54 protein-coding genes, 1 tRNA gene and 3 pseudogenes (2 of these 58 only partly in view) are annotated in these 54,424 nt (G+C 66.6%); 19 read left to right on the forward strand and 39 right to left on the reverse strand.

Going from position 1 to position 54,424, the window contains the following annotated elements; all coding sequences use genetic code 11:
• Positions 1 to 764, reverse strand: a pseudogene (locus tag ACFQ4G_RS11210) (outer membrane protein) (it extends 104 nt beyond the left edge of the window).
• Positions 765 to 978: 214 nt separating this feature from the next.
• Here ACFQ4G_RS11210 and ACFQ4G_RS11215 point away from each other — a divergent pair.
• Positions 979 to 1,302, forward strand: a complete 324-nt coding sequence (locus tag ACFQ4G_RS11215) for an MmcQ/YjbR family DNA-binding protein (protein ID WP_238206315.1) — start codon at positions 979 to 981, stop codon at positions 1,300 to 1,302.
• Positions 1,303 to 1,343: 41 nt separating this feature from the next.
• On the opposite strand, the gene glmM is transcribed toward ACFQ4G_RS11215, so the two are convergent.
• The 7 genes from glmM to ACFQ4G_RS11250 all read right to left on the reverse strand — a co-directional run bounded on the left by glmM (position 1,344) and on the right by ACFQ4G_RS11250 (position 10,381).
• Entirely contained in the window at positions 1,344 to 2,684 is a 1,341-nt protein-coding gene (glmM, locus tag ACFQ4G_RS11220; RefSeq protein WP_238206416.1) for a phosphoglucosamine mutase, read from the reverse strand.
• A 96-nt stretch (positions 2,685 to 2,780) separates the two neighbouring features.
• Positions 2,781 to 4,844, reverse strand: coding sequence for a hypothetical protein (locus ACFQ4G_RS11225; protein WP_238206317.1), 2,064 nt, complete (start codon positions 4,842 to 4,844; stop codon positions 2,781 to 2,783).
• 155 nt (positions 4,845 to 4,999) lie between these two features.
• A complete protein-coding gene (gene ftsH / locus ACFQ4G_RS11230) occupies positions 5,000 to 6,919 on the reverse strand; it encodes an ATP-dependent zinc metalloprotease FtsH (protein WP_238206319.1) in 1,920 nt (639 codons plus the stop codon).
• 145 nt (positions 6,920 to 7,064) lie between these two features.
• Positions 7,065 to 8,075 (reverse strand): tRNA lysidine(34) synthetase TilS, encoded by a 1,011-nt coding sequence (gene tilS / locus ACFQ4G_RS11235; protein WP_238206321.1) that lies wholly within the window; start codon positions 8,073 to 8,075, stop codon positions 7,065 to 7,067.
• Entirely contained in the window at positions 8,072 to 9,070 is a 999-nt protein-coding gene (ybgF, locus tag ACFQ4G_RS11240) for a tol-pal system protein YbgF (RefSeq protein ID WP_238206323.1), read from the reverse strand. The genes tilS and ybgF overlap by 4 nt, the downstream gene beginning before the upstream one ends.
• A gap of 125 nt (positions 9,071 to 9,195) precedes the next feature.
• Positions 9,196 to 9,696: a peptidoglycan-associated lipoprotein Pal gene (pal, locus tag ACFQ4G_RS11245; RefSeq protein WP_018043035.1), complete on the reverse strand. Its 501-nt coding sequence runs from the start codon at positions 9,694 to 9,696 to the stop codon at positions 9,196 to 9,198.
• A gap of 322 nt (positions 9,697 to 10,018) precedes the next feature.
• Complete coding sequence (locus ACFQ4G_RS11250) at positions 10,019 to 10,381, reverse strand: Hpt domain-containing protein (protein ID WP_238206325.1); 363 nt, start codon at positions 10,379 to 10,381, stop codon at positions 10,019 to 10,021.
• Positions 10,382 to 10,560: 179 nt separating this feature from the next.
• Here ACFQ4G_RS11250 and ACFQ4G_RS11255 point away from each other — a divergent pair, with 179 nt between their 5' ends.
• Complete coding sequence (locus tag ACFQ4G_RS11255) at positions 10,561 to 10,968, forward strand: response regulator (protein WP_238206327.1); 408 nt, start codon at positions 10,561 to 10,563, stop codon at positions 10,966 to 10,968.
• 11 nt (positions 10,969 to 10,979) lie between these two features.
• Here the strand turns inward: ACFQ4G_RS11255 and ACFQ4G_RS11260 are convergent, their stop codons facing one another.
• Complete coding sequence (locus tag ACFQ4G_RS11260; protein ID WP_238206329.1) at positions 10,980 to 11,978, reverse strand: diguanylate cyclase domain-containing protein; 999 nt, start codon at positions 11,976 to 11,978, stop codon at positions 10,980 to 10,982.
• Between the two features lie 179 nt (positions 11,979 to 12,157).
• Complete coding sequence (gene hemC, locus ACFQ4G_RS11265; protein WP_238206331.1) at positions 12,158 to 13,081, reverse strand: hydroxymethylbilane synthase; 924 nt, start codon at positions 13,079 to 13,081, stop codon at positions 12,158 to 12,160.
• A 195-nt stretch (positions 13,082 to 13,276) separates the two neighbouring features.
• Here hemC and ACFQ4G_RS11270 point away from each other — a divergent pair, with 195 nt between their 5' ends.
• Positions 13,277 to 13,696, forward strand: coding sequence for a hypothetical protein (locus ACFQ4G_RS11270; RefSeq protein ID WP_238206333.1), 420 nt, complete (start codon positions 13,277 to 13,279; stop codon positions 13,694 to 13,696).
• 145 nt (positions 13,697 to 13,841) lie between these two features.
• Positions 13,842 to 14,252 (forward strand): hypothetical protein, encoded by a 411-nt coding sequence (locus tag ACFQ4G_RS11275; protein WP_238206335.1) that lies wholly within the window; start codon positions 13,842 to 13,844, stop codon positions 14,250 to 14,252.
• Positions 14,253 to 14,264: 12 nt separating this feature from the next.
• Here ACFQ4G_RS11275 and ACFQ4G_RS11280 read toward each other — a convergent pair whose 3' ends face one another.
• A complete protein-coding gene (locus tag ACFQ4G_RS11280; RefSeq protein ID WP_238206337.1) occupies positions 14,265 to 14,564 on the reverse strand; it encodes an antibiotic biosynthesis monooxygenase family protein in 300 nt (99 codons plus the stop codon).
• Positions 14,565 to 14,601: 37 nt separating this feature from the next.
• Complete coding sequence (locus ACFQ4G_RS11285) at positions 14,602 to 15,468, reverse strand: Kdo hydroxylase family protein (RefSeq protein ID WP_238206339.1); 867 nt, start codon at positions 15,466 to 15,468, stop codon at positions 14,602 to 14,604.
• A gap of 281 nt (positions 15,469 to 15,749) precedes the next feature.
• Here ACFQ4G_RS11285 and ACFQ4G_RS11290 point away from each other — a divergent pair, with 281 nt between their 5' ends.
• Positions 15,750 to 16,193, forward strand: coding sequence for an RNA polymerase subunit sigma-70 (locus ACFQ4G_RS11290; protein WP_238206342.1), 444 nt, complete (start codon positions 15,750 to 15,752; stop codon positions 16,191 to 16,193).
• 164 nt (positions 16,194 to 16,357) lie between these two features.
• Entirely contained in the window at positions 16,358 to 16,621 is a 264-nt protein-coding gene (locus tag ACFQ4G_RS11295) for a hypothetical protein (RefSeq protein WP_238206418.1), read from the forward strand.
• Positions 16,622 to 16,678: 57 nt separating this feature from the next.
• Here ACFQ4G_RS11295 and ACFQ4G_RS11300 read toward each other — a convergent pair whose 3' ends face one another.
• Positions 16,679 to 17,152 (reverse strand): Hsp20 family protein, encoded by a 474-nt coding sequence (locus tag ACFQ4G_RS11300; RefSeq protein WP_238206343.1) that lies wholly within the window; start codon positions 17,150 to 17,152, stop codon positions 16,679 to 16,681.
• A gap of 178 nt (positions 17,153 to 17,330) precedes the next feature.
• Between ACFQ4G_RS11300 and ACFQ4G_RS11305 the strand changes: the two genes are divergently transcribed.
• A complete protein-coding gene (locus ACFQ4G_RS11305; RefSeq protein ID WP_238206344.1) occupies positions 17,331 to 18,329 on the forward strand; it encodes an alpha/beta fold hydrolase in 999 nt (332 codons plus the stop codon).
• Positions 18,330 to 18,554: 225 nt separating this feature from the next.
• On the opposite strand, the gene hisN is transcribed toward ACFQ4G_RS11305, so the two are convergent.
• The 4 genes from hisN to ACFQ4G_RS11325 all read right to left on the reverse strand — a co-directional run bounded on the left by hisN (position 18,555) and on the right by ACFQ4G_RS11325 (position 22,693).
• Complete coding sequence (gene hisN, locus ACFQ4G_RS11310; RefSeq protein WP_238206345.1) at positions 18,555 to 19,343, reverse strand: histidinol-phosphatase; 789 nt, start codon at positions 19,341 to 19,343, stop codon at positions 18,555 to 18,557.
• Between the two features lie 163 nt (positions 19,344 to 19,506).
• A complete protein-coding gene (locus tag ACFQ4G_RS11315; protein ID WP_238206419.1) occupies positions 19,507 to 21,435 on the reverse strand; it encodes an AI-2E family transporter in 1,929 nt (642 codons plus the stop codon).
• Between the two features lie 227 nt (positions 21,436 to 21,662).
• Positions 21,663 to 22,433 carry a LamB/YcsF family protein gene (locus ACFQ4G_RS11320; protein WP_238206346.1) on the reverse strand — a complete coding sequence of 257 codons (771 nt, stop codon included), beginning with the start codon at positions 22,431 to 22,433 and terminating at the stop codon, positions 21,663 to 21,665.
• Positions 22,430 to 22,693 (reverse strand): helix-turn-helix domain-containing protein, encoded by a 264-nt coding sequence (locus ACFQ4G_RS11325; RefSeq protein ID WP_238206347.1) that lies wholly within the window; start codon positions 22,691 to 22,693, stop codon positions 22,430 to 22,432. Before ACFQ4G_RS11325 ends, ACFQ4G_RS11320 begins: the two co-directional genes overlap by 4 nt.
• 638 nt (positions 22,694 to 23,331) lie before the next feature.
• On the opposite strand from ACFQ4G_RS11325, the gene ACFQ4G_RS11330 reads away from it, so the two are divergent.
• A tRNA-Gln gene (locus ACFQ4G_RS11330) sits at positions 23,332 to 23,406 on the forward strand.
• Positions 23,407 to 23,665: 259 nt separating this feature from the next.
• A complete protein-coding gene (locus ACFQ4G_RS11335; protein ID WP_238206348.1) occupies positions 23,666 to 25,276 on the forward strand; it encodes a TROVE domain-containing protein in 1,611 nt (536 codons plus the stop codon).
• A 78-nt stretch (positions 25,277 to 25,354) separates the two neighbouring features.
• On the opposite strand, the gene ACFQ4G_RS11340 is transcribed toward ACFQ4G_RS11335, so the two are convergent.
• Positions 25,355 to 26,647 (reverse strand): nicotinate phosphoribosyltransferase, encoded by a 1,293-nt coding sequence (locus ACFQ4G_RS11340; protein ID WP_238206350.1) that lies wholly within the window; start codon positions 26,645 to 26,647, stop codon positions 25,355 to 25,357.
• A gap of 125 nt (positions 26,648 to 26,772) precedes the next feature.
• Complete coding sequence (locus tag ACFQ4G_RS11345) at positions 26,773 to 27,276, reverse strand: pyridoxamine 5'-phosphate oxidase family protein (RefSeq protein ID WP_238206352.1); 504 nt, start codon at positions 27,274 to 27,276, stop codon at positions 26,773 to 26,775.
• Between the two features lie 186 nt (positions 27,277 to 27,462).
• Here ACFQ4G_RS11345 and ACFQ4G_RS11350 point away from each other — a divergent pair, with 186 nt between their 5' ends.
• The 3 genes from ACFQ4G_RS11350 (at position 27,463) to mobA (ending at position 29,582) form a co-directional block, all read left to right on the forward strand.
• Positions 27,463 to 27,708, forward strand: a complete 246-nt coding sequence (locus ACFQ4G_RS11350) for a hypothetical protein (protein ID WP_238206421.1) — start codon at positions 27,463 to 27,465, stop codon at positions 27,706 to 27,708.
• Between the two features lie 130 nt (positions 27,709 to 27,838).
• A complete protein-coding gene (locus tag ACFQ4G_RS11355; RefSeq protein ID WP_238206354.1) occupies positions 27,839 to 28,966 on the forward strand; it encodes an Mrp/NBP35 family ATP-binding protein in 1,128 nt (375 codons plus the stop codon).
• A 7-nt stretch (positions 28,967 to 28,973) separates the two neighbouring features.
• On the forward strand, positions 28,974 to 29,582 hold the full coding sequence (gene mobA, locus ACFQ4G_RS11360; protein WP_238206356.1) for a molybdenum cofactor guanylyltransferase MobA: 609 nt from the start codon (positions 28,974 to 28,976) through the stop codon (positions 29,580 to 29,582).
• Between the two features lie 23 nt (positions 29,583 to 29,605).
• Here the strand turns inward: mobA and ACFQ4G_RS11365 are convergent, their stop codons facing one another.
• From ACFQ4G_RS11365 to ACFQ4G_RS11420, 12 genes and pseudogenes are all read right to left on the reverse strand, one after another.
• Positions 29,606 to 29,740: a hypothetical protein gene (locus tag ACFQ4G_RS11365; protein WP_379040230.1), complete on the reverse strand. Its 135-nt coding sequence runs from the start codon at positions 29,738 to 29,740 to the stop codon at positions 29,606 to 29,608.
• Positions 29,741 to 29,787: 47 nt separating this feature from the next.
• Positions 29,788 to 30,684 (reverse strand): annotated as a pseudogene (locus tag ACFQ4G_RS11370) (GSU2403 family nucleotidyltransferase fold protein); the annotation flags it as partial.
• Positions 30,685 to 30,700: 16 nt separating this feature from the next.
• Complete coding sequence (locus ACFQ4G_RS11375; RefSeq protein ID WP_238206358.1) at positions 30,701 to 31,159, reverse strand: peptidylprolyl isomerase; 459 nt, start codon at positions 31,157 to 31,159, stop codon at positions 30,701 to 30,703.
• Positions 31,160 to 31,162: 3 nt separating this feature from the next.
• The gene (locus tag ACFQ4G_RS11380; RefSeq protein ID WP_379040228.1) at positions 31,163 to 31,597 is read right to left on the reverse strand and encodes a hypothetical protein; all 435 of its coding nucleotides are present in this window, start codon (positions 31,595 to 31,597) and stop codon (positions 31,163 to 31,165) included.
• Between the two features lie 67 nt (positions 31,598 to 31,664).
• Positions 31,665 to 32,216, reverse strand: coding sequence for a peptidylprolyl isomerase (locus ACFQ4G_RS11385; RefSeq protein WP_238206425.1), 552 nt, complete (start codon positions 32,214 to 32,216; stop codon positions 31,665 to 31,667).
• Positions 32,217 to 32,277: 61 nt separating this feature from the next.
• A complete protein-coding gene (gene coaD / locus ACFQ4G_RS11390) occupies positions 32,278 to 32,778 on the reverse strand; it encodes a pantetheine-phosphate adenylyltransferase (protein WP_238206360.1) in 501 nt (166 codons plus the stop codon).
• A gap of 248 nt (positions 32,779 to 33,026) precedes the next feature.
• Positions 33,027 to 33,875 carry an outer membrane protein gene (locus tag ACFQ4G_RS11395; RefSeq protein WP_238206361.1) on the reverse strand — a complete coding sequence of 283 codons (849 nt, stop codon included), beginning with the start codon at positions 33,873 to 33,875 and terminating at the stop codon, positions 33,027 to 33,029.
• Between the two features lie 198 nt (positions 33,876 to 34,073).
• Positions 34,074 to 36,866: a DNA gyrase subunit A gene (gene gyrA, locus ACFQ4G_RS11400; protein WP_238206362.1), complete on the reverse strand. Its 2,793-nt coding sequence runs from the start codon at positions 36,864 to 36,866 to the stop codon at positions 34,074 to 34,076.
• Between the two features lie 431 nt (positions 36,867 to 37,297).
• Complete coding sequence (locus ACFQ4G_RS11405; RefSeq protein ID WP_238206363.1) at positions 37,298 to 37,672, reverse strand: YciI family protein; 375 nt, start codon at positions 37,670 to 37,672, stop codon at positions 37,298 to 37,300.
• A gap of 78 nt (positions 37,673 to 37,750) precedes the next feature.
• The gene (locus ACFQ4G_RS11410; protein WP_238206364.1) at positions 37,751 to 39,253 is read right to left on the reverse strand and encodes an NAD(P)/FAD-dependent oxidoreductase; all 1,503 of its coding nucleotides are present in this window, start codon (positions 39,251 to 39,253) and stop codon (positions 37,751 to 37,753) included.
• Between the two features lie 158 nt (positions 39,254 to 39,411).
• Complete coding sequence (gene ssb / locus ACFQ4G_RS11415) at positions 39,412 to 39,981, reverse strand: single-stranded DNA-binding protein (RefSeq protein ID WP_238206365.1); 570 nt, start codon at positions 39,979 to 39,981, stop codon at positions 39,412 to 39,414.
• A gap of 180 nt (positions 39,982 to 40,161) precedes the next feature.
• Entirely contained in the window at positions 40,162 to 41,178 is a 1,017-nt protein-coding gene (locus ACFQ4G_RS11420; protein ID WP_238206366.1) for an NADP-dependent oxidoreductase, read from the reverse strand.
• Between the two features lie 105 nt (positions 41,179 to 41,283).
• Here ACFQ4G_RS11420 and ACFQ4G_RS11425 point away from each other — a divergent pair, with 105 nt between their 5' ends.
• On the forward strand, positions 41,284 to 41,781 hold the full coding sequence (locus tag ACFQ4G_RS11425; RefSeq protein WP_238206367.1) for a DUF4174 domain-containing protein: 498 nt from the start codon (positions 41,284 to 41,286) through the stop codon (positions 41,779 to 41,781).
• An 86-nt stretch (positions 41,782 to 41,867) separates the two neighbouring features.
• On the opposite strand, the gene ACFQ4G_RS11430 is transcribed toward ACFQ4G_RS11425, so the two are convergent.
• Positions 41,868 to 42,350 (reverse strand): hypothetical protein, encoded by a 483-nt coding sequence (locus ACFQ4G_RS11430; protein ID WP_238206368.1) that lies wholly within the window; start codon positions 42,348 to 42,350, stop codon positions 41,868 to 41,870.
• Between the two features lie 224 nt (positions 42,351 to 42,574).
• Here ACFQ4G_RS11430 and ACFQ4G_RS11435 point away from each other — a divergent pair, with 224 nt between their 5' ends.
• Positions 42,575 to 43,348 (forward strand): phosphodiester glycosidase family protein, encoded by a 774-nt coding sequence (locus ACFQ4G_RS11435; RefSeq protein ID WP_379040216.1) that lies wholly within the window; start codon positions 42,575 to 42,577, stop codon positions 43,346 to 43,348.
• 11 nt (positions 43,349 to 43,359) lie between these two features.
• Here the strand turns inward: ACFQ4G_RS11435 and ACFQ4G_RS11440 are convergent, their stop codons facing one another.
• From ACFQ4G_RS11440 to ACFQ4G_RS11455, 4 genes are all read right to left on the reverse strand, one after another.
• Positions 43,360 to 43,719, reverse strand: coding sequence for a hypothetical protein (locus ACFQ4G_RS11440; RefSeq protein ID WP_238206370.1), 360 nt, complete (start codon positions 43,717 to 43,719; stop codon positions 43,360 to 43,362).
• Between the two features lie 16 nt (positions 43,720 to 43,735).
• Positions 43,736 to 44,854 carry an NADH:flavin oxidoreductase/NADH oxidase gene (locus ACFQ4G_RS11445; RefSeq protein WP_238206372.1) on the reverse strand — a complete coding sequence of 373 codons (1,119 nt, stop codon included), beginning with the start codon at positions 44,852 to 44,854 and terminating at the stop codon, positions 43,736 to 43,738.
• Between the two features lie 275 nt (positions 44,855 to 45,129).
• A complete protein-coding gene (locus tag ACFQ4G_RS11450; protein WP_238206374.1) occupies positions 45,130 to 47,073 on the reverse strand; it encodes a propionyl-CoA synthetase in 1,944 nt (647 codons plus the stop codon).
• A 154-nt stretch (positions 47,074 to 47,227) separates the two neighbouring features.
• Positions 47,228 to 47,410 (reverse strand): YdcH family protein, encoded by a 183-nt coding sequence (locus ACFQ4G_RS11455; protein WP_018042998.1) that lies wholly within the window; start codon positions 47,408 to 47,410, stop codon positions 47,228 to 47,230.
• A 257-nt stretch (positions 47,411 to 47,667) separates the two neighbouring features.
• Here ACFQ4G_RS11455 and ACFQ4G_RS11460 point away from each other — a divergent pair, with 257 nt between their 5' ends.
• The 3 genes from ACFQ4G_RS11460 (at position 47,668) to ACFQ4G_RS11470 (ending at position 49,605) form a co-directional block, all read left to right on the forward strand.
• Positions 47,668 to 47,886: a YdcH family protein gene (locus ACFQ4G_RS11460; RefSeq protein ID WP_019903302.1), complete on the forward strand. Its 219-nt coding sequence runs from the start codon at positions 47,668 to 47,670 to the stop codon at positions 47,884 to 47,886.
• Between the two features lie 121 nt (positions 47,887 to 48,007).
• On the forward strand, positions 48,008 to 48,505 hold the full coding sequence (gene purE / locus ACFQ4G_RS11465; RefSeq protein WP_238206375.1) for a 5-(carboxyamino)imidazole ribonucleotide mutase: 498 nt from the start codon (positions 48,008 to 48,010) through the stop codon (positions 48,503 to 48,505).
• Positions 48,502 to 49,605, forward strand: a complete 1,104-nt coding sequence (locus ACFQ4G_RS11470; protein WP_238206377.1) for a 5-(carboxyamino)imidazole ribonucleotide synthase — start codon at positions 48,502 to 48,504, stop codon at positions 49,603 to 49,605. Before purE ends, ACFQ4G_RS11470 begins: the two co-directional genes overlap by 4 nt.
• 7 nt (positions 49,606 to 49,612) lie before the next feature.
• Here ACFQ4G_RS11470 and ACFQ4G_RS11475 read toward each other — a convergent pair.
• Positions 49,613 to 49,795, reverse strand: a pseudogene (locus ACFQ4G_RS11475) (helix-turn-helix domain-containing protein); the annotation flags it as partial.
• Positions 49,796 to 51,028: 1,233 nt separating this feature from the next.
• On the opposite strand from ACFQ4G_RS11475, the gene ACFQ4G_RS11480 reads away from it, so the two are divergent.
• Positions 51,029 to 51,358 (forward strand): hypothetical protein, encoded by a 330-nt coding sequence (locus tag ACFQ4G_RS11480; protein ID WP_238206379.1) that lies wholly within the window; start codon positions 51,029 to 51,031, stop codon positions 51,356 to 51,358.
• A 654-nt stretch (positions 51,359 to 52,012) separates the two neighbouring features.
• The gene (locus tag ACFQ4G_RS11485; RefSeq protein ID WP_238206381.1) at positions 52,013 to 52,882 is read left to right on the forward strand and encodes a tetratricopeptide repeat protein; all 870 of its coding nucleotides are present in this window, start codon (positions 52,013 to 52,015) and stop codon (positions 52,880 to 52,882) included.
• Between the two features lie 564 nt (positions 52,883 to 53,446).
• Here ACFQ4G_RS11485 and ACFQ4G_RS11490 read toward each other — a convergent pair.
• Both ACFQ4G_RS11490 and glpX read right to left on the reverse strand, forming a co-directional pair.
• Positions 53,447 to 53,902, reverse strand: coding sequence for a GNAT family N-acetyltransferase (locus ACFQ4G_RS11490; protein ID WP_238206383.1), 456 nt, complete (start codon positions 53,900 to 53,902; stop codon positions 53,447 to 53,449).
• A 4-nt stretch (positions 53,903 to 53,906) separates the two neighbouring features.
• Positions 53,907 to 54,424: the 3' portion of a class II fructose-bisphosphatase gene (gene glpX / locus ACFQ4G_RS11495; RefSeq protein ID WP_238206385.1), read on the reverse strand. The gene runs 478 nt beyond the window's last position; only the last 518 of its 996 coding nucleotides appear in the window; its start codon lies off the right edge, out of view; the stop codon is at positions 53,907 to 53,909.

Below are 54,424 nucleotides of genomic sequence, written 5' to 3' on the forward strand. Positions count from 1 at the left end.
TCAGGTCCTTGACGTGGTAGACCGTCTGAAGTTCACAGGTCGGCAGGCAGGCAGGCGACGGCACCGGTCTGTGCCGAACCCATGTTGAGGTAGCGGTAGGCGACTTCGAGCTTCAGGTTCGGCGTGACGGAGTAGCCGAGACCGGCATGGGCCGCCCAGGCGAAGCTGGTCTTGTCCTTGTCGGGGGCCTTGCCGAAGCCGCCCTGATAATCGCCGTAGCCCTGATCGGTGACGTTGCCGAACATGTGGTGGGCGACGCCGACGCCGCCACCGACGAACGGAGTCACGCCATACCAGGTGCCGAGATCGACATAGCCGTTGGCGAGGCCGACGATGGAGGCGAACTTGCCGGTGGTGCGGTTGTAGCCGGTGCCGTCCGGCTTGAAGGTGGTATCCCGGGCCGTGAAGGTCCAATCCGTCTGGGTCCGGTATTCGCCGGTGACGTCGAAGCGGAGCCAGGGGTTGAACTGGTAACCGACACCGGCGCCGACGAAGGCCTGATCGCCGACATAATCCTGCAGCGTGGCGTATTTGTAGGCGGCAGGCGGATGGGAAACGTCCTGTGCCACCGTCCTGCGAAGGTCGAGGGCACCGACACCCACATCGCCGCGCAGGTACCAGCCGCCGCCGATCTCGACGGGCGGGGGCAGCGGCTCGGGCGGCAGGGTCGGCAGCAGGTCGGCGGCCTGCGCAAGGCACGGCGCTCCCACGCTCGCAAGGAGCGTGATCGAGCGCGCCAAGGCGGAAAGCTTGGAGCGGCGCATAATGGGTCCTTCACTCGATCGTTCGCCGGGCGCGAGAGAATACCGGCCGGGGTGACTGAGCGATCATGTCCCGAAGGAGTTAAATCGGGCTTAACGTTAAATGTTAGCCTTGCCGAATGTTTATCGAGCCGGGACTGTGCCGCATCTGGCGGACACTCCGTCGGCCCGGTGGTGCGGCGATCTCGCGCGGATCAACCAGGGGATAGATTGTTTGATGCGCCCTGAAGACGTGCGCGCCTTGGCGCTGATGCTTCCGGAGGTCGAGGAAGGCGCCCATATGGGCCATCCGGACTTCCGGATCGGCGGCCGGATCTTCGCGACTCTCTGGGTCGACGAGGAGCGCGTCGTCCTGAAGTTCACGGCCGAGCATCAGGCGGTCGTCGTCGAGGCCGAGCCGGATCTGTTCGAACCCGTCTCCGGTGCGTGGGGACGGCGCGGATGGACCAGCCTGTCGCTCGAGGAAGCGGACGAGGAGACGCTCAGGAGCGCCCTCCTCGCGGCATGGCGATGCCTCGCCCCGAAGGCGTTGCAGGACTAGGACTGCCGCCGGGCGGCGGGCACCGCGTCCGGGAGTTAGATTCAGGCCGCCGCCTTGGTGACGGCTTCCACGATGTCGTCGACGACTTCCGTGACGAGGCTGCGGTCGTCGCCCTCGGCCATCACGCGGATCACCGGCTCGGTGCCGGAGGGACGGATGACGACGCGGCCGGTATTGCCGAGCCGCTCGCGGCCATGGGCGATGGCGGTGACCACCGCATCCTGCTGCAGCGGCGTGCCGGAACGGTAGCGGACGTTCTTCAGGATCTGCGGCAGCGGGTCGAAGCAGTGGCAGACCTCGCTCACCGGGCGTTCCTGCCGCTTGACCACGCTGAGCAGCTGGAGCGCCGCCACGAGGCCGTCCCCGGTGGTGGCGTAATCCGACATGATGATGTGGCCCGATTGCTCGCCGCCGAGATTGTAGCCGTGCTCGCGCATGTGCTCGAGGACGTAACGGTCGCCGACGGCGGTACGGGCGAGGCCGAGGCCGATCCCGCCGAGGAATCGCTCGAGACCGAGATTGGACATGATCGTCGCGACCAGGCCCGGCTGGGTCAGGCGGTCGTCGTCCTTCCAGGACCGCGCCACCACGGCCATCAGCTGATCGCCGTCCACCGACTGGCCCTTCTCGTCGACGATGAGGACGCGGTCGGCGTCGCCGTCGAGGGCGATGCCGATATCCGCCCGCAATTCCCGCACCTTGGCGGAGAGGGCGGCGGGCGCCGTGGAGCCGACATCGTGGTTGATGTTGAACCCGTCGGGCTCGACGCCGATGGCGATCACCTCGGCGCCGAGCTCCCACAGGGTTTCGGGCGCCACGCGATAGGCCGCGCCGTTGGCGCAATCGACCACCACGCGCAGGCCGTCGAGGGTGACGTTGCGCGGCAGGGTGCGCTTGGCGAACTCGATGTAGCGGGCATGCACGCTCTCGATCCGCTTGGCGCGGCCGAGATCGCGCGGGCCGGCGAGCTTCTTGTGCAGCTCGCCGTCGATCAGCGCCTCGATCTCGCGCTCGACCTCGTCGTTGAGCTTGAACCCGTCGGGCCCGAACAGCTTGATGCCGTTATCCTCGAACGGGTTGTGCGAGGCCGAGATCATCACCCCGAGATCGGCGCGCATGGAGGGGGTGAGCATGGCGACCGCCGGCGTCGGCATCGGGCCGAGCAGCATCACGTCCATGCCGACCGAGGTGAAGCCGGCGACGAGCGCCGTTTCGATCATGTAGCCGGACAGGCGGGTATCCTTGCCGATCACCACCCGGTGACGGTGTTCGCCGCGCTGGAACACCAATCCTGCCGCCTGCCCCACCTTGAGGGCGAGTTCCGGGGTGATCACCCCGTTCGCGCGGCCGCGGATGCCGTCCGTCCCGAAATACTTGCGCACGTGCTTCATTCCCGATCGTGACGGCCCATCATAGCCGGTCCCGGTCGCTGAATGGTATCGAAGCATGGCAAACGAATGGTGGCGGGCGCGGCGCGTTCAGGCTTCGTCGCGGGTGAGCAATCCGGTGAAGCCGGTGATGATCAGCGAGACGAGGACGGCCCCCTCGATCTGCTCGGCGATGCTGAAATAGTACAGCGCCACGCCCTGCCAGCTCGCCGTGTTCACCCGCCAGAAGCGGTCCGTCCCCGCGTCGAAGAGCGGCATGAACGTATCGAACGAATAGGCCAGCGGATCGAAGGCCGGGTAGAGGTTGACGAGCTTCTCCTTGGCTTCGTCGCTGCTCGTTACCCCTGGCACGAAATCGGCGGCGGCGGTCCGGACGAAGATCTCGCCTTCCTGGCAGAGGCGCGGTCCCATCTTGCAGGATTCGAAGGCCGCGCCGGTATAGACCGCGGCCCAGACCACGATGACGGTGACCGACCAGCCCACCGCCTTCCACGGGTTGAACCCGTAATCGGCCAGGACGTGCAGCAGCCAGCTGACGCAGCGCAGGAACCAGCCGGTCTCGCGGGCGTGCCGCTCGGCCACGCGGCGGGCGATGGCGATGCGATGGGCATCCTCCTCGTAGCCCTGGCTCGCCAGCACCTTGGCGAGATGTCGCCACGGCTGCGGGCGCAGCCGGGTGAAGAGGTCGTCGCAGGATTGCCCGCGCAGCCAGCGCTGACGCGCCGTATGCGTCGGGACGGCCGGAACGGCGTCGCCATCCGGATTGTCGAGATGCTGGTACTCGAATCCGTCGAGGACGAGGTGATCGGCATCGCGGCCCTTCGCGTCGATGAACCGGCTCGGACAGGCGCGCCGGCGAAGGGATGCGGGAACGGGCCAGGCGGACGCGAAATCGACGTAGGTCCCCACCTTCAGTCGCGACAGATCGAGGATGCCGTGCGGTCGCCCGCAGCCCGGATACCGGAGGTCGGCGGCATCCGGCATGATCAGTTGCGAGATCGCGGATTCGCTAAGGTCGAGCGCCAGGAAGCGGAGCGGATCCTCCTCGATGCTCATCCCGCCATGCGCCCTCTCGGCGAAGGCGCTCGACAGGAGCTGGCTCCCGGACAAGTCGAGGGAGCCGCGGATCTCGACGCCCGAGAGCAGGATCGCGCCGGTGATGTGGGCGCCGCGCCCGATGATGAACCGTCCCTTCGTCTCGATGCCGCGCGCGTCGAGCGCGCCGAACGGGCCGCCCACGAGCGTGGCGCCGCTGATCTCGAAATGATGCTCCACCGTGGCCCGGCTGAAGTTCATGCTGCCCATGATCGTGCCGCGGACGGGAGCGTCGCCGGGGCCCGTGCCGCTGCGCAGGATGACGCTGCCGATGCGGCTGCCCTGCGCGTTGATGGCGGTTCCGTTCGGATTGTGGAACGCCGCTCCCTCGGCGGCGAATTGCGCACCAATATGGGCGCTGACGAGATGGCAGACGCCGTTGATCCTGGCGCCGTCGAGGAACATCCCGGCGACGGCAATGTCCTGAACGTCGATGGCGTCGCCTTCCGGATTGTCGAAGAGCGCGCCCACGGCGACGAACTGCCCCCGGATGGTCGCACCGAGGAAGCGGCAGCCGCCCCTGATCGTCGCGTGGTTCAGGAACATGCCCGCCATGGCGCTGCGCTGGGCATTGATGGCGTCGCCGGTCGGATGATCGAACACCGTCCCTTCGGCCGTGACCGTGCTGGCGATGGCTGCGCCGCTGAGATCGCAGGTGCCGACGATGGTCGCGTGCGGGATGAACAGCGGCCCGGCGATGGTGATGCCCTGCGCGCGCAACCCGTTGCCGATGCGGCTCTTCTCGAAGGACAGGGTCCGGGTATGGCTGTTGGTGAAGTCGAGTCCGTCCGGGATCTCGGCCTCGTCGATCCAGAGCGGCCGGACGAGCTCGCGGTCGGCGCAGGCGAGCAGGCCCTCGACCCGGCCGCCGACCAGCCGCACACCCTCGGGGGCGACCGGCCATTCCGCCCGCTCCACGCAGACGAGTGCCCGGACGACGCCCGCGCGAACCGATTCGTCGGGGCCGAGCCGCAGGATCTCACCGTCTCGGCAGGCCTCGACGAGGCGCCGCTCGGGGTTGGTCAGCTCACCGATCGCACCCTGGGACGCCTCATGCATGCGATGTCGCCACCCGGTTTCGATTGCCGTGCCAGATGGTGGATGCCATCAGCAGGTCGATCGGGGATGCCGCGGATGGTATCGATTTACAATCAAAAGAAAAAGCGGCGAGGTCGCCCTCGCCGCTTTGTCATCTCGACACTGTCGATGGCGCCTCACGCCTGCGGCTGAGGCTCCAACCCGCCGTCGTTCTCCCGCGGCCGGCCCCGGCCCGCTGATGGGACGGAAGAGCCACGGATCGGCGTCGGCCCGTCGCCGGCATCGCGGATCGGCGGCTTGCCGGCGATGAGGTTGCGGATCTCGTCGCCCGACAGGGTCTCGTATTCGAGCAGGCCCTGAGCCAGCGCCTCGAGGTCGTCCTTGTGCTCGCCGAGGATGCGGCGGGCTTCCTCAAGCCCGGTCTCGACGAGGCGGCGGACCTCCGCGTCGATCTTCTGGGCGGTCGCCTCCGAGACCGTCTGCTGACGGCCCATGGACATGCCGAGGAAGACCTCGTCGTTGTTCTCTCCGTAGGCGACGGTGCCGAGCTCGGGCGAGAATCCCCAGCGGGTGACCATCATGCGGGCCAGGCGCGTGGCCTGCTCGATGTCCGACTGGGCGCCCGAGGTCACCTTGTCGGCGCCGAAGGTCATCTCCTCGGCGATGCGGCCGCCCATCATGATGGCGAGACGCGAGGTCATCTGCTCGAAACTCATCGAGAGCTTGTCGCGCTCGGGCAACTGCATGACCATGCCGAGGGCCCGGCCGCGAGGGATGATCGTCGCCTTGTGGACGGGGTCGGTGGCCGGCACGTTGAAGGCGACGATGGCGTGGCCGCCCTCGTGATAGGCGGTGAGCCGCTTCTCGTCCTCGGTCATGACCAGCGTCCGACGCTCGGCGCCCATCATCACCTTGTCCTTGGCGTCCTCGAACTCGTGCATCGTGACGATGCGCTTGCCGCGGCGCGCGGCCAGCAGGGCAGATTCGTTGACGAGGTTCATCAGGTCGGCGCCCGAGAAACCGGGAGTGCCGCGGGCGATGACCTTGAGGTCGACGTCGGGCGCCAGCGGCACCTTGCGAACGTGGACGCGCAGGATGCGCTCACGGCCGACGACGTCGGGATTCGGCACCATGATCTGGCGGTCGAAGCGGCCCGGACGCAGCAGGGCGGGGTCGAGCACGTCGGGGCGGTTGGTGGCCGCGATGATGATCACGCCCTCGTTGGCCTCGAACCCGTCCATCTCCACGAGGAGCTGGTTGAGGGTCTGCTCGCGCTCGTCATTGCCGCCGCCAAGGCCGGCGCCGCGATGACGGCCGACCGCGTCGATCTCGTCGATGAAGATGATGCAGGGCGCGTTCTTCTTGGCCTGCTCGAACATGTCGCGGACACGCGACGCGCCGACGCCGACGAACATCTCGACGAAGTCCGAGCCCGAGATGGTGAAGAACGGCACGTTGGCCTCGCCCGCGACCGCCCGGGCGATCAGGGTCTTACCCGTACCCGGGGGGCCGACGAGGAGCACGCCGCGCGGGATACGGCCGCCGAGACGCTGGAACTTCTGCGGGTCGCGAAGGAACTCGACGATCTCCTGCAGGTCCTCCTTGGCCTCCTCGACGCCGGCCACGTCGTCGAAGCTCACGCGGCCAGAGGCCTCGGTGAGGAGCTTGGCCTTCGACTTGCCGAAGCCCATGGCACGGCCCGCACCCGACTGCATCTGGCGGCTGAGGAAGATCCAGGCGCCGATGAAGACGAGGATCGGCAGCCAGCTCACGAGCAGCTGGATGAACCAGGGGGTGTTGTCGGAAGGCGGACGCGCGGTGATCTGCACACCCTTGCTCTGCAGCTTCGACACCAGGTTCGGGTCGTTGGGCGCATAGGAGGTGAAGTTGCCACCGCCCACATAGGTGCCGCTCACATCCTGCCCGGAGATCACAACCGTCTGGATCTTGCCGGAATCGGCGTCGTTCAGAAGCTGGCTGTAGGCGATCTCGCTGCCGCCGCCCCGATGTCCAGGATTCTGGAACAGGGTGACGAGGGCCAGCACGAGCAGGAAGATGACGACCCACAAGGCAAAGTTGCGGAAGTTCGGGTTCATCGATCAATCCCTGGGGGCGTCCGGTCCCGCGCTAAAGGGGCGGATCACTCGGATGCATGTCGGCAATGTAGGCAGTGCCGACCCCCTTGCCAAGTAAATCGGGCCAGCCTGCGGCAAGCCTGTCAGGGGAAAGGTGAGCGCGGCCCTAAGACGGCGACCGCCGCGCCGGGGCCCGACCGAAGGAAAGCACGCCGTCTTCCCCCAGATCGACCAGGATGCCGCGCAGCGTCCGCCTTATCGGAACCCCCGCCGCGAGAGCCGGGCGCAGGTCTTCGAAGACCAGCCGCTCCAGGCGCTCGAGGCGTTGCGAGCCCCCTCCCCCGGCCTCGCTCAGAGCGAGATCGACCGCGCGCAGCAGGATCGCGTCCGGCAGGGCGGCGAGCGCCTGGCCATCGAGCACGACGTCAGTACGCGCGGGAACCCGATGCGCGGCGAGGGCCGTGCGCGCGGCCTGGAGCAGCGCCTCCTCGTCGCGGGCCATGCGGTCGGCGAGGCGGCAGAGGCGTTCCGGGTCGAGGCCCTCGGTGGCGAGATCCGGGATCAGACGCCGCAGGCGGGCGCGGGCGAAGCGTTCGTCGGCATTCGACGGATCGCGCAGGGGTTCGAGCCCATGGCGGTCGCAATAGGCGACGAGGTCCGCCTTGCGGATATGGAGGAACGGCCTCGCGAGGCGCAGGCCCGGCGCGAGTTCCCGCTCCCGCCGCATGCCGGCCAAACCCGTCGGACCGCTTCCGGCAAAGAGGCGCATGAGCACCGTCTCGGCCTGGTCGTCGGCGGTGTGACCGGTGAGCACGGTCTCGGCACCGATCAGGCCCGCGCATTCCGCCAGAAGCCCGTAACGCGCATTCCTGGCCGCGGCCTGGATTCCCCGGCTCGGCTTGTCGCCCTCCCAGGTGAGGATGTGGTGGGGCAGTCCCAGCGCCCGGGCGGCGAGACCCACCTTCCGTGCCTCAACGATGCTCTCGGGACGCAGGCCGTGATCCACCGTCGCCACATGGATCGGATACGCGGAGCCGAGGCGCGCCGCCCGATGCATCAGAGCGGTGGAATCCGGGCCGCCGGAGACCGCGATCAGCAAGGGAGATACGTTCAGGTAGGGCCGCAGCGGAGCGGCGAGCAATGCGTCCGCGTCGTCGGTCGAAGGTTCCGCGCTCAAGCGGCGCAGCGCGCGCGCTTCTGCTCGCGGGCCACGCTCTGGCGGAGACCGGGCGAGGCGGAGGGGAATTTCCGCTCCAGCTCGGCCAGAGTGGCGCAGGCCTGCTCGCGGGCGCCGAGGGCGTTGAGCGAGACGCCGAGCTTCAGCATCGCATCGGGAGCCTGGGGCGAGCGGGCATAGTCGGTGGAGACCTTCAGGAACTGCTCGGCCGCCTCGCGGTTGCGGTTGCGCTGAAGGTAGCTCTCGCCGAGCCAGTAGGTCGCGGAGGGCACCTGCGCATCGCGCGGATGCGACTGGATGAACTGGCGCAGGCTCATCTCAGCCTGCTCGTAATGGCGGTCGGCGATGTAGCCATAGGCCGTCTCGTAATCCGCCCGCGCGTCGCCCGAGGCCGTGGCCGCGACGCTGGTCATCGGACGCGAGGGGCTCGGCAGCGCGCCCGTCGTCGGCACGCGCGAGGGCGGTGTCAGGTCGACGGGGCCGCCGATGCCGGGAGGCGACAGGCCCGGCTCGTCGTCATCGGCCTCGACCACGGTCGGCGGCACGCTCGGGGTCCGCGATGGCGGAGCGGCGGCGATGGCGGCGGAAGGCATCGTCGTGCCGAGCGGCATCGGCCCGCCGGGACGGCCCGGATTCTGTTCGGGATCGAAGGCGTCGCTGCGCTTCTGCGGCTTGGCCTGGCCGGGATTGGTGCCCGATGGGGAGGCGGCAGGCTTGCCGGCGCCGCCCTTGCCCTCCTGCAGGCGGTACTCGACGTCTTCCTGGAACTTGCGAAGCTGCTCCTTGAGCTGGCGGTTCTCGTACTGGAGAGTCTCGATCTGCCCGGCCATCTGGCGCGACTGGTTCTCGATGCGGTTCAGGCGGACGACGAAGTCCGACGCATCCTGCGCCGTCGCGGGGGCGATGGCGGCGAGCGGAAGAAAAGCCGCGAGGAAGGTGGACGCCAAAAGGCGGGACGCCGAGGAACGGGGTACGATGAGCAGGCGGCGGAGCATGGGAAACGGCACCTGTGGTCGGATCGGACGAGGACACGGCCGCATCGGCGGCGTGCCGCCGATAGCAGATGCTCCGGGACGCGGCAAAAATGGGGCCGCGGCCGGAAACGGCGAACGTCCGGTGCTCAGGAGCCGGCGCCCCGGTCGAGGACCGTCACCGCGCGGCGGTTCTGGGACCAGCAGGAGATGTCGTTGCAGACCGCCACCGGGCGCTCCTTGCCGTAGGACACCGTGCGCATCCGTCCGGCGGCGAGGCCGCGCGAGGACAGGTAGTCCTTGACGGATTGCGCGCGACGCTCGCCCAGCGAGAAATTGTACTCGCGGGTGCCGCGCTCGTCGGCATGGCCTTCGACCAGGAAGGTGTAGCGGGGATAGCGCTGCAGCCACTGGGCCTGCTTGTCGAGGGTCGCCGTGGCGGTCGGGGTCAGGTCGGTCGAATCCGATTCGAAGAAGACCCGGTCGCCGATATTGACGACGAAATCCTGCGCGCTGCCCGGCGTGTTGGCGCCGCCGGCAAATCCCGAAGCGTCGGCCAGATCCTTGTCGTTGGTGCAGGCGGCGACGCTGAGCGCGGCGCAGAGAGCCGCCGCGAGCGGAAACACGCGAAAGCGCGCGGTCATGGACATGATCTAGGTCTCCTCGGGCGGGACGACGGATGGAGTGGCGTTCCGCGGGGTCGTTCGGTGATGCGGTCGTTGTAGGTCGAGCGGGTTAAGCGAAGGTTCCGTCAACCTTGACGGGACGTTTCACGCCCGAATTCCAGTCGCGCGATGTGTCATCCGGCACCTCTACTCGGGAAACCGGCTTTCATGTTCGCACATCCCTCGTGTCGCACCTCAAATGCGGCGACCGCGCGACGAAGCGAGGCTTCCGACCGGGTCGCGGCGAGCCTGTGTCGTTGCGGCAACGCAGCACGGGCCAGGCCGACCGTCGCTGGCCTCAGGACCGTCACCGGTCGCGTGCCTCCAGGGTGCTGATCGCCGCCAGGGCACCAACGGCCGCCGCCCTGACGTCCCGCAGGAGAACGGAGACATCGGTGCCGGCGATGCACGCCCGCTCGATGTCCGAGCAGCGATGCGAGAGGTCCAGGAAGCCGAGGGATCCGCTGGACGACAGCAGGGCATGCGCATCCCGACCGAGCGCGCTGGGCTCGTCGTTTCCGATACGGAATCTCTCGCCGATCTCGACCCTGAGCAGCGACAGGAGCTGCATCAGATGGTCGTGGCCGAAGACGTCCTCGAGCTCGGCCAGCATGGCCGGATCGTAGACCTCGGATCGTGCGGAGGTGTCGCCCACCCCTTCGCTCGCCATCGTCCTCGCCGTCATTGGCCCTGCCGTCATTGGCCCTGCCGTCATTGGCCTTGCCCATCTCAGGAATGTGGCCGAACGAACGAGGGTTCTGAACGCCCGGCAACCGAATCAACGTTGTCGTTGAGAGAAGCTTAACCATTACAGCATTCATTTATCGATGCAAAAAGTCGATGGTCCGCATGAGTGACGCGCCGAAAGTTCTGATCGTGGAGGACAACTACCTCCTGCTGGATATGCTGACGACGCAGTGCGAGCGAGCCGGCCTTGCAGTGGTCGCTGCTTCCAGCGGCGAGGCTGCTCTGACGCTGCTCAGGACTCACGGCCGCGACCTGGACTGGTTGCTGACAGACATCCATCTTCCCGGAATGATCGACGGCTGGATGGTGGCCGATGTCTTTCGCGAGCTTCGCCCGGACAGGCCGGTCATCTACGCATCCACCAATGCGCATTTCGAGCGCAGGCCGTTGCGGGGCAGTCTGGCGGTCCGTAAGCCGTTTCAGGTTCGCGAGATCGTCGCCCTCGCCCGGATGATGGCGACCGAGCGCGGCCTGGCCCCCTTATCGTCCCCGCATTACGCGTCGGCCTGAGGCGATCGCCCTCACTCCGCGGGCGCTGCCAGACGAAATGTGCCGCGGCCCGCTGCCTTAGCGGCATAGAGCGCCGTGTCGGCCCGCGCAAAGATGTTCTCCGGGGTGGAGAGCGACATGGTCGCGATGCCGACCGAGGCGCCTATGGCGAAGGTCCGCTCCTCCGAGACGATCGGTCGTCCCATGGCGCCGATGATCCGTTCCGCCAGGGCGCAGAGGCCTTCCGTGCCGATGGCAGCGTCCACCACGATCCCGAATTCGTCGCCCCCGACGCGGGCGACGAACTCCGTGTGACGGCATGTCTCCCTCAGGCGGCGCCCGACCTCGACGAGGCAGATGTCGCCGGCCGTATGGCCATAGGTGTCGTTGACCTGCTTGAAACCGTCGAGGTCGATGAGGACGAGGGCGCCCTCCCGTCCCATGTCGGCGAGCCGGGCCTGGAAGACGCTGCGATTGGGCAGGCCCGTCAGGGTGTCGAACTCGGCGAGGTAGCGGGTGCGATCGGAGAGGAGCTTTTCCTCGGTGATGTCCTGCTTCATGCCGAAGATGCGGACGGGCGCGTCGTCCTCGCATTCGACGGTCGCGGTCAGCCTGATCCAGCGCCGGTTGCCCATCGCCGTCACGATCTCGGCGTCGAGGCTGAAACCGCTGCGCTCTGCGATCGCGCGGGTCCGGACTTCCTCGAGCTGTGCCCTCGATCCCGGGCTGTAGCATTCGAGGGTGGTCTTGCGATCCACCGGCGAGCCGACCGGCAGATCGAAGATCCGGTAGACGGTGTCGGTCCAGGTCAGGGCTTCGTCTGCGAGGCGGCATTCCCAGACCCCGATCCGGGCCGCGGCCGACGCGCGCTCGAAGATCTTGCGGCTATGGGCGAGGGACAGTTCCTGCTGGCTGATGATCAGGGCCTGCGCCTCGATCCGCGTCTGAAGCGCCGCGATCAGGGTCGCATCGCCGCCGTTCTCGATCGTAATCACCTCTCCGTCCGACGTATCCACATCGAGGTGGATCAAGACGTTCGGGGTTATCGATCTGTCGGAGGCGACATCGTGCATCGGTGTCTCCCGGCCAGGGAATGTATGACAACATACGGTGACAGTACCGAGTGAGCGATTAACCTTTCCTCTCTCGTCGGCAAGCTACGAAAATGCCGCGCCTCAGCGAACAGGGAGCTTCCGTTGCGGTGGGCGGTCTATTGCAGATGCCTCGCATAGGTGTCGCCCGCCGCGCGTTTCAGTTCCGCTCCGGCGTCCCGTCCGATCCGGGCGGCGTCCGATGCCGGGCCGGAGCGATGGACGGCCCAATGGACTGAGCCGTCGGGAAGGAACAGCAGGCCGTCGAGGGTCAGCATCTCACCCTCGATCCGTGCCAGGGCCGCGATCGGCGTGCGGCACGATCCGTCGAGTTCGGCCAGCAGGCCGCGCTCGGCTGCGAGTTCGGCCGTGGAGGTGGCGGATTCGAGAGGCCTCAGCAGGGCCCGGATGTCGGCATCCGCCTCCCGGCATTCGATGCCGAGGGCGCCTTGTGCCACTGCGGGGAGCATCTCGTCGACGGCGAGAACGCTTCGCGCCATATCGGCCATGCCGAGACGTTCGAGGCCGCAGAGTGCCAGGAGCGTCGCCTCGCAGGTGCCCTCTTCGAGCTTGCGCATCCGGGTATTGGCGTTGCCGCGCATGGGGACGATGCGCAGGTCCGGCCGCCGCATCAGGACCTGGGCGGCCCGGCGCAGGGACGAGGTGCCAACGCGCGCACCCGCCGCGAGACCGGCAAAGCCGTCCGATTGCGTGGAGAGGAAGGCGTCGCGCGGATCGTCCCGCTCCAGGATGCACGCGATGACCAGCCCGTCCGGCAGCCAGGTCTCAACGTCCTTCATCGAATGCACGGCCACGTCGACCACATCGGCGAAGAGCGCCTGTTCGAGCTCTTTCGTGAAGAGGCCCTTGCCGCCGATCTCCGAGAGCGGCCGGTCGAGGATGCGGTCGGCCACCGTGTTGACCACCACGAGTTCCGCCTCCAGCCCTGGATTGGCCGCGACGATCTTGTCGCGGACCATCCCCGTCTGCGCGAGGGCCATCGGGCTGCCTCGGGTGCCGATGCGGAGGGGGCGCTGGATCATGGGCGACTGACGCTTGTGCAGGACGCTTCGGACAAGACCGCCTTTTCGAGGCTGTCATCCTTCAGTACGCAGTCGACGGACGGCTGTCACCGTGCCGATCGTCATCCTCCGGAGCTTCTGCATCGGCTGGATCGCCCGTGCACGGCTTCTTTGGCGTGCCCGTGATTATCCGAATCTTACGAAGTTCGGGGAACGATGCCTCTCTCTGCGATCGAGACGACGGTGATGGCCAGGAGCAAGCTCGAACGGTTTCGTGACGCGCATTTCCCCGACGGCGACGAGGATCTCGACCGCCCGCCCGAGCAAGGACCTCCGCCGCGGCGCAGGGAGGAGGTACGATCCGACCAAGCAAGATCCGGCGGGGCAAGATCCGGCAACGCGCGACGCCGGTCGGGCCAAGGCGGATTCGCCCGTACCTATCTCGGCTTCAGGCTCCTTCTGATGCTCGGGCCGCTGGCCTTCCTGCTCCTGTCGATCTTCGTGGAATGCGGATACCGCCCGTCCTCGATGATGCCGGAATTCCTCAGGACCACCGCCTGCGCGCGACGGGACATCACCCGGCACACCCTCTCCATCGAAACGACGCTCAGGACGATATCCGACCGCCTTCGCTGAGCCGCGTCACCCGACTCGATCGACCGTCCCCGATTCGAGGTGCCGTATTTAACCGTATTCCGGCAACGGCGGAGCGCTGCGTAGTTCCGGCAGACACAACGCAGGGTTTCGATGATACGAATCGCTCGAGCTTTTCGAGGGTGTGATGTCGCCTGTCCTGGCCAACCGAACCCCATTCCGTGCCGGTGCCGGCTTCTTCCACGCGCGCGCCGAGCGCGATGCCGCCACTCCGGCGCGCACTACCCATCAGGATGTCGCCAGGGACATTCTGTATGCACGCGGATCTCTGCATGAAGATTCCGACGATGCGGATCGGCCGCGGCGTCTCTTCGGCCGCGGATGGCTCTTCTGGTTCCTGCTGGATGCCAGCCTGATCGTCCTGCCCGTCCCGCTCGTCGTGATGGTGCCGCCGGTGATGAATTGCCGCTACATCGAGACCAATGTCGGCTTCTACGCGGGCGATTCCTTCAGGTCCTGCGTCGGCGACGGCATCTCGGAGCGCTGGGCGCTTCTCGACAGCCGCATGAAGATGCTGGTCCGCCAATCCGGGCGGTGATCGTCTCCGGCGTCAGAAAGCCTGGAGTGTGAGCTCCGTATGCTCGACGCTGGGCGGTCCCTCGAAACACGGCGAGACCATCGCGCGGTAATCCTTCCAGGCCTGCGAGCCGGTGAACAGTTCGGTATGGTCGGCGAGGGTCTCCCACTCGATCAGGAGCCGGTAGCGCTGCGGCTTCTCGACGGAGCGGCGCACCGCGAAGCTCCTGCAGCCCTTGGCGGCTTTGAAGATCTCCGAGGCCTTGGCGATGTTGGCCTCGAACTCCGCCTCCATACCGGCCTTGATGTCGATCTGCGCGATTTCGAGGATCATGGTGCGGTCCTAAATCCGTATCGATGCGAGTGGGACGTCACTGCAGCTTGCGCCCGAGCTTCCTGGCCAGGATGCGCTGAGGGCTGCGCTCCGGATCGGCCTGGCTGGTGACGGGCAGGTATGCGGTCTGTTCCAGCATGTAGCGGCCGCCCATGGCGCCATGCATGACGAGGTCTGAGAACGTCACCCAGGTCTGGCCCGGGGCGAACTGCACATCGGCCTGGGGTGCCTTCGCCTGATACTCCATGTCCTGTTTGAGGGCATCGTGGAGGTGCAGCATCAGGTGATCGTATTCGGAGCGACGCGCCTTGGTGATGCGGAGGGCCGCCAGTACCCGGGCCGAGAAGGGCGAGTAGCCGGGCAGGCGCGGCAGGAACTTCTCCGCCATCGAGCCGAAATCCTCGCCCACCCGCCACAGGCGCGGCTGCCCGTCCGGGTTGACGTTGCGGAAGATGCGCAGGATGCGCTTCTCGCCGATCGGGTTGGACGGGAAGGCGTCCACGTGGAGCCGGGTATCGTCGCGGCGCCAGCTCAGCTTGCGCTGGTCCACCTCGAACGGGCGATACGACGTGCCGGCCAGCGAGACCTTGCCGGTATAGGCCGGCAGGTGCCGGTCGATCAGGCCCTGCGCGAAGGCCTTGTAGCGGATGAGGAGTTGGCGAAGCGCCTCCTGCTCCTCGGGCGTTCCGGCCGCGCCCCTGAGGGCGGCTTCCTTGCCGCGGATGTTGACGTTCTTGGCCTTTCCGTCGGCGAAGGGACGCTGGACGAAGCGCTGCTCGAAATCGCTGAAGGGAAAGTCTTCGTCGTGGAAGACCAGGACCGAACCGCTCTCCAGCGCATCGACCAGGGAGTGAGCGCCGGGAGCTGATCCGTCGCGGGCGACGGAAAGGATCGGGCTGATCATCGGGGAAGCGTCCTCAAAGCCGCGTATGGCGCGGTTTAACCGAAGGCCGGGCTTTCCGCCAAGGGCAGCATAAAGCGCAGCATCTTCAGCCATACGACGCCCCGCTCCCGATGCATTAGCGGTGGATGACGTCGACGGCCGGTTGTCATCGCGCCAGGGCGGGCTCAACCATGGCTGACCGACCGATGGCATCCGTCGCAACCTTGGCGCACGCCCGACCGTTCTTCCTGGTCGCGGCCAGGTTCGAAGGTTCGGCCGCGACGGCAACGAGGAAGCCGACGATGGCGACGTTGAAGGAATTCGAGGAGTCGTTGCGCGAGCACGGCATGAACATGGCGCTCGCCCTATTGGAGCGGATGCGCGAGCGCGACAGGGCGACGCGCACGATCAAGCCGGCCCGGCGCCTCACCGGGCAGAAGATGACACCGGACCTCGCCAGGGCGATCCTCGACCTCCACGCCTCCACGGGAATGACCCAGCAGGAGATCGCCTTCAAGGTCGGGGTGAACCAAGGCCGGGTCAACGAAGTGATCAAGCGCGGCAAGTGGCTGAACGACGATCCGAACGCGCCCGAGGCTGTGGCCCGTGACAAGGCGAAGGCCAGGATGCGGGGCGAGCCGAAGCGGGACCGCCCGGCACCGAAGCCGCCCGCCCGCAAGGAGAGGCCTGCGGCCTCGCCGCGCAGGCAGAGCCCGCAGGGACAGCTGATGTTCGGCGATCTCTGAGAAGAGACCGAAACTTGGAAGAGACCGAAACCTGACGGGCCGGTCCGGAGTTGCTCTCGGCCGACCGTGCGATTCTGCGCGGTCGGGACGAGGTTCATTCAAGCGTGGTCAAGGTCTCCCGTCTCATCGGCACGCTCGCCATCCTGGGCGTCGCCTCGCAGGTCATGATCCGGCCCACCCTCGCGCAGCGGGCCTCCACCACCGACATGACCTGCGCTCAGGCGCAGGCGACGGTCACCCGGAGCCGAGGTATCGTGCTGGGCACGGGCGGGGCCACCTACGACCGCTTCGTGCGCGACCGGGGTTTCTGCGAGGTCACCGAGATCACCGTCCCGGCCTATGCCCCCACCCGCGACGATCCGAATTGCCTCGTGGGCTATCGCTGCCGGGAGCCGAGCCGCGGCGATCGTTTCTTCGGCGGGTACTGACCATGAGAAAACGCCCCGGCATCGCGGCCGGGGCGCCCCTCTTCGTAACAGTGGCGATCACGCCGCCTGCTGGACCGCACCTTCGATCACGGGCGCCTTCACGGGGCCCGATGTGGCGATCTGGATCTGGCGCGGCTTCTTGGCTTCGGGAATCTCACGGACGAGATCGATGTGAAGCAGGCCGTTCTCCAGTGCCGCGCCCGTCACCTGGACATAGTCGGCGAGCTGGAACCGGCGCTCGAAACCGCGGGCCGCGATGCCCTGGTGCAGAACCTCTACCTTCCGGCTGACATCCGGCTTGCGCTCGCCCTTGAGCGTCAGCGCGTTTTCCTTCACCTCGATGGAGAGGTCGGAATCGGTGAAGCCCGCCACCGCGACGGTGATGCGATAGGCGTTCTCGCCGGTGCGCTCGATGTTGTAGGGCGGGTAGGTCGGGACCGCGTCGGCGCTCACGAACTGGTCGAGGGCGGAGAAGAGGCGGTCGAAACCGACGGTGGAGCGATAGAGGGGAGCAAGATCGAACTGGCGCATGACACATTCTCCTTAAGAAGCAACATGTAACGTTCATGTCCGCCCGAGGGCCGGACCATTGCGCCGCCGTATCGGCCAGCGCTCCTCCAATATCGGAGGCGTGCCGGAAGGCTTCAAGAGTTTGGATACCCCCACGGATGCAAATTTTTACGCCGACCCTCTCGTCCGGATCGCCCCGATGTTGACCCTTGCTTCGACCCCTGAAAATCCGGTTCCGCCGGGAGGCACGTTGGTCACGGTCCATGCCGATGACGGGATCGGTTTGAGGGTGGCCCATTGGCGCCCGACGACGCGGCTGGTGAAGGGCACGGTCTGCCTGCTTCAGGGTCGGGCCGAGTTTATCGAGAAGTACTACGAGACCATCACCGACCTGCGCCGGCGCGGCTTCGCCGTGGTGGCGTTCGATTGGCGTGGCCAGGGGGAATCGCAACGCCAGGTCGCCGATCCGCATTGCGGGCATGTCGCCCGGTTCGACGATTACCACCGCGACCTGAAGGCGATCGAGGATGCGATCCTGCGGCCGCTGATGCCGCATCCGCATATGTGCCTCGCCCATTCCATGGGCGGCGCGGTCGCCCTCACCGGGGCGGCGGAGGGGTGGCTGCCCTTCACCCGCATCGTCACCGTGGCGCCGATGCTGTCGATCCGGATGATCCGTTTTCCGGGCGCGAGCTTCCTTCTCGCCCGTATCCTGCACCGGCTCGGCTTCGGGCGCCGCTACATTCCCCGTGGCAAGCCCGTCTCCATCGCGACGAACCCCTTCCAGGGAAACCGTCTTTCCGGCGATCCAGCCCGGTACGAGCGCAACGCACAGGCGGCGCGGGCCGTGGGTGCCGGTGCCGTGGGCGATCCCAGCGTCGGCTGGATCGTTGGCGCGTTCCGAGCCATGGCGAAGCTGAGCGATCCACGCGCGGCCGCCGCCATTCGGATTCCCGCGCTCGTCATCGCCGCCGGCGCCGATCCGGTCTGCGATACCAGGATCACGGAGCGGTTCGTGGCCCGCATGCCCTCCGGTTTCCTGATGGTGCTGCCCGATGCCCGGCACGAAATCCTGTCCGAGCGCGACGCGATCCGCGACGATTTCTGGGCTGCCTTCGATGCCTTCGTGCCGGGAACATCGGCGGCGCCGGACAGAGCGGAATCGGACAGGAAGGGCGTCGCCGCGGCGAGTGCCTGAAAGGCCCCTCGTACGACCGTGAGGAGTAAGTGCGACCTTTCCCTGACGGGGTGGAGCGGCAGTGAAATCCGATCTGGGGACCAGAGCAGAAAGCCGCGCAGCGGCCAGAATCCTCGTGCCGGTCATATCGAGCCGCTATCGCGGCGCCACTCTCGCTGGTTCCCGTATCACCTTCCGCCGACGCTGCAGACATCCGGGAAAGGTGCTTCTGTAATGAGATGGGGCTCACGGATTGAGGTGGCGCAAAGCCGCCGCATGCAGCCTGACATCTCCGGCGGCGACGATCCGGCCGCCCTTCGCGGCGGGACCGCCGTCCCAGGCGGTGACGATGCCGCCGGCGCCTTCGATGATCGGGATCAGCGCGACGATGTCGTGCGGCTTCAGGCCCGCCTCGACCACGAGGTCGATCTGCCCCGCCGCAAGCATGCAATAGGCGTAGCAATCGGTGCCGTAGCGAGACATGCGCACGGCGCTCTCGATGCTTTTGAACCGGTCCTGCTCGTCGCCCTGTGCGAACAGGCGCGGATCGGTGGTGGCGAGCAGCGCATCGGCGAGGCGCTCGCAGCGGCGGGTCATCAGCTTGCGCGGCCCGCGAATGCCATGGAAGGTCGCGCTCGCCCCATCCCCGACGAAGCGCTCGCCGAGATAGGGCTGGTTCATCAGGCCGCGCACGGGGACGCCGTCATGGAGCAGCCCGATCAGCGTTCCCCAGGTGGGAAGGCCGGTGATGAAGGCGCGCGTGCCGTCGATCGGGTCGAGCACCCAGACGCATTCCGCATCCGCATGATCCGAGCCGAACTCCTCACCGACGATGCCGTGCGTCGGAAACGTGCCCTTGATCCGGCCGCGCAGGATCGTTTCGGCGGCGCGGTCGGCCTCCGTCACGGGGTCGAAGGCACCTGTTCCCCTGCCCTTGTCGTCCATGCCGAACGAGGCGCGGAAGAACGGCAGGATCGCCTGCCCGGACTCGGTGGCGAGGTCTTCCATGAACCGTGCGAGATCGACGACGCTCATCGAGAGGCCTCCTGTTAAACCGTGCCCCGCAACCGAAGCGGAGACCCGCGAGCCTCGTCAAGCCCGGTTCCACAAGCAAGCACCGTTGCGGGCTATGGCGAACGGGACCTCTACGTCCGGCATCGGAGACCCGTGATCGACCTCGGGCGAAGCCGCCACGCCCTCAGGTGGCAACCGCTTCCGCAACCGGCATCGGTGCCGGTATCGTCACCGGCCGTTCCGGCGCAGCGGCGGCCGGTGCTGCGGTGCCGACCCTCGAAAGCACGGCCTGCAGGGCGGCATCGAGCGACGACACGTGGATGTCGGCGCCGATCGCCGCCCGCTGACCTTCGTCGTTGAGGATTTCGTGGTCCGCCTGCCAGAGGCCGACGACGATGGGCAGATCGGGCATGCGCCGCTTCAGCCGCCCGACGAGACGGCGCAGATGCGTCGGCTCGCCATTGATGGCGAGCGACACAACGCAGATCATCCGGGCGGGGCCGGGATCGAACTCGTCGACCTGGACCCGTGCCACGTCGGCGAAGGGGACGATCCGCGTGCCGATGCCGCGCTTTCCGAGCAGCTGCGCCAGGATCGCGCAGGCAGATTCGTCGACGAAACTCCGCCCGGTCACGCACAGGACCGCACCGTCCTGTTTCCAGTGTGCGGGAACGTCGTTCGGGGCAGCGAACTCGTCGTCGGGCACTTCGGCGTCGCGCCGGTCCATCTCGGCGATGAGCACGGCGACCGTATCGCGGATGTCGGTCTTCTGGTCGGGTGTGAGCACCCCACGGGCCGCGTCGCGGGCGGCGAGTTCGAGACCCTTGAGCACCACGTCGTCGTAATAGGACGAGAGCGAGCAATCCTTCAGGATGAGTTCGGCATGCTCCTGCGCCTCCTCCGGATCGTCGGCGAGGATGCGCTGGTAGAAATTCTCCACCGGGGTCAGTGCCGGCCGGTCGCCGAACAGGACGTCGAGGAATTCGAGCTTGTCCACGTGCCGGCCGAGGACCACGAGGCAGACCGTGAGCGGCGTCGAGAGCAGCAGGCCGACGGGTCCCCACAGCCAGGTCCAGAACAGCGCCGAGACCAGAACCGCGAACGGAGACATGCCGGTGGACTGGCCATAGAGCATCGGCTCGATGACGTGGCCGGTCAGGGGTTCGAGGATCAGGAATACCGCCAGCGTCGCGATGACCATCGACCAGCCGGGATCGACCGCCGCCGCCAGGGCGAGGGGGAAGACCGCCGACACGGCCGCGCCGATATAGGGCACGAACCGCATCAGCGCCGAGAAGATGCCCCACAGCGCGGGGTTCGGCACGCCGATGACCGAGAGGCAGATTCCGATGACGATGCCGAAGACGGCATTGAGCGCGAGCTGCACCAGGAAATAGCGGCTCAGCCTGCGGGCCGCGTCGTCCATCGCCACCGTGGTCCGGTGCAGGTCGCTCGATCCGACGAGGCGGATCATGCGGTCGCGCAGGTCCTCCCGCTGCATCAGCAGGAACAGCAGGACGATGAAGACGATACCGGTCGTGGCGAGCGGGTGCAGGATCGGCGACAGGATGGTGTTGGCCAGAGCGATCGGGTCCGGCGATCGCTCCTTCATCTCGACGAGAATGGCCTTCTCGGGGGGCGGAGCATTGGATTTCGCGCCCGATGCCTCGGGCTTGGCGGCTTCGGGTTTCGGGCTCTCCTCCCCGCCCTGATGCATGGTCCTACCGATATTGGCGACATAATCGGCCATCCGGCCAGCCGGACTGTCCCGCAACCCCTCGACCTTGCGCTCGATGGTGGTGCGATAGCGCGGCACGTCCTTGGCCAGATCCGCGAGCTGAACGCCAATGAGGGTGGCGAGGGCCGCCGCCACGCCGAGCGCCACCACCACGGAGGTCGCAACCGAGAGGAAGCGACCGAAACGCAGTCGCCGCAGCAGGTGGACGATAGGGCCGAGGACGAAGGAGAGCAGGACCGCGATGGCGATCGGGATGAGGACGTCGCGGCCGATATAGAGGCCCGAGACGATGAGCGCGGTGACGATGAGCGGGGAGGCCAGCGAGGACGGTATGGTCTCGGCCGCAGCGACACGTGTCGCCCTCGGCGGCAACATCGTATTCTGCACCGGAGTCGCCCGCGACACACCGGTCCTGTCGCCGGGATCGCGGGAGGCAGGCGGCTTCTGCGGTGCCACGTCAGCCGGTTTCGGTGTCGCCATCTCGGTTCCGTCTCAACGCCACGCACGCGATCCCGCGGCGGTATGGCCGGCGTGATCGTCGTGAGGAACGGGTTGTTGACACGAAACGATCCCTGTCTCCGCTGACCTTTGTATTCATTTCCTCATCGGGCGGTGTCGAAGGGTGCAATCTCGAAACCGGCTTCCACCAAGATCTGCCGCACCGCACGGGCCGTTTCCACCGCATGCGGCGTGTCGCCGTGGACGCAGACCGTGTCGATCGTCACCGGGATCCGGCGGCCGGACGACGTGATCACTGCCCCCTCCTCCACCATGTGCCGGACCCGCTGCGCCGCCTCGTCCGCGTCGTGGATGACGGCGTCGGGAAGCGACCGGGCGCAGAGCTGGCCGTCATCGGCATAGGCCCTGTCGGCGTAGATCTCCCGCACCACGTAGAGACCCGCCTCCAGGGCGGCACGCTCCACGGCGAGCCCCGGCATCACCACCAGCGGAAGGTCCCGGTCGACGGCGCGGACGGCGCGCGCGATGGCGCCTGCCACGTCGGCCTCGGCATTCGACAGGTTGGCGAGGGCGCCATGCGCCTTCACATGGGTGACGCGATGATGGCCGAGCGCGGCGCAGGCCTGGAGCGCGCCGATCTGGTAGGCCACCCCCGCCTCGATCTCGGCCGCGCTTTCGGCGAGGACCCGGCGGCCGAAGCCGCGCAGATCCTGGAAGCCCGGATGAGCGCCGATGGAAACGCCGCGCGCCTTGGCCGCCGCGGCGGTCGCGACCATGATCGACGGGTCGCCGCCATGAAAGCCGCAGGCGACGTTGGCCGAGGTGACGAGGCCGAGGAGGGCTTCGTCGTCACCGAGCGTGTAGGGGCCGTAGCCCTCCCCGAGATCGGCGTTGAGATCGATGCGACGGCTCATAGCGATGCGGCGGCTCTTGCTGCTTGTCCCGGCTGCGCCCGCAGCATCACCCCGAACCCTTCCGTCTCGTCGCCGATGAAGCGGACGCCCTCCCCTTCGAGAGCGCTCCGGATGGCGTCGAGCGTCCGGTTGCGCGGGGCCACCTGATCGCTCTCGATCATGTTGAGGGTGACGATGGAGAGGGAGGCCCGCGCCGCGAGCGTCCCTTGCGTCCATTTCAACAGCCCGCGGCCGGCGCGGATCTGAGCGGATGTGATCATCTCCGAGACATGGACCGAACTGTAAGATTTTTCAAGTTTCAGCTTGACTTGAGTGGGGCGCGACTCTAATCACCCCGGCATCGGCCTGCCGGGCCGGTGATCGAGGGTTATCGCTCAATCCCGACGTCCACGGTCGCGAGCCGTGGGGGCCTTGAGGCCCAGTCGTCCTCGATCGTTCATGACCGGCAGAGTCTATGTCCTCACCGGCGCGGGCCGGCGGGGGCTCGGTTATCACCTGCAACGTGAAAACGCCCGAGCCCCATTCGACACGCCCGCGTCCCTCGCCATTCGGTCCCTGCCGCGGACGGAGCAACGCATGAAGAAAGTCGACCAACGCGTCGCCGCGTTCGCCTGTCTCGGGGGCGAAGTCCGGCGACCAGTCAGTCCGTGATCCGGCCGCTGCGCGCGGGCCGCTGACGAACGGTTATCTTTGGGATGAAGGGCTCTCGAGCCCTGAGGTTCGAATCCTTGACGGCCTCGCGGCCGATCCGTTCGCCTCGACCATGTCCGCGCGGCCTTGAGGCCGTGATCACGTAATTCCCTCATCCCCGATATTTCCATCGCCTGCATGGCGCGAGCGATCCCGCTCGCGAATCCGCGCATGCGCCGGAAACCCCGGCGGCCCATGCGGGCCGGTGGGCGACGGTTACCGGTAGAGCGCCGCAGGCGTTGCCTCGCGGAGGATGCGGATTCGAACTCCGCCGGGGCCACCAAGTCCCGAAGCTCATGACACCGTCCCCCGAACACATGCCCGCATGGCCGACCCGGATCGGTGAGCGGATCACCCGATCGGCCGCGCGGGCCGAGATGGCAGGGTTATCGACGTCTTGTGTCGCGGGTTCGACTCCCGCCGGGCAGCGATGCCCGTAGCTCAGACGGTAGAGCAAAGAACCCTCCTGCCTCAGACCCATGCCCGCGCGACCGCAACGAACCACCAGGCACCATGCCTCGTGGAGATAGGAGCGAGCGAAGATGTCCTATGCCAAGCTGTTCTCGCTCCGGCGCAATCCGCAGTCGGAGCCCATTCCCCGTACCGTGCCGAACTCGGCCGGCGGACACGCCTTCCCGGTGAGCGACTGGACGCGGCTCGACCGCTTCCTGGTGCTCGGCTCCGAGGTCGGCTCGTACTATGCGGGCCCCGTCGTGTTGACGCGCGAGAATGCGCAGGCCGTCCTTCGGTGCCTTGCGGAGGATGGTCCGCGGGCGGTCGCCGCCATCGTCGCGGTGAGCGAGGCCGGCCGGGCTCCGAAGCAGGACTCGGCCATCTTCGCCCTGGCGCTCGCCGCTTCGGCGGAGGGCGAGCATGCCCTCGCCACCCGGCGGGCGGCCCTGGCCGCCCTGCCGCGGGTCTGCCGCACGGCGACGCATCTGTTCCAGTTCGCGTCCGCCGTCGAGGCGATGCGCGGCTGGGGCCGAGGCCTGCGCCGTGCCGTCGCCCATTGGTACGTCGCCCGCCCCGTGGAGGCGCTGGCCTACCAGGCGGTGAAATACCGCTCGCGCAACGGTTGGTCGCATCGCGACCTCCTGCGGCTGGCCCATCCGGAGACGGGCGAGCCGGATCGCGTCGCCCTGTTCGACTGGATCTGCCGCGGTACGCTGACCGAGGCCGCTCCGGCGCTCGTCCACGCCTTCGCCTCGGTTCAGGCGCCGGGCGTCAACGGGGCTTCGGCCGCGGCGATGATCCGCTCGCACGGCCTGCCGTGGGAGGCGTTGCCGACCGAGCTGATGACGAGCCGGGCGGTGAACGAGGCGCTGATCGAGCGCATGCCGGTGGGAGCCCTCGTGCGTCAGCTCGGGCGGCTCACGGCGGCGGGCGTGCTCGCCCCCTTCTCCGAGGGGACCGAGCATGTCCGAGCGGTGCTGTCGGACCGGAAGCGCATCCTCGAGGCGCGCCTTCACCCGATGGCGCTGCTCATGGCGCTCAAGACCTACGCTTCGGGGCACGGTGAGCGCGGCCGGCTCTCCTGGGACCCGGTGTCCGCCATCGTCGAGGCGCTGAACGCCGCGTTCTACACGGCGTTCGCGTCGGTGAAGCCCACGGGCAAGCGTCTCGTCCTGGCCCTCGACGTCTCGGGGTCCATGGGCATGGGCCACGTGGCGGGCTCCTCCCTCACCCCGCGTGAGGCGGCGGCCGCCATGGCCCTCGTCACCGCTTCCACCGAGGAGCATTGGCAGGTGGTCGGCTTCACGGCCGGGGCCGGTGCGCGCTGGAGCCAGGATGCGGCGCTCACCGCGCTGCCGATCGGGCCGTCGATGCGGCTCCACGCGGCGGTGGCGGCCACGGCCGACCTGCCCTTCGGCGGGACGGATTGCTCGCTGCCCATGCGCTGGGCCCTCGAGCGGAACGTCCAGGCCGACGCCTTCGTGGTCTACACGGACTCGGAGACGTGGGCGGGGCCGGTCCACCCGGTGGAGGCCTTGCGCGAGTACCGGCGGAAGACCGGGATCGACGCGAAGCTCGTGGTCGTGGGGCTCGTCTCCAACGGCTTCAGCATCGCCGACCCCGAGGATGCCGGCATGCTCGACGTGGTCGGCTTCGATGCCGCTGCGCCGGCACTGATCGCGGATTTCATCCGCGGCTGACAGAGGAGACGGACGGCCGGTGTGCCGCCCGTCTCCCGCACATTCCGACCACGGCAGGGACCACGGCGATCTTCAGCATCACACGACCACCGGCATCGCCACTGTCTCGCCGGTGCGGAAAACGCGCTTGTAGCGGGCGATCTCGTCCGCCGGACCGATGGCCTTGGAGGGATTGTCGGAAATCTTCACCGTCGGCCGGCCGTCGGCGGCGATGACCTTGCAGACGATGGAAATCGGATCGAGCCCGTGATCCGGCACCAATCCGCGAAAATCGTTGGTCAGCAGGGTGCCCCAGCCGTAGCCGATGCGCATCCGCCCGTGGAAATGCGCGTGGATCGCCTCGATCGTCCCGATATCGAGCCCGTCCGAGAAGATCGCGAGCTTGGATTTCGGATCGCAGCCGCGGGCTTCCCACCAGGCGATCGCCTCCTCGCCGCCCTCGATCGGATCCTTCGAATCGATACGGATCCCGGTCCAGGCCGTCATCCAGTCGGGCGCGTCGGCGAGAAAGCCGGTGGTTCCGTACGTGTCGGGCAGCATCACCAGGAGATTGCCGGCATAATCCTGCTGCCAGTCGCGCAGCACGTCGTACGGCGCCTGGGCGAGCGCCTCGTCGTCTCCGGCGAGCGCCGAATAGACCATCGGCAATTCATGGGCGTTGGTACCCACCGCCTCGACCTCGCGACGCAGGGCGATGAGGCAGTTCGACGTGCCGAGAAAGGCGTCTCCCAGGCCCTCGCGCATCGCCTCGACGCACCAATCCTGCCATAGGAAGCCGTGGCGGCGGCGCGTGCCGAAATCGGCGATGGAGAGATCCGGCAACCGCTTCAGCCGCTCGATCTTCTCCCAGACACGGGTCATCGCCCGCGCGTAGAGAACCTGCAGGTCGAACTTGCCCATGGCGCGCAGGATGCCGCGCGAGCGCAACTCGTTGAGGATGGCGAGCGCCGGCACCTCCCACATCGTGGTCTCGATCCAGGGGCCGTGGAAGGTGAGGACGTATTGCCCGTCGCGCGCTTCGAGCTCGTAATCCGGCAGGCGGAACCCTTCGAGCCAGTCCATGAAATCCGCCGAGAACATCTGGCGGTGGCCGTAGAAGGTATTGCCGCGCAGCCAGGTCGACTCGCCCCTGCTCAGCCTGATGGAGCGGGCATGGTCGAGTTGCTCGCGCAGTTCTCCCACATCGACGAAATCGGCGATGCGGACGGAGCGGCTGCGGTTCTGGATGCCGAAGGTGACGTCGGTGGCGCGATGGCGACGAAAGATCGTCTGCGCCATCAGCAGCTTGTAGAAATCGGTGTCGAGCAGGGACCGGATGATCGGGTCGATCTTGAAATTGTGGTTGTAAACCCGCGTCGCGAGATCGAGCATGAGAGTGAGCGAGCCCGGCGCGGAACACGGTGCCCGCCACGCTCAAAGGCACATGGCGGACGAGCCAGAGTCAATCGGGCCGGGCGGACGCCTCACAGGGAAGCACCCGCCCGTGAAAGGTTTCGTCAGACGAGGTCGACCTTCTTGGTCTCGGTCTTAGGGGATTCGCCGGTGAGCGCGGCCTTGACGTAGCCGTAGATGTGCAAGGCCGTCGCGTTAGGGCTGTCCCAGTATTCCCCCTTCTCCGGGTGAATGCGGATCAGAGCGACTTCCGGATCGTCCTTGCCGTTGGGGAACCAGGTTTTCATGCTCTCGCTCCACTTGTCGTCGACCAGGGCCTGATCGGTGACGATCTCAGCCTTGCCGGCGATGGAGACGTAGGTCTGGCTGGACGGGTCGGAATAGGCGAGGTTGACCTGATTGTCCTTGCTGATCTCGGCGGTCTTGGGCGAGTGCAGCTTGGTGAAGAACCAGATGTCACCGTTCTCGTCGGTGTCCTGGCTCCACATCGGCCGGCTGTAGAGCTTCCCGTCGGCATCCGCCGTGGTCATCATCGCGACCTTGATGTCCTTGACGAGTTCGAACAGCTTCTTCGCGCCCTCGTGGTCGCGGTGGTTGCCTTGATGCATATGGGTGATCTCCTGGAACGCTGTCGTCAGGATCGGGCGCGCTCGTCGAAGACCGCGCCCCCTGAAGGGTGCTCTCACAACGGACCAGGGCGCGCTTGGTTCAGCTTGAGCATGAGAAGAGGAGGACAGCCCGTGCATTCCGCGATCCGGGGGACGCTCGTCCTCCTCCTCGCCGCTGCCTGTGCCATGGCCTGCCACGTCCCGTCGGCGATGGCGGAAGTCCGCTTCGGCAAGAGCGTCCGCATCGGCGGCCACGACTTTTCCCATCGCCGCTACGGCAGCGTGCACGTGGAGCGGGTCCGGCGCCTGTCCGGGCCGCCCGGATGTCGCCGCATCCGCCACGGAATCTACCGGCGTGGCGACGGGTCGGTGGTGAGCGGGCCGATGGAGAAGTGCAACCTCGTCGCGATCCCGGCGTGGCGGCGGCGATGAGGCCACCTGCCGCACGGCATGCGCAAATCGAAGGTTGGACCGGAACAGGTCTGGCGTTCTCACGGTCCTTGGTTACATGCAGGGTAACGCATGATCGGCGGCGCCGGTCTGCATCGCCCGGAGGCATATCTTGGCCATTACCCGCGACGACGTGCTCAAGGCGCTGTCCGCCGTCACCGTCGATGCCGGCGGTACGACGCTGCCCGCATCCGGCCGCCTTTCCCAGGTCGTTGTCGACCCGACGAACCGGGTCATGTTCTCGATCCTGATCGACCCGAGCGAGGCCGAGCGGTTCGAGTCGGTCCGCCGACGGGCGGAAGGCACCATCCTGGCGATGCCCGGCGTCTCCGGCGTCTTCGCGAGCCTGACCTCCGAGCGTGGGCCGAACCAGCCCGCGCCTCCGGCGCAGGCCGCCCCGCCCCAGCCCGGCAGGCCGGCGCCCCCCCGGACCGGCCCGGCCCTCCCCGGCGTGCGTCACATCGTGGCGGTCGCGTCCGGAAAGGGCGGCGTCGGCAAATCCACCACCGCCTGCAACCTCGCGCTGGCCCTCTCTGCTCAAGGGCTGAAAGTAGGGCTGCTCGATGCCGACATCTACGGTCCTTCGGTGCCCAAGCTCTTCGGCCTGTCCGGCAAGCCGAAGGTGATCGAGGAGCGCCTGCTTGCCCCGATGGACGGGTACGGCATCAAGGTCATGTCCATCGGCTTCCTGATCGAGCCCGAGACGGCGATGATCTGGCGCGGCCCGATGGTGCAATCCGCCATTACCCAGATGCTGCGCGAGGTCGCCTGGGGCGATCTCGACATCCTGGTCGTCGACATGCCGCCGGGAACCGGCGACGCCCAGCTCACCATGGCCCAGGCCACGCCTCTTTCGGGCGCCGTCATCGTGTCGACCCCGCAGGATCTGGCGCTGATCGATGCGCGGCGCGGGGTGACGATGTTCCGCAAGGTCTCGGTGCCGATCCTCGGCGTGATCGAGAACATGGCGACTTTCATCTGCCCGAATTGCGGCCACGCCTCGCATATCTTCGGCCATGGCGGTGCCCGCGAGGAGGCCGCTCGCCTCGACGTGCCGTTCCTCGGCGAGATCCCCCTCGACATGACCATCCGCGAGACCTCCGATTCCGGGCGTCCCGTGGTTGCGGTGAACCCGGACGGCCCGCACGCCAAGGTCTATCGCGGCATCGCCGCGCAGCTATGGGCGAACCTCACCGGCGGCCCCGCACCGCGCGCTGCGCCGCGCATCGTCATCGAGTAGCGGTCCGGTGCCGCCCGTCCTCGGGGTGATCCTGGCCGGCGGGCTGTCCCGCCGGATGGGCGGCGGCGACAAGCCGCTGAAAGTCCTGGCAGGGCGCACCCTTCTCGACCGGGTGGCCGAGCGCTTCGCTCCGCAATGCGAGGCGGGCGTGATCCTCAACGCCAACGGCGATCCGGCCCGGTTCTCGATGTTCTCCGGTCTGATCGTGCCGGACGGAGTGCCCGACCATCCGGGGCCGCTCGCCGGCATCCTCGCCGCCCTCGATCATGCGGCCGAGCATCACCCTTCCGCGACCCATCTCGCCAGCGTGACCGGCGACGCGCCGTTCCTGCCCCTCGACCTCGTCGCCCGTCTGAGCGAGGGCTCGAAGAACGCGCCGATCGTCGTGGCCTCATCGGAGGGCCGGCAGCATTTCACCGTCGCGCTCTGGGCCGTGTCCCTGCGCGAAGATCTCCTCACGGTGCTGGTCGAGCGCGGCGAGCGGCGCGTCGGCGCTTTCCTGGCCCGCCACGGAGCGCTGGCAGTGGAATGGTCGAGCGAGCCGGTCGACCCGTTCCTCAACGTCAACACGCCGGAGGATCTGGCGGAGGCGGAGGCGCTGCTGAAGGTCGCCTGATCGTGGGGGTGTCATGGATGGGGTTATGGAAATCCGACCCGCGTCGGCTCGTAGCCCAGCATCCCGCCATGCGCGCCGACGACTTGCGCGATGGCGATGCGCGCGGCCTCATCGAGCCGTGCCAGTCCCGTCTCGAGGTGCCGGCGCCAGGACGGCACTCGGTTCCACGCCTCGACCCAAGATGCCGCCAGGGCGACGGGCTGGTTCCGGCCAGGGCCTCGATCAGGAAACCCGACTGGGTCAGATCCTTCCCCTGTTTCTCGCGCTCCGGCCGCTCGTTCGCCACGATGAGTTTGTGAACGGCGAAACGTTCGGGAGCCGGCACCATGACGGAGTTCCCGCCGCCATGGAGCAGTGTCGAGCGGACCGGGTCCTTTATCAGGAAATCGAGGTAGCGAAGCGGTTGGGCGCTGACACCGCCGAGGGCCGGCATCGGGACAAGCGCCCCGGTGAGATCGTCGGAGCCGCGGTGCGAAACCAGAAACTCGACCCGGAACCCGCTCGCGTTGACGAATGCGCTCGTGCGGTCCGGCCGTGACAGGTTCGGCACCGGACGAAAGCTCGCATCGACGGCCTGAAGTTCTTCTTGGACGGGAGACATGCTCTCACCGATCGCAACCGAGATGCCGTCATCCTGGGCGAGGTCGATGTCGCCGGTCCGGAGTGCCCTCGTCGGGCGCTCTCCGACGAGGGCCGGATAGGATTGGAACGCCACCGTACCCACCGGAACCCCGCGCAGACGAAAGAATCTCGCTTGCGCCAGACGCTCGACGACCCGGCCCGTCAGGGGATCCGCCATCGGAAACCCGGCGCTTCGCAACATGCGAACCGCGTCGATGCGGGTGTGGTAGTCGATCCGCCGACGGTCATGAGCCTCGACCCGCCGCGTCGTCTCGGAATTCGCCGCCGTGCCGACATCGGTTGGACTTCGTGCCGGTGGCGGCATCGTAGCCCTGTTAATACCAGTATTCGCGTGCCTCGATGGTCCGCCTGATGAACTTGCCGTTCTCGGGAAAGTCGTCGTTTTCTCGTAACGCGCGGACGCGTGCCCGACAAACGAGAGAGGGCGTCCGCGCAGACGATGCGCGGACGCCCTTTTCATCAATCGCCCTGTAGATTCAGGCGGCGCCGACGGTCGCCTTGACGATCTTGTCCGGCGAACGCGGCGGCTCGCCCTTGTTGAGGGTGTCGACCACGTCCATGCCTTCGATGACCTTGCCCCACACCGTGTACTGCTTGTCGAGGAAGCGGGCATCGCCGAAGCAGAGGAAGAACTGCGAATTCGCCGAATGCGGGAAGTTGGTGCGGGCCATCGAGCAGGTGCCGCGCACATGCGGCTCGTCGTTGAACTCGGCCTTCAGGTCCGGCAGGTCGGAACCACCCGAGCCGGTGCCGGTCGGATCGCCGGTCTGGGCCATGAACCCGTCGATGACACGGTGGAACGGCACGCCGTCATAGAAGCCCTGTCCTGCGAGCGTCTTCAGGCGCTCCACATGGTTGGGGGCGAGATCGGGGCGCAGCCCGATGACGACGCGGCCCTTGGTGGTTTCGAGGATGATGGTCTCGGTATCGGCCATGGGTCAGACTCCTTGTCCCTGAGGACCTTGGTAGATGAATCGCAGGGCGATGGGACGCCCTGCGATGGCGGCGCCGAGCGCCGGCGTGATCGCGACCGGCGTACAGCGCCGGATCGCGTCGAGGGTTGCGCGGGTCAGGATCTCCCTGCCCCGCTGATCCGCGTTCTGCATCGCAAAGGTGATGCGAGGCTCGCCGATGACGGAGCCGTCTCGGCGAAGGGCGAAACGGGCGGTGATCTCGGTGCGCGCGAAACCAGCCAGACCGGCCGGCACCTGCCAGCAGGCCGTCAGCTTCGGATAGAGCGTCTGGAGCGTGTCGGCCGGGCCTTCGGCGTCGTCGCTTCGGGAGGTTTGTACCGGCACCCGCAGGGTATCGGGATGCATCGGCGAAAGGCCGGGTCCGGCGATGGCGATTCCCGAGGGAACGACGGCCGCCATCGACGACACGAAGGTGAGGCGCAGTGAGCACCTCACTTTCGCGGTCCCGATCATCTGCCGGATTCCGTCACTTGGCGCCTTGGGCCATCTGCATCTTCACGATCTTGTCCGGGTTCTGGACCGCGCCGCCCGGAGCGCCCGGAGCTGCCTTCTTGATCTTGTCGACGGCCTCCATGCCCGACGAGACCAGTCCGATGACGGTGTACTGCCCGTTCAGGAAGGGCGCGTCACCGAGGCAGATGAAGAACTGGGAATTCGCCGAATTCGGATCGGACGATCGGGCCATGCCGAGGGTGCCGCGACGGAACTGCGCCTGCGAGAATTCGGCCGGGATGTTCGGCAGCGACGAACCGCCGGTGCCATTGCCCTTCGGGTCGCCGGTCTGGGCCATGAAGCCGTCCATGACCCTGTGGAACTTCAGCCCGTCGTAAAAGCCCTTCTTGATGAGGGTCTTCAGCTGGACGACGTGCTGCGGCGCGAGATCGGGGCGCAGTTCGATGGTGACGCGGCCATCCTTGGTATCGAGATAGACCGTGTTGTCGTCCAAAGCGCTCGCGGCGGTCGAGAAGCCGACCACGGCGGCGAGTGCCAGGGACAGGAACGCGGTCCGGCGATGGATGGTCCTAGAATTCATGGGTGTGCGGTCTCCGGTCTGGTGAAGCTGGAGGAAGAGGGGTCGGTCAGATTCTGGCGAAGCGGGCGCTGAGCCGTTCCGCCACGAGGGCCGGGACGAAGGGTGAGACGTCGCCGCCCATAGCCGCGATCTGCCGTACCAGGGTGGCCGTGATCGGACGGACGCCGGTGGAGGAGGGCAGGAACACCGTCTGCACTTCGGGCGCCATGGCGCCGTTCATGCCGGCGAGCTGCATCTCGTAGTCGAGATCGGTGCCGTCGCGCAGGCCGCGGATGAAGATGGTGGCGCCGGAGCGCCGTGCCGCGGTGACCGCCAGATCGTCGAAGGTGACGATGTCGAGAGTCGCGTTCTCGCTCTCGGCAAGAGACGCGCAGGTGGCGTGCAGGAGCTCGGCGCGCTCATCGGGCGAGAACATGGGCGCTTTGCCCGGATGGACGCCGATGGCGATCACGAGCCGCTGCACGAGCCGGCACGCCTGACGGATGACGTCGAGGTGTCCGTTCGTGACCGGGTCGAAGGAGCCGGCATAGAGCGCAGTGCGGATCATTACCGGAGGGCGTAGAGCATTTCGCCCCGGAACGGAACCGCCGGGCGACGTTCCATCGCGGCGGGGCACCATCCCGCCCGAAGGTCGAGGCACGAAAAAGGGCGGATGCCCCGATGGAGCACCCGCCCGAAGTTGGTCTACGAAATCCGGTCTGCGACGCCACTCGCCGATCGAAGAGATACTGCCGATCGAAGAGGTACTTATGAAAGAAGCGAGGCCGGAGGAGATCCTGCGGCCTCGCCGTGATCCTAGTAGGAGCCGAACTTGTAGTTCAGGCCGGCGCGCGCAATGGCACCCTCGGTCTTGAAGGTCGCATTGTAGCCCACGCCCGGACCACCGGTGGAGCCGACGAAGAGATTGCGGCTGCCGAGGTCGTAGCGAAGGTATTCGGCCTTCAGCGTCACGGCGCTGGAGCGGAAGAAGTTCAGGAACGAGTCGGTGGGAAGCGCGTACTCGATGCCGCCGCCATAGGCGTAGCCGGTCTCCATGGTGGAGCGCGAGCCGGCATAGGTCACCGGCGCGCCGGTCTGGAAGCTGACGCTCTGCTCGACGCCGCCATAAGCGAAGCCGCCGGTGCCGTAGACCATGACCTTGTCGAAGGCGTAGCCGACGCGACCGCGGACGGTGCCGAGATACTGCAGGTCGGACCGGTAGGTGTTGGTGAGGCTGGGAAGCACCACCCGCGGGACCGAGTTCACTCTCGTGGTCTCGAGGTCCATGTACTGCGCGTCCGCCTCGAAGCCGACGACGAAACCGTTACCCGGCGTGAGCTGATAATTGTAGCCGATCTGGGCGCCGCCCGAGAAACCTTCCTGTGAAAGCTTGAGCGACGCAGGACGCAGGCCATTGTCGACATTGGCCTGGAGGTTCGCCGCATTCGGGGCGCCGGAGCCGAGGTTGTTGATGCCCGTGGTGCGAACGGTATCGCTCTCGGTGTAGGCGTAACCGGCATTGATACCGAAGTAGAAGCCCGTCCAGGTGAAGACGGGAACCGGAACGAAGACCGGCGGAGCGGCGCGGCGGGGAAGATCAGCCGCGGAAGCTGCACCGGAAAGCAGGGCCGCAGCGGCGCTGGCGAGGACGAGAGACTTGAACACGGTTGCGATCCTGGGTGAGCGATCTGTTGATGGAGAAAACTTAGCCTTAGAGACCCCGGATAGATATGACTTGCTTGCAACACTGAAGATCGACAGTTGAACGAGAACGCCGCCCAAGTCCCACGACTTAGGCGGCGTTCTAATCCATCGGTTCGAAAAGATTTATCGCGGCGGAGATGGACTCAGCGGAAGCTTCCCTCAGCCCGCATCGCCGGTGGGATCGATGCCGGCCGCGTCACCGGTATCGTCCTCACCTTCGCCCTCGCCCTCGATATGCTCAACCGAGACGACGCGCTCCGTCTTCTCGGTATTGAACACCGTCACGCCCTGCGAGGCGCGGCCGACGATGCGGATGTCGTCCACCGGCACACGGATGAGTTGTCCGGCATTGGTCACCAGCATGATCTGGTCGGAGGGCTGGACCGGGAAGGAGGCGACGAGGCTGCCGTTGCGCGGATTGACCCGCATGGCGGTGATGCCTTTGCCGCCGCGTCCGGACGTCCGATATTCGAAGGACGACGAGCGCTTGCCGAATCCGCGCTCCGAGAGTGTCAGGACGAATTGCTGCGCGGCTCCCATCTCGGCGTAGCGCTCCTGCGAGAGCAGCGGCGCATCGGTGGCGATCTCCTCGGAATCGGCATCGCCGCTTTCCGTGTCGCCGATCACGGCCCGCTGCATCTTCAGGAACGCGCCCCGCTCTTCCGGCGTCGCGTCGAAACTGTTGAGGATCGTCATCGAGATGACACAGTCGTCCTTGGCCAGGCTGATGCCGCGGACGCCGGTGGAGTCACGGCCCTTGAAGACGCGCACGTCTTCGACGGGGAAGCGGATGCACTGGCCGGCCTGTGTGGTGAGCAGGACGTTCTGGTCGGCACGGCAGATCTCCACGTGGACGATGTGGTCGCCCTCGTCGAGCTTCATCGCGATCTTGCCGGCACGGTTCACCTGCACGAAGTCGGAGAGCTTGTTGCGCCTCACCCCGCCGCTCGCGGTGGCGAACATCACGTCCAGGGTCTCCCAGGACGCCTCGTCCTCGGGGAGCGGCATGATCGTGGTGATACGCTCGGTGCCCGCATCCATGGAGAGGATGTTCACGAGCGCCTTGCCGCGCGCATTGGGGGCGGCCATCGGCAGGCGCCAGACCTTCTCCTTGTAGACCTGGCCCATATTGGAGAAGAAGAGGATCGGCGTGTGGGTGTTGGCGACGAACAGGCGGGTGACGAAATCCTCGTCGCGGGTCGACATGCCGGAGCGGCCCTTGCCGCCCCTGCGCTGAGCCCGATAGGTCGAGAGCGGCACGCGCTTGACGTAGCCGGCATGGGACACGGTGACGACCATGTCCTCGCGCTGGATCAGGTCTTCGTCCTCGACGTTCGAATCCCAATCGAGGATCATGGTCTTGCGCGGTGTCGCGTAGGCCTCGCGTACCTCCCGAAGCTCGTCCTTGACGATGGTCATGATGCGCAGGCGCGAGCGCAGGATGTCGAGGTAGTCGGCGATCTCGTCGGCGAGCTTCTGGAGCTCATCGCCGATCTCGTCGCGGCCGAGGGCGGTGAGGCGCTGCAGGCGCAGGTCGAGAATGGCGCGCGCCTGGATCTCGGACAGGCGGTAATTCCCGTTCTCGTCGACCCGGTGGCGCGGGTCGTCCACCAGAGCGATGAGCGGCGCGATGTCGAGGGCCGGCCAGACCCGGCCCATCAGCGCCTCGCGGGCGGTGTTCGGATCGGGCGAGGTGCGGATGAGGCGGATTACCTCGTCGATATTGGCCACCGCGATGGCGAGGCCGCACAGGACGTGGGCGCGCTCGCGGGCCTTGCCGAGAAGGAACTTGGTCCTGCGGGACACGACCTCCTCGCGGAAGTCCACAAAGGCCGTGAGCAGGTCCTTCAGGTTCATCAATTCGGGGCGGCCGCCGTTCAACGCCACCATGTTGCAGCCGAACGAGGATTGCAGCGGCGTGAAGCGGTAGAGCTGGTTCAGCACCACGTCGGCCATTGAATCGCGCTTGATCTCGATGACGATGCGCATGCCGTCACGGTCGGATTCGTCGCGAAGGTCCGAGATTCCCTCGACGCGCTTTTCCTTCACCAGCTCGGCGATCTTCTCCATCAGAGTCGCCTTGTTCACCTGATACGGGATCTCGGTGAAGATCAGCGCCTCGCGCTCCTTGCGCAGCTCTTCCACGTGGGACTTCGCCCGCATGATCACGGAGCCGCGCCCGGTGGCGTAGGCCTGGCGCACGCCGGCCCGTCCCAGGATCGACCCGCCGGTGGGGAAGTCCGGGCCGGGGACGTATTCGGTCAGTTGCTCGATGGTCAGGCCGGGATCGTCGATGAGGGCGATGCAGGCGTCGATGAGCTCGCCGAGATTGTGCGGCGGGATATTGGTGGCCATGCCCACCGCGATGCCGCCGGCACCATTGACGAGGAGGTTGGGGAAGCGCGCCGGGAGCACCTTCGGCTCCTCGCGCGACTCGTCGTAGTTCGGCTGGAAATCGACGGTGTTCTTGTCGATATCGGCGAGCAAGGCGTTGGCGGGCTTGGCCAGACGCGACTCGGTGTAGCGCATGGCCGCCGGAGGATCGCCGTCCACGGAGCCGAAATTGCCCTGCCCGTCGATGAGCATGAGCCGCATCGAGAAGTCCTGGGCCATGCGGACCAAGGCATCGTAGATCGATTGATCGCCATGCGGGTGATAGAGGCCGATGACGTCGCCGACGATGCGGGCCGACTTGACGTACTTGCGCTCGGGCAGATGCCCGCTCTCGTAGGCCGAGTAGAGGATGCGCCGATGCACCGGCTTCAGGCCGTCGCGTGCGTCGGGCAGCGCCCGGCTCACGATCACGCTCATCGCGTAATCGAGATAGGAGCGGCGCATCTCGTCGGTGATGGAAACGGGCTTGATGTCCGAGGCGGGCGGCGTGGAGCCGGCGCCGGTATCGTCTTTCTCTGCCAAGGTCGTCGATCTCTGCCTATGGCGGTCCCGGCGCATCGGGTCCGCATGGAGCGCCGGGCGCTCGGGTAAGTCTGGACCGGGACGTTCCGCAGGGCCTCGAAAAGGCCGGCCGCGTCACGCCATGTCTCGGACGCTCTTCATACGCCATCCGATGCCGCCGCGCCACCACCGGACCTGTCGCGACGACATCGACAAACCCCATGCGTCGCAAGCGCTTGCGACACCGATTTCAGCGAAAGAGGAGGGCATGGTCTCCACGCCTTTCCCCGGACAGTCGGAGCGCCAGCGGAACCCGATCCGGAGTCCATCACAGGGCCGGAGTCCATCACAGGGCGTCGTGAAGCGTCCGAAGATCAGCGACGTCAGATTGCGCCGCTTATGCGGTACGTCCCGCACTGGATTCCGGATCACCGTCCGCGTCGCTGCAGGCGTCCGGAAAAGCTGGGCACGGAGCGTCGCCCTCCCCCTCACCCCGCGGCGGCGCTGGCGAAATCCGACATCTCGTAGAGCGGCCTGATCTCGATCTCGCTCGGGCCGGGCATCGGATTGGGACAGCGTTTCACCCATTCCACCGCCTCTTCCATGTCCTTCACCTGCCAGAGCCAGAAGCCGCCGACCAGTTCTCCGGTCGATGAGAAGGGTCCGTCGACGACGGTGCGCGTCGCGCCGTCGAAGCCGACCCGCTTTCCCTTGGCAGATGGGTGCAGGCCCTCGCCGGCGAGCAGGATCCCGGCATCGAGAAGTTCCTGGTTGAATGCGCCCATGTCGGCGAGCAGGTCGAGCGAGGGCATGCGCCCCGCCTCGCTGTCCGTGGTCGCCTTGACCAGAACCATCACGCGCATCGATTTCCCTCCCGTGGCCGATCACGGCGATGGAAGCACGGGGGCGGGATCGTGTGAACCCGGCGATCGGGTGGCGGATCAGGCGACCTTGCGCGGGACGAGGCGCTCGCTCGTCAACGCCTCGTCGGCCCCCGAGAATCCGGATTCGGTATATTCCGCATCCTCGTTGACGCGCCAGATGTCGTGGCGGCGATACCCAGCGAGGATGTTCTCCACCGTGAGCATCGCGGTCATCATCGCATGGTCCTGGTTGTTGTACTTGTGCATGCCGTTGCGGCCGACGAGGTGCAGGGTCGGGAAGTCGCGCTCCAGTTCCAGCCGCACCGTTGCGACGTTGTCGCGATAGCTCTCGTCGTAGACCGGGTAGGCCTTCGGCTGCCGCACGACGCAGGCATCGACCACGTCGTCCGGCGCGATCAGTCCGATCTTCCCTATCTCGGCCTTGGCCAGGGCCACGAGGCCCTCGTCGGCCATGGTCCACAGCCCGTCGCCTTCGAAGCAGAAATATTCGAGGCCGAGGCAGGTATAGGCATCGTCCGGCACCATCTCCGGCGACCAGGAGCGGAAGTTCTGCACCCGCCCGACCATCACGGACGGATCATGGATATAGATCCAGTTGTCGGGGAAATCCTCGCGCACCTTGGCGATGAGGGCGACCGTGAGGAAGTCGCGATACTGAAGGGCACGGGCCTGGAAGGTGCTCAAGGGACGCGGCGTGATCGAATCCACGAGTTCGCGCACCGGTGCCGACGAGACGAGGTTGCGCGCCGTGTAGGTCTCCCGAGTGCCGTCGCCACGGATCGCCGAGACCGTCCAGATGCCGGTCGCGGCATCGAAGCTCACGCCGTCAACGCCCCGGTCGAGGAGCACGCGTCCTCCCTGCGCCGCGATCTTCGCGGCGGCCGCTTCCCAGACCATGCCGGGACCGCGCCGCGGATAGCGGAAGGACTCGATCAGCGTCTTGATCACCGGCTCGCCGGGCTTCGGCCTGGCCTTCAGGCCGAGGGAGCGGGCCAGCGCGTCGCGGATCGCGGCGCCGAGATCGAGCCCCTTGATGCGCTGAGCCGCCCAATCGGCCGAGATGGCGTCGCAGGACATGCCCCAGACCTTCTCGGTGTAGGTCTTGAAGAAGATCGAGAACAGGCGCTCGCCGAACTGGTTGCGCACCCAATCGTGGAAGCTCTTCGGCTGCTCGATCGGCCGGGCACGGGCATAGAGATAGGACAGGACGCAGGCGGTGCTCTGCAGGACGCCCAGGTTGCGCAGGGCCTCGAAGGCCTTCAGCGGATAGGCGTAGTACTTACCCTTGTAGAAAATCCGCGACAGGCGCGGTCGGTCGATGAAATCGTCAGGCAGGAGTTCGTCCCAGAGATCGACCACCGCCTTCGACTTCGAGAAGAAGCGGTGGCCGCCGATATCGAACAGGAAGCCGTTGTGCGAGACGGTCCGGCTGATGCCGCCGACCTGACGAGGGTCGCGCTCCAGAACCACGACATCGCGCCCGTTCTTCGACAGCAGGTAGCCGGCCGTCAATCCGGCCGGTCCTGCCCCGATGACCAGGGTCTCGGTGTGTTGGCTCATCGATCGCTCCGCCTGATCCCGTGTCGCGCTCGGTCAGGAGCGGGTCTCGCCACGGGTGGAGCATTCTTGGCGGAAGCGTGGTTAAGGAAGCGCCAAGTCCGTCGAATTCCGACGGCGCTCTTCGATTTCCGGCTGGCTCGGCCGAAATCGGCAGGAGCCTAGAACGGAATGTCGTCGTCGAGATCGTAGTTCGGCTTGGACGAGCTCGCCGCCGCCGGACGCCGCTCGCCGCCCGAAGCGCGGCCGCCGCCATATTCCCCGCCGCGATCACCTGCCCGGTCGCCACCGCGATCTCCGCCACGGGCACCGCCGTAATCGCCGCCGCGGCTGATCTGACCGCCGCCTTCCTCGTCGGCGCTCATCTCGCCGCCACCGCCGCGGCCGTCGAGGAGGGTGAGCTCACCGCGGAAGCGCTGCAGCACGACCTCGGTCGTGTATTTCTCGACGCCCGACTGGTCGGCCCATTTTCGAGTCTGGAGCTGGCCCTCGATGTAGACCTTCGAGCCCTTGCGCAGGTACTGCTCGGCCACCCGGGCGAGGTTCTCGTTGTAGATCACGACCGCGTGCCACTCGGTCTTCTCCTTGCGCTCGCCCGACATCTTGTCCTTCCAGGACTCGGATGTGGCGATGCGCAGGTTGACCACGGGGTCGCCGGAGGCGAGGCGCCGGGTCTCGGGGTCACGCCCGAGATTGCCCACCAAAATCACCTTGTTGACGCTGCCGGCCATGCCGCTCTCCTCTCGATCGATCTCACCGACGGAGGGCCTCACACGCCGTCCGTCCCGTTCGCCCTTCATGAACTTCGGCCCGCCGGGCGGCAATCGGGAGGGTGGGCTTGTCCCCACCGATCACAGTCCGAATGTTCTATCTTTGTTCGATTTGGCACGCAAGGATCGCGAGTTTTGCACTCACGCGATCCGCACCAGCATCTTGCCGAAATTCCGTCCCTTCAGGAGCCCGATGAACGCTTCCGGTGCAGCGTCCAGACCCTCGACGATGTCCTCCCTGTGCTTGACCCTGCCCTCTCTCAGCCAGGTTCCGACCTCGCCGAGGAATTCCTCCTCCTGATCGGCGAAATCCCAGACGATGAAGCCGCGCAGGGTCAGGCGCTTGGTGAGGATGTTGCGCATGAGGACCGGGCTGCGGTCCGGCCCGGGCGGCAATTCTGTGAGGCTGTAGCCGGAGACGAGGCCACAGACCGGGATGCGGGCGAAATCGTTGAGGAGCGGAAGCACCGCGTCGAACACCGCGCCGCCGACATTCTCGAAATAGACGTCGATCCCCTCCGGGCAGGCCGCGGCCAGCGCGCCGGGAAGGTCGTCCGTGCGATGATCGACGGCCGCGTCGAAGCCGAGAACGTCGGTGAGGTAAGCGCATTTCTCCGGCCCACCGGCGATGCCGACGGCGCGGGCGCCCTTCAGCTTGGCGATCTGGCCGACGAGAGAGCCCACCGGGCCGGCGGCGGCTGCCACCACCACGGTTTCACCGGCCTTGGGCCGTCCGATGCTGAGAAGACCGGTATAGGCGGTCATGCCAGGCATCCCGAGTACGCCAAGCGACGTACTGACCGGGGCGGCAGCCGGATCGAGCTTGCGCAATCCCTTGCCGTTGGAGACGGCGAAATCCTGCCAGCCGCCGAAGCCGGTGACCACCTCGCCTTCGCGGTAATCCGGATGGTGCGAGGCGACCACGTCGGACACGGTGGCGCCGACCATGGTCTCACCGATGGCGACAGGCTCGGCATAGGACTTGGCCGCGCTCATCCGCCCGCGCATGTAGGGGTCGAGCGAGAGGATGCGGTTGCGTAACAGTATCTCTCCCTCGCCCGGTGTCGGAATGCGGCTCTCCTCGAGGCGGAAATGCGCTTCCGTCGGCTCGCCATGCGGGCGGGAGGCGAGGACGATGCGGCGATTGACGGCGACCATGGTCTGACGCTCCGTTCGAGAGGACGGGACCGCCGAGAGGATGCTCGGCGATTCGAGAAAAATGTGAGTGAGGCATTCCGGCGGCGTCCCGGTGCGTCGAACGGCATGGGCGAGCCCAAGGCACAGGCCGGGCCGAGCGGCGTTGTTTCTCTTGAGCCCCACTCACAATTCAACGATCGGAGTGCCTCGATGATCCCCCCTTTCCTCCTTGTCCTCCTTGTCGCGGCCGCGAGCCTGGCCGGCTCGGCGTCTCAGGCTTCCGCCGACGATTCTCTCGCCGTCTATCGCTGGAAGTCGCGTGTTCTCGTCATCGCCGCGCCGGAGCGCAGTGATCCGCAGATCGAGGTTCAGAGACGCGAAGCAAGAGCGAGGATAGCGGATTTCGCGGAACGCGATCTCGTGATCATCGAAGCGATCGGCGACGCCCCGGAGGCTGTGCGGATACGCAAAGGGTTCGGCATTTCAGCCAGTCAGTTCCGCGTCGTGCTGGTCGGCAAGGACGGGGAGGCGAAGCTGTCGGAAGCGGGGCCGATCCCGACGTCGCGCCTGTTCGCCATCATCGATGCCATGCCGATGCGACGGGACGAGCAGAGCCGACGATAGGGCGTTGCGAAACTGAAACCGAACAGAAAAGGGACCGCCGAGGCGGTCCCTTCCGTCTGTCTATGACCAATTGCCGACTGGCCGGCTCAGTAGCAGCGTTCGATCAGTACGCGACGGGGTCCGTAAGGGGTCCAACGGGTACGCGGGACGGTGTAGCATCCGCCACCATATCCGCCGTACCCACCATAGGCCGCCGGTGCGTAACCGTAGCCATAGGCCGGGTATCCGTAGCCGCCATATCCACCATAAAGGCCGCCGGCAGCCAAGCCAAGACCGACGCCGAGGCCCAGACCACCGAGGCCGTAGCCGTAGCCACGCCCGTAGCCGCGTCCCCAACCGCCACGATAGCCGCCGTAGCCGCCGCGGTATCCACCGAAGCCAGCGCTACGGAAGCCGCCGCGATAGACGCCAAACCCGCCGCCGCGGGCGAATCCGCCGCCGTGGCCACCCCATCCGCCATGACCGCCCCATCCGCCATGGCCACCCCAGCCACCACGGGCCTCGGCCGTCGCGGGTATCATCGCCAGCGCGCCGACCATTGCGGTCGCTGCCAGAACAATGCGTTTCATCTCTTTGTCTCCAAAGACAGGTTGTATGTCCCCAGTTGTTGAAGAACGCGCTGGCCCGACAAACGGTTCATGCAGCATTTTGTCCCGCGCCGGTGGATGCGATCACAGGTGGGTGACCGGTACGGAGGGCAGCGCTTGAAAAAGGCGCTCGTTTCGGGTCAGGACAGCCCGCGCCGCCTTGCCAGCGAAGATTGGCAGGCCGTTTCTCCGCCCGGGACCAAACGATGATGTCAACGCGCCGCGCCCGTCTTCTCGCCGGAGCCACGCTGTTCGTGATCGCGGCCGCGCTGGGGCCGTTGTCGATGGCGGCTCGGGCCGTGCCCGTGGCGATGTCACCCTGCAAGGCGATCCAGTCCGAAGGCGAGACGTTCACGGTCTGCACGGTGGATCTGCGCCGCGAGCGGGTACGTGTGTTCTGGCTCGGTGCCGACGGGCTGCCCTACTCGTCGCTCTCGACCCTCGGCGAGAAGGTCGGGCCGAAGCTCAGCTTCGCCATGAATGGCGGGATGTACGACAAGGGGCAGGCGCCCGTTGGTCTCTATGTGGAGGAAGGGCGCGAGATGAAGGGCGTCTCCACCGCCAACGGACCGGGCAATTTCCACCTCAAACCCAACGGCATCTTCTACGTGAAGGGTGAGCGAGCGGGTGTCGCCGAGACCGCCCGCTACCTCCGCCAGAAGATCAAGCCGGATTTCGCCACGCAATCGGGGCCGATGCTGGTCATCGACGGCAAGATCCACCCGAAGATCTCCACCGACGGGCCGAGCCAGAAGATCCGCAACGGCGTCGGCGTCCGGGATGACGGCCGCACCGCGGTCTTCGCCATATCCGAGCGCCCCGTCACCTTCGGTTCCTTCGCCCGGCTGTTCAAGGACACGCTCGGCTGCGCCAACGCCCTGTTCCTCGACGGTAGCGTCTCGAGCCTCTACGCGCCGGGGATCAACCGCTCGGACATCAGTCGGCCGCTGGGGCCGCTGGTGGGGGCGGTGGCGAAGTAGGAGCGGCCGTCTCAGGCTAGCCGCGCCCGCTTTCCGAAGGCGATCCTGAGTTTCGATTTCGCGATCTCGGCGATCTCGGTCATCGACTCGATCCGCACCATCGGCATCTCCGAGCCGATCGTGCTCGTCGGCTCGAACGTGAAGAGCAGGTGGCGGATCCCGATCTCCAGAGCCGTCACTCCGTCGGATTGAGTGAGATCCTCGCCGAAGATCTCGACAAGCGGCCCGTCCGGGTCGCCCTTCTCGATCTGGATGATGAAGTAACCCGCCGGCTCCTCCTCGTCGTCGGCGCCCGAGACGAGGGAGATGCCGTTCTCCTCATCGTAGCGGACACGCTGCACGGTGATCGTGGTGACGTCGTCTTCCATCATCGTTGCCCGACTTGCATCATCTTTGTCCGAACTGGGTGTCGCGGAACAGCGTCTTGAACTGACGCGGCTGCGAGCGCCAGTATTGCTTCGGCGCCGTGACCTGCGCGCCGAGTTCCGCCGCCGCATGCCAGGGCCAGCGCGGATCGTAGAGCATGGCACGGGCGAGGGAGACGGCGTCGGCCCTGCCCTCGGCGAGGATCGCTTCCGCCTGCGCCGCTTCTGTGATGAGTCCGACCGCAATGGTGGTGAGCCCGGTCTCGGCCTTCACCCGTTCGGCGAAGGGTACCTGATAGCCGGGCGCGAGCGGGATCTCCTGACTGGTCGAGAGCCCGCCGGTGGAGACGTGGATGGCCGCCGATCCCCGTCGCTTGAGCGCGTGCGCCAGCTCCACCGTCTCGTCGAGGGTCCAGCCTCCCTCGACCCAATCGGTGGCCGAGACCCGCATCCAGACGGGCTTGCCGGCCGGCACCACCTCGCGGACGGCTTCGAAACATTCGAGGGGAAAACGCATCCGGTTCTCCAGGCTGCCGCCATAAGCGTCCGTGCGGTGGTTGGAGAGCGGCGAGAGGAACTGGTGCAGGAGGTAGCCGTGAGCGCCGTGCAGCTCGAACCCGTCGATATCGAGATTGAGGGCCCGACGCGCGGTGGCGACGAACCCGTCGCGGATGCGCTTCAGTCCCTCGGCATCAAGGGCATGGGGTGCCACCTCGCCTTCGCTATGGGCGATGGACGAAGGCGCCTCGGTGCGCCAGCCTTCTGGCGCTTCGGGATCGATCTGCGATCCGCCATCCCAGGGCGCCCGGCTCGATGCCTTGCGGCCCGCATGATTGATCTGGATCGCGATAGGGGTCGGCGCGTGAAGACGGACCGCGTCGAGCACCCGGCCGAGCGCGAGTTCCGTCTCGTCCGACCAGAGCCCGAGATCGGTGGGCGAGATCCTGGCCTCCGGAGAGATCGCGGTGGCTTCGAGGATCAGCAGGCCGGCGCCCGACATGGCGAGCTGCCCGAGATGCATCACGTGCCAGTCGCTCGCCTGCCCGGCATGGGCCGAGTACTGGCACATCGGCGCCACGATGATGCGGTTGGGAAGCGTCAGGCCATCGAGGGACAGGGGCTCGAACAGGCGTGCGGTCATGTGCGGGCTCCGATCTTCGGCTGAAAGCCTAGATGGAGCAACCGTGGTCCCCGCGCCAGGGATGGACAGGCCGCATCCGCGTTTCCCGCCCCCTTTCCGGACAGCCGGAGCGGCAGCGGAGGGTGGTCTGGAACCCGGCACAGGGCTCGCCGCGTCGGTGGTTCTCCCTCGGCGGCACCGGAAATATGGCGCTGCGCGTCTTCTTCGGCTGGCCCCCGGATCGGATTTCGCTGGCGCTTACCCCATCCGCGGAAGGGGTGGGGCGCAAGGTAAACTCAACTCCCGATCCCCCTCCCCTTCAGGCTCTCGCCGATCTCGTCCAGTACGGCCGCATCGTCGATGGTGGGCGGGGTGGTCCAGGCCTCGCCGTCGGCGATCTTCTTCATCGTCCCGCGCAGGATCTTCCCCGAGCGGGTCTTGGGCAGGCGCGCCACCGTGAGAGCCAGCTTGAACGCAGCGACCGGGCCGATGCGGTCTCGGATCGAGGCGACGAGTTCGCGCTCGATCTCGGCGGTGTCGCGGGCGACGCCGGATTTCAGTACCACGAAGCCGCAGGGCTGCTCGCCCTTCAAGGCGTCGCGGATGCCGATGACGGCGCATTCGGCGACGTCGGGATGGGCGGCCAGCACCGCTTCCATCCCGCCGGTGGAGAGCCGGTGGCCGGCGACGTTGATGATGTCGTCGGTCCGCCCCAGCACGGTGACGTAGCCGTCCGCATCGACGATGCCGGCATCCGACGTGTCGTACCAGCCGGGATAGGTCGTGAGGTAGCTCTGGCGAAAGCGCTCGTCCGATCCCCACAGGGTCGGCAGGCAGCCGGGCGGCAGCGGTAGCCGCAGGGCGATCGTGCCCATCGTATCCGTCGGCAGCGGCTTGCCGGCCTCGTCGAGTACGGCGAGGTCGTAGCCCGGCATCGGCACGCAGGCGCTGCCGTGCTTGACCGGGAGCATGCCGATACCCACCGGATTGCCGGCAATGGCCCAGCCGGTCTCGGTCTGCCACCAATGGTCGATCACCGGCCGATCCAGCGCGCGCTCGGCCCAGGCCACGGAATCCGGATCGGCCCGCTCTCCGGCGAGGAACAGCGAGCGGAATCCCGAGAGATCGTAGGACGAGACGAGGTCGGCGCGCGGATCGTCCTTCTTGATCGCGCGCAAAGCCGTCGGTGCCGTGAACAGGCAGGCGACGCCATACTCCGCGACGACGCGCCAGAGCGCCCCGGCATCCGGCGTTCCCACCGGTTTGCCCTCGTAGAGGATGGTGGTGCAGCCATGCAGCAGCGGCGCGTAGACGATGTAGGAATGGCCCACCACCCAGCCGATGTCGGAGGCGCAGAAATACACTTCGCCGGGCTTCACGTCGTAGAGGTTGGGCATCGACCAGCTGAGCGCGACGCAGTAGCCGCCGGTATCGCGGATCACGCCCTTCGGCTTTCCGGTCGTGCCCGAGGTGTAGAGGATGTAGAGCGGGTCGGTGGCCGCCACCGGCACGCAATCGGCGCCGATCCCGGCGGCCTTCGCCTGACGCACGGTCTCGGCCCAGTCCCGATCCCGCCCCTCCACCAAGCTCGCCTCGGATTGCGGGCGCTGGAAGATGAGGCAGGCATCCGGCTTGTGCAGCGAGGCGGCGATGGCCGCATCGAGCAGCGGTTTATAGGCCACGACCCGGTTCGGCTCGATGCCGCAGGACGCGGCGAGCACAACCTTCGGCGCGGCATCGGCGATGCGGATCGCGAGTTCGTTGGCGGCGAAACCGCCGAACACGACCGAATGGACCGCGCCGAGCCGCGCGCAGGCGAGCATGCCAAACAGGGCCTCCGGAATCATCGGCATGTAGATGACGACCCGGTCTCCCTTGCCGATGCCGAGCAGCGCGAGGATTCCGGCCAGGGTCGCCACCTCGTCGCGGAGATCCGCATAGGTGATCGTGCGCTTGGTGCCGGTCACCGGGGAATCGTACAGGATCGCGGCCTGGCCGCCCCGTCCGTTCGCCACGTGTCTGTCGACGGCATTGTGGCAGGCGTTCAGCGTCGCATTCGGGAACCAGCGGCCATAGGCGCCGGCCGTTGGATCGAAGGCACGGGACGGCGCCGTCTCCCAGTCGAGCGCTTTGGCGACCTTCAGCCAGAAGCTCTCGGGATCGGCGAGGGAAGCCGCGTGGACCGGGCCATAGGGTTTCGGCAGAGGAGCCGGGTCGGGATGCGTCGAGGCAGCTTGCATAGCGTTTTGTCCCCGGGCGGCCGGTCGAGAGATGCCGGCTTCTCCTGGGAGTGTAGCTCATGACGCGCGCTTCGCGACACAAACGAAAACCGCCGCGCTGGACGGCGCGGCGGCGTGTTGAACGTGCTTGAAATGGAATTGGTGGGAACGGGCGTTAATGCACCGAGTCCGTTTCGGCGCGAAGCCGATTGATCTCGTCCTTCAGATGAAGTTTGCGTCGCTTCAATTCAGCGATCCGTAGATCGTTCTCCGAGGGGCTCTGAATCGCAGAGTGGATTTCCCGCTCGAGGGCTTCGTGCTTGAGGGCGAGCTGGCTCAGATGCGTCTGCAGCGACATGAGTCGTTCTCCTGTCATCGTTCCGACTCAGACAGATTGGCACAGGATGAGCCGGCTGTCGAAACCCTATTCACCGGATTCGCAACATTGGTTAAGTCGGCGTGGCCGGGCTTCCTCCCGTGGAACGCGCTTCTCCCGATGGAGCCGCCCACGGTCGGCGGCCCAGGTTTCTTCGAGGGGAAACTCGGCCGGCGCCTTGCCGCAGGGCCCTGTGTGCCGCATGGTTTCGCGGAAGGCGTGTCGGGGCTGCAGGTGCGATGGCGGGTGAGTTCGAGGACAACGCGACGGCGGAGTTCGTCGAGGAACTGGCGCGGCTCCGGCAGGAGCACCGGGACCTCGACGGAGCCATCGATGCACTGGAACTGAGCGTTGCCGGCGATCAGTTGCAGGTGCAGCGCCTCAAGAAGCGCAAACTCGGCCTGCGAGACCGGATTTCCTACCTGGAAGATCAGATCACGCCCGACATCATTGCCTGAGTGCCAGCTTGCGGGCCGGCGGCCGCACGCGTATGCGGCGAGATCGGGTCGCCGGATGCTTCCCGGGATCGCGCCGCCGTGACCCTTCGGCCGTGATCGTCTCGGGAAGGAAGTGACGACGATGGCGGGAGCGCCCCCGGTCGCGATCATCATGGGAAGCCAGTCCGACTGGGCGACCATGCACCACGCCGCCGATACCCTCGATGCGCTCCGCGTGCCTCACGAGGCGTTCATCGTCTCCGCTCATCGCACGCCGGATCGTCTGGTCGCCTTCGCCAAGGGCGCGAAGCAGGCCGGGTACAAGGTCGTCATCGCCGGCGCCGGCGGGGCCGCGCATCTTCCGGGCATGACCGCCGCCATGACGTCGCTGCCGGTCTTCGGCGTCCCTGTGGAATCGAAGGCCCTGTCCGGCCAGGACAGCCTACTTTCCATTGTCCAGATGCCGGCCGGCATCCCCGTCGGCACCCTCGCCATCGGCCGCGCCGGCGCCGTCAATGCGGCTCTCCTGGCCGCTGCCGTCCTCGCCCTCACCGACACTGCCCTCGCCGAGCGCCTCGATGCGTGGCGTGCGGCGCAGACCGCATCCGTGGCCGAAAGGCCGGAGACACAGCTTCCGTGACCGACATCTCCCTCGCGCCCGGCTCCATCCTCGGCATCATCGGTGGCGGCCAGCTCGGCCGCATGATCGCGCTGGCGGCCGCCAATTACGGCCTCAAGGTCCATGTTTACGCCCCCGACGCCGAGAGCCCGGCCTTCGACGTGGCGGCCGAGACGACCTGCGCCGCCTATGACGATGCCGATGCGCTGGCCCGCTTCGCGCGGAGCGTCGACGTCGTGACCTACGAATTCGAGAACATTCCGCGTCAGACCGCCGATCTGCTGGCGCGCCACGCACCCCTGCGCCCGAGCGCCGACGCCCTCTCGACGACACAGGACCGGCTGTCCGAGAAGACCTTCATCAACGGCCTCGGCATTCCCACCGCACCGTTCCGGCAGATCGATACGCCGGACGACCTCGCCCGCGCCCTGGAGGCGATCGGCCTGCCGGCGGTGTTGAAGACCCGTCGCTTCGGCTATGACGGCAAGGGCCAGCGCATCATCCGGACCGCCGAGGAAGGCGACCGCAACGCGATCTTCGCCGAGTTCGGCGGCGCGCCGCTCATCCTCGAAGGGTTCGTGCCGTTCGAGCGCGAGGTTTCGGTGGTGGCAGCCCGTTCCGCCGATGGGAGCTTCGCCGCGTTCGATCTCTGCGAGAATAAGCACCGCGACCATATCCTGGCGCTCACCCGCGTACCGGCACCGAACCTGTCCGACGAGACCGCCCGCACCGCCGTGGGAATCGCCAGGCGGATCGCCGATGCGCTGGACTATGTCGGGATCCTCGCCGTCGAGATGTTCCTCGTGCGCGACGAGACCGGCGAACACCTGATCGTCAACGAGATCGCTCCGCGGGTGCACAATTCCGGGCACTGGACCATCGAGGGGGCAGTGACGTCGCAATTCGCTCAGCACGTGCGCGCCGTCTGCGCATGGCCGCTGGGCGATGCCTCGCGCGTCGCCAGCGCCTCGGTGGAGATGCAGAACCTCATCGGCGACGACGTGGGGGAATGGCAGGCGCTCCTCGCCGAGCCGGGCGCCCATCTGCATCTCTACGGCAAGGGCGAGTCCCGGCCGGGCCGCAAGATGGGCCATGTCACGCGGGTGATTCCGGCGGTGTGAGGACGAATTAGCCCCGCCGAAGGGCTTGGACATCCTTCGCCGACATGCCGAACCGCTGCCTGAAAGCCTTGTTGAAGCTGGGGGTGTCGGTGAAGCCGCACGCGTGCATCATGACGTTGATGGTCGTGCTGTCGTTGGAGGCCGATGTCAGCCAGCGATAGAGGCGGTCCAGGCGGGCATCGCGGATCGCCCTCGACGCTGACGGGACTGCCTTCGGTCAGAAGCGAGTTCATGTGCGCTGAAAGGAAGGCCGGTCGGCTGGCCGAAAACGCCTCGTGGGGAATGGACCGGCCGATGATGCCGAGACTCTTCAACGCGGTGTTTCGCAAGAATTCGAAGGCGCGTACGGGCTCGACGTGCTTCGTCGTTTCGACAGCCGTCAGCACCTTCGAGGGGGTGGAAACACACAACTCTAGACGGTTTTCGCTCGGAACTCACCGCCAGCGACCGGACTCACGTGCGAACCCGTGCATCTCGTCGCGCTTACGCTGAGTGCGCGATCCCTTGATCATCATCCGATCGCGCAACTGCCGATGGAGGGGTTGGTTTCCGTGCGATGTGCTGGGTTCGACTGCTCAAGCGGTGCCGGACATATGGTTTGGTCGAGATGTGCGATGACGGTGAGTGTGCCGCGCCGGTACCCCGAACCAAGATTTTGGGACGCAGAGACAACTCTCGCACATTGACCCTCGCCGATCGATGCCGGTATTGCGGGTGGCGTAACGCGCTCGTTGTTCTGTTGCCGGCATCATAAAGCAAGTCATTTTCTGTAAAGCTCGTTCCACTTCTCATGAGGTGGCCGGAGAATCGGCTGGAGTTTGATAATTAAACAGCACTTTGCCTTACGTTACTGCAGTCGTTTGGTCTGCAATTCGTGAGACATGAAGAAACACTAGACGAGCATAGTGACCGTGCTGCCGTCAAAATCGGTGATGATGCGAGTTTCAACTTCAGATAGAAGTGCAAGCCAGTGACATTCGATGCTTTAGATCAGGCTTACGAAGATATATATGTCGATACGTCGTTATTAGCCGATTTTTTTATGTCTGATAATTGGTCGAGATCGAGATATGTCCGGTGGGTTCGGTAATGGATGCCCGATGGGGCGATCCGTAATGACGTAAGCTGACCGCCGTAATAGGTCATGGATCTGATCGGCCGGGTAGAAAATTCGGGTCGCTCATGTTATTAACGGGTCCATCATCTTGGTGCCATTATATCCGACCCTGACGATGACTGGGACGCTAGCGGGATCGGAGTCGTTGGTAGGTACATATTGGTATGGAATTTGTCTCCACCTCATTTTATCTTGTGTGAATCTACGGCTCTCTGATCGGATACACTTTGATTTACAGACATTTAACGGAACAATTGTATATTCTTTTCGTGGCCGCTGGAAGCTGAATTTCAGGGCTCATTACAGATGAGCGCGCCAATAAATACAATCAATGTGAAAGGCCTCGTCGTGGAACGGACAATTGTCGCATTCGCTAAGCCCATCGCGCTCGGGTTTATTTGCTTCGTATCGATATTGTACATATCGAAGAATGTTGGAGCTGCATTCGTCATCAGCCTTGTCCCGTTGCTGTTGGGCTGGCTCGGAATCATGGAAACGTTCGCCTATGCGATTGCGGCGATGGTGTTCCTGGCGGCGGTTGCGTGGGCAGCGACGCCCGTATCCGTCAAGGGTATTCTGGCCGAACATTCGGAACGTGCACTCACCGATATCCAGCAGGAAATTAAGTCGCGATAGGGCTTGCCGGTTGTATCGGACGGATAAACGCAGACCGGTCCGGGTCGAACAGGGCAAGAGCCGCGAGGGTCTCTTCGCCATGCTCGGCCCTGTTCCGTCGACCCGGCCCAACTCGCCGATCCGCTCACGACCACCGTGCACGTGGCGAAGCCCCGTCGGCTTCCTCCTCGTTGGGAGGTGCAGTGCAGGTCTTAGGCCCGAGTCCGACATTCGCTTCGGCAGGGCCATCCGAAAGTCTTCGCCTCATCTGCGGTTCGAGGCCGGGCGGGCGAAAATATGCATCACGAATTTACGATCCGGGCACCGGACGTCTATCCGACGTTGCCGATCGAGGCATTGCGGGCCAGTCCTCGCGACCATGGGCAAGGGCGTCGAAACTGCGTCTTGCCGGACACACCCTGTCCTCGCCGTGACCCGCCGGACGGCGTTCGCGGCGCTGCGCGGAATCGGGCCATACCTTCGCCACATCGCGCCGCTTCAGCGGGTGAGCCGGCGAGTTTTAAGCGCGTCTTCACCGCGATGCGAGACTGTGCCGGTATTCGTCGTCTCCCCTGCATCCGAAGCGTTTCGAGGCGCGAGGTTGGACGGGATGACCGATGGCAGCGGACGGGAGCGTGCCTTGGGGGGCATGGCGATCCCGAGGGGAGAGGGGCAATGACGTTTGTGATGCCGCGCGCGAAGGCGGGTCTGGTCGGGGCGGTGGCAATCGCGGCTGCGCTGGCCGGATGTGAGACCTATAGTGGCGGCGGCGCTGCGACGCGCCAGTTCGCCGTGGTCGAGACCGACGCCACCGGCGCCACCAACGTCAATATCGCCTCCCTCAGCGAGGTGATCCAGCGCAACCCGAACGATGCCGGCGCCTACGTCACCCGCGGTGCGGCCTATGCCCGCTCGGGTCAGTTCAACGACGCCATCGGGGACTTCTCGAAGGCCGTGCAGATCGATCCGAATTCGGCCTCAGCCTACAACAATCGTGCGTTAGCCTACCGCCAGACCGGCCGCAACGATGCGGCCCTCGCCGATTTCTCGAAGGCCATCTCGGCCGATCCGAGCTACGGCCCCGCCTATATCGGCCGCGCCAACGTTCTGCGCGCGCAGGGCGATCTCGACGGCGCGACGTCGGACCTCAACCAGGCGATCCGACTGACGCCGGAATCGGCCGAGGCCTATCATGCGCGCGGCCTCGTGCGTCAGCGCCAGGGCCAGAACACCCAGGCCATCGGCGATTTCGACGCCGCCATCGACCGCAACCCCTTCGTCGCGGCACCCTACGCCGCCCGCGGTCAGAGCCTCATCGCCACGAAGCAGTTCGACAAGGCGATCGAAGATTACAACGCTGCCCTCAACGTCAACAACAAGGACGCCAGCTCCTGGGCCTATCGCGGCCTCGCCTACGAAAAGTCGAACCGCAAGAAAGAGGCGATGGAGAGCTATCAGCGCGCAGCCCAACTCGATCCGGGCAACGCAGTGGCCAAGCAGGGGCTCGGACGCGTCCAGGGCGGCGTCGGCTCGCTGTTTAACTGAACGTCCGGACGATGCGCCGGACCAGCGCGCTCGCCGTCGTTGCGTCGACGGTCCTCGCGCCGTGGTCGAGCGCCGGCGTTCTCGCGCAGACGGATACCGGCCGCCAGGCCTCGTCCGATCTCGCGACGCTCGAGCGATTCATCGCGTCGAACAGGGGCGATGGCGGGGGCACGGCCTGTGTATAGGCCGCGTCTCCAAACCCTGCCTCGACGCGCCCCATGGTGTCTCCACCATGGGGATGGACAGCTACTTCGGCCGTGAGACTGCGGCCTGGGACACCCTTCTCGACCGAACCTACAAGGATGTGGGCGCGGCGATGAGCGAGAATAGTCGCCTCTATCTCCGTGCGCACAACGCGCTTGGGTCGCGTTCCGTGACAAGACCTGCGACGTGACAAGGCCTGCGAATGGCCTGAGCTGGTCTATTCGGGCGGCTCGATCGTCGGGCCGCTCGGCGGCGAATGCATGCAGACCCAGACGGCCCGGCAGGTTCTCGATCTCGGTCAGATCAAGGCTGCGCTGAGCGAGGGCGGGCAAAAAGTGACCAGTGCGGCGGCTCCCGCCGTCAGCGCGCCGGAAAGATCCGCCGATACTGTATGAAACCCGATCGGTCGGCGAGCGTGTCGTAGAGCGCGCGGGCGGGCGCATTGTCCTCCATCGTCAGCCAATAGACCCGGTCGGCGCTGGCGAGATGGGCTTCCGTCGTCACCGCTTCGATGAGGGCTCGGGCCACGCCCCTGCCCCGCGCCGACGGTGTGGTGAACAGATCCTGCAGGTAGCAGTAGGGTCCGCGTGTCCAGGCGGAGGCGTGGAAGACGTAGTGGACGAGGCCGACGATCTCGCTATCCGCTTCCGCCACCAGGGCGTGGAGCGGCACCAGCGGGTCATGGAGGCGCGACCATGTCAGGTCGCGCATCGCCGGGCCGAGGGAAGCCCGGTAGAAGTCGAGATAATCCGACCACAATCTCTCCCAGGCCTCCCGCTCGTCTGGCCGTACCGGGCGGATGATCGGACCCGACATGCCTTCAGGCCTCGAACCGCTCGGGCCGGCGGTGCTCCCCGATGATGCGTCGGACCGTGCCAGTGGAGGAGCGATAGACCACCGTCTCGGTCACGATCATGCCGGGCTTGAACCGCACGCCCTGCAGGAGCGCGCCATCGGTGACGCCGGTCGCGGCCACGATCACGTCGCCGCGTGCCATGTCGGCAAGCTCGTATTTCCGGTTCGGATCGGTGATGCCCATGCGGGCGGCGCGCTCGCGCTTGTCGTGGCTGTCGAGGATCAACCGGCCCTGCATATGGCCGCCGATGCAACGCAGTGCGCCGGCCGCGATCACGCCCTCGGGGGCCGCGCCGATGCCGAGATAGATGTCGGCGCCGGTCTCGTTGGGGCTCGTCGTGTGGATGATGCCGGCGATGTCGCCGTCCGAGATCAAGCGGATTCCCGCACCGGTCTCGCGTACGGCCGCCACGAGTGCCATGTGGCGCGGCCGGTCGAGGATGATCGCCGTGATCTCGGCCGGATCGCAGCCCTTGTGGCGGG

The organism is Methylobacterium marchantiae (assembly GCF_042679825.1).
Classification (GTDB): Bacteria; Pseudomonadota; Alphaproteobacteria; order Rhizobiales; family Beijerinckiaceae; genus Methylobacterium; species Methylobacterium marchantiae.

Bases quoted from the DNA above. Each gene is read 5' to 3' on its own strand.
- ACFQ4G_RS11450 (WP_238206374.1), bottom strand. From the start codon at position 47,073: ATGCAAGCTGCCTCGACGCATCCCGACCCGGCTCCTCTGCCGAAACCC.
- ACFQ4G_RS11290 (WP_238206342.1), top strand. From the start codon at position 15,750: ATGGCGACGTTGAAGGAATTCGAGGAGTCGTTGCGCGAGCACGGCATG.
- ACFQ4G_RS11380 (WP_379040228.1), bottom strand. From the start codon at position 31,597: ATGGCGGCCGTCGTTCCCTCGGGAATCGCCATCGCCGGACCCGGCCTT.
- ACFQ4G_RS11460 (WP_019903302.1), top strand. From the start codon at position 47,668: ATGGCGGGTGAGTTCGAGGACAACGCGACGGCGGAGTTCGTCGAGGAA.
- purE (WP_238206375.1), top strand. From the start codon at position 48,008: ATGGCGGGAGCGCCCCCGGTCGCGATCATCATGGGAAGCCAGTCCGAC.
- ACFQ4G_RS11280 (WP_238206337.1), bottom strand. From the start codon at position 14,564: ATGATCCTCGAAATCGCGCAGATCGACATCAAGGCCGGTATGGAGGCG.
- hisN (WP_238206345.1), bottom strand. From the start codon at position 19,343: ATGAGCGTCGTCGATCTCGCACGGTTCATGGAAGACCTCGCCACCGAG.
- ACFQ4G_RS11320 (WP_238206346.1), bottom strand. From the start codon at position 22,433: ATGAGCCGTCGCATCGATCTCAACGCCGATCTCGGGGAGGGCTACGGC.
- ACFQ4G_RS11455 (WP_018042998.1), bottom strand. From the start codon at position 47,410: ATGTCGCTGCAGACGCATCTGAGCCAGCTCGCCCTCAAGCACGAAGCC.
- ssb (WP_238206365.1), bottom strand. From the start codon at position 39,981: ATGGCCGGCAGCGTCAACAAGGTGATTTTGGTGGGCAATCTCGGGCGT.
- ACFQ4G_RS11305 (WP_238206344.1), top strand. From the start codon at position 17,331: ATGTTGACCCTTGCTTCGACCCCTGAAAATCCGGTTCCGCCGGGAGGC.
- ACFQ4G_RS11490 (WP_238206383.1), bottom strand. From the start codon at position 53,902: ATGTCGGGTCCGATCATCCGCCCGGTACGGCCAGACGAGCGGGAGGCC.
- coaD (WP_238206360.1), bottom strand. From the start codon at position 32,778: ATGATCCGCACTGCGCTCTATGCCGGCTCCTTCGACCCGGTCACGAAC.
- ACFQ4G_RS11375 (WP_238206358.1), bottom strand. From the start codon at position 31,159: ATGGCCGATACCGAGACCATCATCCTCGAAACCACCAAGGGCCGCGTC.
- ACFQ4G_RS11270 (WP_238206333.1), top strand. From the start codon at position 13,277: ATGCCTCTCTCTGCGATCGAGACGACGGTGATGGCCAGGAGCAAGCTC.
- ACFQ4G_RS11325 (WP_238206347.1), bottom strand. From the start codon at position 22,693: ATGATCACATCCGCTCAGATCCGCGCCGGCCGCGGGCTGTTGAAATGG.
- ybgF (WP_238206323.1), bottom strand. From the start codon at position 9,070: ATGCTCCGCCGCCTGCTCATCGTACCCCGTTCCTCGGCGTCCCGCCTT.
- ACFQ4G_RS11480 (WP_238206379.1), top strand. From the start codon at position 51,029: ATGAGCGCGCCAATAAATACAATCAATGTGAAAGGCCTCGTCGTGGAA.
- ACFQ4G_RS11335 (WP_238206348.1), top strand. From the start codon at position 23,666: ATGTCCTATGCCAAGCTGTTCTCGCTCCGGCGCAATCCGCAGTCGGAG.
- ACFQ4G_RS11405 (WP_238206363.1), bottom strand. From the start codon at position 37,672: ATGCGCGTGATGGTTCTGGTCAAGGCGACCACGGACAGCGAGGCGGGG.
- ACFQ4G_RS11225 (WP_238206317.1), bottom strand. From the start codon at position 4,844: ATGCATGAGGCGTCCCAGGGTGCGATCGGTGAGCTGACCAACCCCGAG.
- pal (WP_018043035.1), bottom strand. From the start codon at position 9,696: ATGTCCATGACCGCGCGCTTTCGCGTGTTTCCGCTCGCGGCGGCTCTC.
- ACFQ4G_RS11345 (WP_238206352.1), bottom strand. From the start codon at position 27,276: ATGCATCAAGGCAACCACCGCGACCACGAGGGCGCGAAGAAGCTGTTC.
- ACFQ4G_RS11420 (WP_238206366.1), bottom strand. From the start codon at position 41,178: ATGGTCGCCGTCAATCGCCGCATCGTCCTCGCCTCCCGCCCGCATGGC.
- ACFQ4G_RS11435 (WP_379040216.1), top strand. From the start codon at position 42,575: ATGATGTCAACGCGCCGCGCCCGTCTTCTCGCCGGAGCCACGCTGTTC.
- ACFQ4G_RS11425 (WP_238206367.1), top strand. From the start codon at position 41,284: ATGGGCGAGCCCAAGGCACAGGCCGGGCCGAGCGGCGTTGTTTCTCTT.
- ACFQ4G_RS11485 (WP_238206381.1), top strand. From the start codon at position 52,013: ATGACGTTTGTGATGCCGCGCGCGAAGGCGGGTCTGGTCGGGGCGGTG.
- ACFQ4G_RS11340 (WP_238206350.1), bottom strand. From the start codon at position 26,647: ATGCTCGATCTCGCGACGCGGGTTTACAACCACAATTTCAAGATCGAC.
- hemC (WP_238206331.1), bottom strand. From the start codon at position 13,081: ATGATCCAGCGCCCCCTCCGCATCGGCACCCGAGGCAGCCCGATGGCC.
- ACFQ4G_RS11255 (WP_238206327.1), top strand. From the start codon at position 10,561: ATGAGTGACGCGCCGAAAGTTCTGATCGTGGAGGACAACTACCTCCTG.
- ACFQ4G_RS11315 (WP_238206419.1), bottom strand. From the start codon at position 21,435: ATGTTGCCGCCGAGGGCGACACGTGTCGCTGCGGCCGAGACCATACCG.
- ACFQ4G_RS11350 (WP_238206421.1), top strand. From the start codon at position 27,463: ATGGCCTGCCACGTCCCGTCGGCGATGGCGGAAGTCCGCTTCGGCAAG.
- ftsH (WP_238206319.1), bottom strand. From the start codon at position 6,919: ATGAACCCGAACTTCCGCAACTTTGCCTTGTGGGTCGTCATCTTCCTG.
- ACFQ4G_RS11295 (WP_238206418.1), top strand. From the start codon at position 16,358: ATGATCCGGCCCACCCTCGCGCAGCGGGCCTCCACCACCGACATGACC.
- ACFQ4G_RS11300 (WP_238206343.1), bottom strand. From the start codon at position 17,152: ATGCGCCAGTTCGATCTTGCTCCCCTCTATCGCTCCACCGTCGGTTTC.
- ACFQ4G_RS11430 (WP_238206368.1), bottom strand. From the start codon at position 42,350: ATGAAACGCATTGTTCTGGCAGCGACCGCAATGGTCGGCGCGCTGGCG.
- gyrA (WP_238206362.1), bottom strand. From the start codon at position 36,866: ATGCGCCGGGACCGCCATAGGCAGAGATCGACGACCTTGGCAGAGAAA.
- ACFQ4G_RS11250 (WP_238206325.1), bottom strand. From the start codon at position 10,381: ATGGCGAGCGAAGGGGTGGGCGACACCTCCGCACGATCCGAGGTCTAC.
- ACFQ4G_RS11440 (WP_238206370.1), bottom strand. From the start codon at position 43,719: ATGATGGAAGACGACGTCACCACGATCACCGTGCAGCGTGTCCGCTAC.
- ACFQ4G_RS11275 (WP_238206335.1), top strand. From the start codon at position 13,842: ATGTCGCCTGTCCTGGCCAACCGAACCCCATTCCGTGCCGGTGCCGGC.
- ACFQ4G_RS11215 (WP_238206315.1), top strand. From the start codon at position 979: ATGCGCCCTGAAGACGTGCGCGCCTTGGCGCTGATGCTTCCGGAGGTC.
- ACFQ4G_RS11410 (WP_238206364.1), bottom strand. From the start codon at position 39,253: ATGAGCCAACACACCGAGACCCTGGTCATCGGGGCAGGACCGGCCGGA.
- ACFQ4G_RS11285 (WP_238206339.1), bottom strand. From the start codon at position 15,468: ATGATCAGCCCGATCCTTTCCGTCGCCCGCGACGGATCAGCTCCCGGC.
- ACFQ4G_RS11445 (WP_238206372.1), bottom strand. From the start codon at position 44,854: ATGACCGCACGCCTGTTCGAGCCCCTGTCCCTCGATGGCCTGACGCTT.